The 57,671-nt window shown below is 59.4% G+C and carries 38 protein-coding genes (2 of these 38 only partly in view); 20 read left to right on the forward strand and 18 right to left on the reverse strand.

The genetic code is table 11. The features are described from left to right. Positions 1 to 1,689: the 5' portion of a WD40/YVTN/BNR-like repeat-containing protein gene (locus ISP18_RS01610; RefSeq protein ID WP_380016371.1), read on the reverse strand. The gene continues 534 nt to the left of window position 1, outside the view; the window shows 1,689 of its 2,223 coding nt (coding positions 1-1,689); its start codon is at positions 1,687 to 1,689; its stop codon lies beyond the left edge, outside the window. Positions 1,690 to 1,949: 260 nt separating this feature from the next. After that, on the reverse strand, positions 1,950 to 4,931 hold the full coding sequence (locus tag ISP18_RS01615) for a TonB-dependent receptor (RefSeq protein ID WP_380016373.1): 2,982 nt from the start codon (positions 4,929 to 4,931) through the stop codon (positions 1,950 to 1,952). Between the two features lie 1,319 nt (positions 4,932 to 6,250). Here ISP18_RS01615 and ISP18_RS01620 point away from each other — a divergent pair. The 10 genes from ISP18_RS01620 to ISP18_RS01665 all read left to right on the forward strand — a co-directional run bounded on the left by ISP18_RS01620 (position 6,251) and on the right by ISP18_RS01665 (position 18,950). After that, complete coding sequence (locus tag ISP18_RS01620; RefSeq protein ID WP_380016375.1) at positions 6,251 to 7,273, forward strand: MraY family glycosyltransferase; 1,023 nt, start codon at positions 6,251 to 6,253, stop codon at positions 7,271 to 7,273. A 53-nt stretch (positions 7,274 to 7,326) separates the two neighbouring features. Next, the gene (locus tag ISP18_RS01625; RefSeq protein WP_404559238.1) at positions 7,327 to 8,262 is read left to right on the forward strand and encodes a glycosyltransferase family 2 protein; all 936 of its coding nucleotides are present in this window, start codon (positions 7,327 to 7,329) and stop codon (positions 8,260 to 8,262) included. After that, positions 8,259 to 9,332: an EpsG family protein gene (locus tag ISP18_RS01630; protein WP_380016379.1), complete on the forward strand. Its 1,074-nt coding sequence runs from the start codon at positions 8,259 to 8,261 to the stop codon at positions 9,330 to 9,332. Before ISP18_RS01625 ends, ISP18_RS01630 begins: the two co-directional genes overlap by 4 nt. Then, complete coding sequence (locus ISP18_RS01635; protein WP_380016381.1) at positions 9,329 to 10,822, forward strand: asparagine synthase-related protein; 1,494 nt, start codon at positions 9,329 to 9,331, stop codon at positions 10,820 to 10,822. Before ISP18_RS01630 ends, ISP18_RS01635 begins: the two co-directional genes overlap by 4 nt. A gap of 179 nt (positions 10,823 to 11,001) precedes the next feature. Next, positions 11,002 to 12,489: an asparagine synthase-related protein gene (locus ISP18_RS01640; protein ID WP_380016383.1), complete on the forward strand. Its 1,488-nt coding sequence runs from the start codon at positions 11,002 to 11,004 to the stop codon at positions 12,487 to 12,489. Beyond that, entirely contained in the window at positions 12,486 to 13,616 is a 1,131-nt protein-coding gene (locus ISP18_RS01645; RefSeq protein ID WP_380016385.1) for a right-handed parallel beta-helix repeat-containing protein, read from the forward strand. The genes ISP18_RS01640 and ISP18_RS01645 overlap by 4 nt, the downstream gene beginning before the upstream one ends. Positions 13,617 to 13,840: 224 nt before the next feature. Then, positions 13,841 to 14,974 carry a right-handed parallel beta-helix repeat-containing protein gene (locus ISP18_RS01650; RefSeq protein ID WP_380016387.1) on the forward strand — a complete coding sequence of 378 codons (1,134 nt, stop codon included), beginning with the start codon at positions 13,841 to 13,843 and terminating at the stop codon, positions 14,972 to 14,974. 93 nt (positions 14,975 to 15,067) lie between these two features. After that, complete coding sequence (locus tag ISP18_RS01655; protein WP_380016389.1) at positions 15,068 to 16,243, forward strand: glycosyltransferase family 4 protein; 1,176 nt, start codon at positions 15,068 to 15,070, stop codon at positions 16,241 to 16,243. Positions 16,244 to 16,517: 274 nt separating this feature from the next. Continuing rightward, positions 16,518 to 17,687: a right-handed parallel beta-helix repeat-containing protein gene (locus tag ISP18_RS01660; protein WP_380016391.1), complete on the forward strand. Its 1,170-nt coding sequence runs from the start codon at positions 16,518 to 16,520 to the stop codon at positions 17,685 to 17,687. 363 nt (positions 17,688 to 18,050) lie between these two features. Beyond that, positions 18,051 to 18,950: a glycosyltransferase family 2 protein gene (locus tag ISP18_RS01665; RefSeq protein WP_380016393.1), complete on the forward strand. Its 900-nt coding sequence runs from the start codon at positions 18,051 to 18,053 to the stop codon at positions 18,948 to 18,950. Positions 18,951 to 19,026: 76 nt separating this feature from the next. On the opposite strand, the gene ISP18_RS01670 is transcribed toward ISP18_RS01665, so the two are convergent. The 3 genes from ISP18_RS01670 to ISP18_RS01680 form a co-directional block, all read right to left on the reverse strand. Further along, positions 19,027 to 20,316, reverse strand: a complete 1,290-nt coding sequence (locus tag ISP18_RS01670) for an oligosaccharide flippase family protein (protein ID WP_380016395.1) — start codon at positions 20,314 to 20,316, stop codon at positions 19,027 to 19,029. A 290-nt stretch (positions 20,317 to 20,606) separates the two neighbouring features. Next, positions 20,607 to 22,811 carry a polysaccharide biosynthesis tyrosine autokinase gene (locus ISP18_RS01675; protein ID WP_380016397.1) on the reverse strand — a complete coding sequence of 735 codons (2,205 nt, stop codon included), beginning with the start codon at positions 22,809 to 22,811 and terminating at the stop codon, positions 20,607 to 20,609. 36 nt (positions 22,812 to 22,847) lie between these two features. Next, positions 22,848 to 23,282: a low molecular weight protein-tyrosine-phosphatase gene (locus tag ISP18_RS01680; RefSeq protein ID WP_404559239.1), complete on the reverse strand. Its 435-nt coding sequence runs from the start codon at positions 23,280 to 23,282 to the stop codon at positions 22,848 to 22,850. A 397-nt stretch (positions 23,283 to 23,679) separates the two neighbouring features. On the opposite strand from ISP18_RS01680, the gene ISP18_RS01685 reads away from it, so the two are divergent. After that, on the forward strand, positions 23,680 to 24,765 hold the full coding sequence (locus ISP18_RS01685) for a polysaccharide biosynthesis/export family protein (protein ID WP_380016401.1): 1,086 nt from the start codon (positions 23,680 to 23,682) through the stop codon (positions 24,763 to 24,765). Between the two features lie 64 nt (positions 24,766 to 24,829). Here ISP18_RS01685 and ISP18_RS01690 read toward each other — a convergent pair whose 3' ends face one another. Further along, positions 24,830 to 25,090, reverse strand: a complete 261-nt coding sequence (locus ISP18_RS01690; RefSeq protein WP_380016403.1) for a hypothetical protein — start codon at positions 25,088 to 25,090, stop codon at positions 24,830 to 24,832. A gap of 438 nt (positions 25,091 to 25,528) precedes the next feature. Here ISP18_RS01690 and ISP18_RS01695 point away from each other — a divergent pair, with 438 nt between their 5' ends. Next, entirely contained in the window at positions 25,529 to 28,573 is a 3,045-nt protein-coding gene (locus ISP18_RS01695; RefSeq protein ID WP_380016405.1) for a TonB-dependent receptor, read from the forward strand. Between the two features lie 80 nt (positions 28,574 to 28,653). On the opposite strand, the gene ISP18_RS01700 is transcribed toward ISP18_RS01695, so the two are convergent. From ISP18_RS01700 to ISP18_RS01745, 10 genes are all read right to left on the reverse strand, one after another. Continuing rightward, the gene (locus tag ISP18_RS01700; protein WP_380016407.1) at positions 28,654 to 30,894 is read right to left on the reverse strand and encodes a glycoside hydrolase family 20 protein; all 2,241 of its coding nucleotides are present in this window, start codon (positions 30,892 to 30,894) and stop codon (positions 28,654 to 28,656) included. A gap of 81 nt (positions 30,895 to 30,975) precedes the next feature. Further along, positions 30,976 to 33,990 carry a TonB-dependent receptor plug domain-containing protein gene (locus ISP18_RS01705; RefSeq protein ID WP_380016409.1) on the reverse strand — a complete coding sequence of 1,005 codons (3,015 nt, stop codon included), beginning with the start codon at positions 33,988 to 33,990 and terminating at the stop codon, positions 30,976 to 30,978. Positions 33,991 to 34,227: 237 nt separating this feature from the next. Continuing rightward, positions 34,228 to 35,337, reverse strand: coding sequence for a glucokinase (locus ISP18_RS01710; protein ID WP_380016411.1), 1,110 nt, complete (start codon positions 35,335 to 35,337; stop codon positions 34,228 to 34,230). 244 nt (positions 35,338 to 35,581) lie between these two features. Further along, positions 35,582 to 36,556, reverse strand: coding sequence for a sialidase family protein (locus ISP18_RS01715; RefSeq protein WP_380016413.1), 975 nt, complete (start codon positions 36,554 to 36,556; stop codon positions 35,582 to 35,584). 110 nt (positions 36,557 to 36,666) lie between these two features. Next, the gene (locus ISP18_RS01720; RefSeq protein ID WP_380016415.1) at positions 36,667 to 38,508 is read right to left on the reverse strand and encodes a glycoside hydrolase family 35 protein; all 1,842 of its coding nucleotides are present in this window, start codon (positions 38,506 to 38,508) and stop codon (positions 36,667 to 36,669) included. Then, a complete protein-coding gene (locus ISP18_RS01725; RefSeq protein ID WP_380016417.1) occupies positions 38,505 to 41,111 on the reverse strand; it encodes a glycoside hydrolase family 3 protein in 2,607 nt (868 codons plus the stop codon). Before ISP18_RS01725 ends, ISP18_RS01720 begins: the two co-directional genes overlap by 4 nt. 216 nt (positions 41,112 to 41,327) lie before the next feature. Next, the gene (locus tag ISP18_RS01730) at positions 41,328 to 42,380 is read right to left on the reverse strand and encodes a glycosyl hydrolase family 18 protein (protein WP_380016419.1); all 1,053 of its coding nucleotides are present in this window, start codon (positions 42,378 to 42,380) and stop codon (positions 41,328 to 41,330) included. After that, positions 42,380 to 43,951: an alpha-L-fucosidase gene (locus ISP18_RS01735; RefSeq protein WP_380017596.1), complete on the reverse strand. Its 1,572-nt coding sequence runs from the start codon at positions 43,949 to 43,951 to the stop codon at positions 42,380 to 42,382. The genes ISP18_RS01730 and ISP18_RS01735 overlap by 1 nt, the downstream gene beginning before the upstream one ends. Positions 43,952 to 44,252: 301 nt before the next feature. Continuing rightward, positions 44,253 to 46,886 (reverse strand): TonB-dependent receptor, encoded by a 2,634-nt coding sequence (locus ISP18_RS01740; RefSeq protein WP_380016421.1) that lies wholly within the window; start codon positions 46,884 to 46,886, stop codon positions 44,253 to 44,255. A 66-nt stretch (positions 46,887 to 46,952) separates the two neighbouring features. Next, a complete protein-coding gene (locus tag ISP18_RS01745) occupies positions 46,953 to 48,077 on the reverse strand; it encodes a glucokinase (RefSeq protein WP_380016423.1) in 1,125 nt (374 codons plus the stop codon). Between the two features lie 371 nt (positions 48,078 to 48,448). Here ISP18_RS01745 and ISP18_RS01750 point away from each other — a divergent pair, with 371 nt between their 5' ends. The 6 genes from ISP18_RS01750 (at position 48,449) to ISP18_RS01775 (ending at position 54,696) form a co-directional block, all read left to right on the forward strand. Next, the gene (locus ISP18_RS01750) at positions 48,449 to 49,486 is read left to right on the forward strand and encodes an aldo/keto reductase (RefSeq protein WP_380016425.1); all 1,038 of its coding nucleotides are present in this window, start codon (positions 48,449 to 48,451) and stop codon (positions 49,484 to 49,486) included. Next, on the forward strand, positions 49,483 to 50,370 hold the full coding sequence (locus ISP18_RS01755; protein ID WP_380016427.1) for an amidohydrolase family protein: 888 nt from the start codon (positions 49,483 to 49,485) through the stop codon (positions 50,368 to 50,370). The genes ISP18_RS01750 and ISP18_RS01755 overlap by 4 nt, the downstream gene beginning before the upstream one ends. A gap of 24 nt (positions 50,371 to 50,394) precedes the next feature. Continuing rightward, positions 50,395 to 51,141 (forward strand): SDR family oxidoreductase, encoded by a 747-nt coding sequence (locus ISP18_RS01760; protein ID WP_380016429.1) that lies wholly within the window; start codon positions 50,395 to 50,397, stop codon positions 51,139 to 51,141. 17 nt (positions 51,142 to 51,158) lie between these two features. Then, positions 51,159 to 52,010 (forward strand): fumarylacetoacetate hydrolase family protein, encoded by an 852-nt coding sequence (locus tag ISP18_RS01765; protein WP_380016431.1) that lies wholly within the window; start codon positions 51,159 to 51,161, stop codon positions 52,008 to 52,010. A 55-nt stretch (positions 52,011 to 52,065) separates the two neighbouring features. Beyond that, a complete protein-coding gene (locus ISP18_RS01770; RefSeq protein WP_380016433.1) occupies positions 52,066 to 53,382 on the forward strand; it encodes an L-fuconate dehydratase in 1,317 nt (438 codons plus the stop codon). Positions 53,383 to 53,541: 159 nt separating this feature from the next. After that, a complete protein-coding gene (locus ISP18_RS01775) occupies positions 53,542 to 54,696 on the forward strand; it encodes an alpha-hydroxy acid oxidase (RefSeq protein ID WP_380016435.1) in 1,155 nt (384 codons plus the stop codon). Between the two features lie 116 nt (positions 54,697 to 54,812). On the opposite strand, the gene ISP18_RS01780 is transcribed toward ISP18_RS01775, so the two are convergent. Together ISP18_RS01780 and fucP are read right to left on the reverse strand one after the other, a co-directional pair. Then, positions 54,813 to 55,169, reverse strand: a complete 357-nt coding sequence (locus tag ISP18_RS01780) for an L-rhamnose mutarotase (protein WP_380017597.1) — start codon at positions 55,167 to 55,169, stop codon at positions 54,813 to 54,815. Then, positions 55,169 to 56,446, reverse strand: coding sequence for an L-fucose:H+ symporter permease (gene fucP, locus ISP18_RS01785; protein ID WP_380017598.1), 1,278 nt, complete (start codon positions 56,444 to 56,446; stop codon positions 55,169 to 55,171). Before fucP ends, ISP18_RS01780 begins: the two co-directional genes overlap by 1 nt. Positions 56,447 to 56,642: 196 nt before the next feature. Here fucP and ISP18_RS01790 point away from each other — a divergent pair, with 196 nt between their 5' ends. After that, a complete protein-coding gene (locus tag ISP18_RS01790; RefSeq protein ID WP_380016437.1) occupies positions 56,643 to 57,422 on the forward strand; it encodes an IclR family transcriptional regulator in 780 nt (259 codons plus the stop codon). Positions 57,423 to 57,459: 37 nt separating this feature from the next. After that, positions 57,460 to 57,671: the 5' end (the start) of an alpha-L-fucosidase gene (locus tag ISP18_RS01795; RefSeq protein ID WP_380016439.1), read on the forward strand. It continues 1,141 nt past the right edge of the window; 212 of the gene's 1,353 nt are visible here — the first part of the coding sequence; the start codon lies at positions 57,460 to 57,462; the stop codon falls past the right edge of the window.

The raw sequence follows: 57,671 nt of genomic DNA on the forward strand, positions 1-57,671 counted from the left end.
CGACAAGCCTTGCACCGGCAGCCAATGCTTGCCGAAATCGTGCGTGAGGTAGGCATGGGGCGCATCCCGCGGGAACCACAGCACTGTCGAACCGTCGGCGGCTACGGCGATGGTGCCAGCGCCCTGCCCCGGCTGTTCGGGTTCACTGGCAAAGGCCCGCCAATGCATCCCGCCGTCTTCCGAGTAAGCGGCACGTATGGCCGGATCAAAGGGTTTGCGAAGGTATCCGCTGCGCACGATCAGCGCCGGCTTGCTCTGCGCGAAATCGATGCTTTCGCTATTGGCGTAACGCGGCGGTGCGGTGAACTGCAGCGGCGCAACGTCGAGATCATCGTGTTTGTAACCATCCAGATCGCCGATCGCGCTCAGCAGATGCGCACCTTGCGGCGGGCTGATCAAGTCCAGCCCAACGGTTTCTTCCAGGCCACGATCCTGGAATTGCCAGTGCACGGTGCCGTTCTTGTCGGCATTGCGCATATCGGTGGACATCCATACGCCGTAGCCAGTTACGAACCACACGCGATCGGCGTCGTACGGATCGATCGCGATGGAAGCAAGCCAGTGCGGCGTATGCTCGCGCGTCCAGACGGCATCGCTGTTGTCGAACTGCGAGCGAGCGAAAATTTCCTGCCAGTGATGGCCGCCGTCGGTGCTGCGGAACAATTCGTCCTTGGGCGTGTAGTGCGCGAAGGTGGCGGTCATCACCACCTTGGGATCACGTGGGTCGACCGCCACCACACCCCAGCCATAGCCGCTCGGTGTTCCGATCACGTGTGGCAGCGGCGTGATGTCGGTCCAACGCTGCGCGGCGGGCTCGTATTTCCACACCGCACCGTCGTGCATGCTGTCGGGGCCCGGCTCGTCGCCGTAGCTCAGGTAATATGCCCCGTCACCGGCACGCACCATGTGATTGGGTCGCAAGCCGGCGGGCTGTCCGGATACGATGTTCCATGTGCGCCCGCCATCGATCGAGCGGAACAGGCCTGCTTCGTTGGTGGAAACACCAGCATAAAGCGTGGTGGATGGCCTGCCCGGCGAACCACTGGCTGGATCGAACACCACGAATACGATGCCGATGGCTTGCTGCCGCCAGTTGCTTTTCGCGCTGGCCGATGACGAAGTGGCCACGGCTGGAAAGCTGTCGACGTGCACCCAATGCGCGCCGTAATCGTCACTGCGCCACAAGCCCGCGTCGCGCGAGCCGAGAAACAAAATGCGCCCATCGTTGGGATCTACCGCCATCCGCTCGCCGTCGCTGCGTCCTAGCTCATTGCCGCCCATCTTGAACGGCAGATCGGCGCGCTGAAAATGTGCGCCGCGGTCAGTCGAGCGCAGTACGGCTGCGTTGCCTACGCGTGGGTCGTTGTAAGTGCCGGAAAGGAGATAAAGACGATCGGGATCGTGCGGATCGACAGCAAGGCTGTCGATGCCGAGCAGATTGTTGTCTTGCGCGCTGACCCAATCGGTAAGCGCGGCCCAACGCATGGCGGACTGGTCCCAGCGATAAGCGCCACCGACGTCAGTGCGGGCGTAAAGCAGACCCTCGGCGGCGGGTTGATAAATTAGGCCGCTGACGAAGCCGCCGCCGCCGATGCGGACGCTGGTGAAGTGGTAGGGGGTAGTAGGTTCGGAAGCCTGGAGATTGACAGCAAGTAATAGTGAACAGGCAGCGGCAAAATATCGATACATTTTCCGGAAGCTTGTTCTTGCCTTACCGTCATTCCGGCGAAGGCCGGAATCCAGTTTAAATATGCGTCCGAAGGACACGACATCCTTTATGTTGAATGCTTCGCACAACGTGTTTGAACTGGATTCCGGCCTTCGCCGGAATGACGATGTGAAAGTTCGCAGCAAGATTGGCCCCTCACCCCAACCCTCTCCCCAGCGGGGAGAGGGAGTAGAGCAGCATCCCTCTCCCTGCTGGGGAGAGGGACTTACACGCCGCTTCATCAGAACGTAGCCCGCATCACCAGCTCATAGCGTCGGTCAGTGACGAACCAGCCACGCGGGTACAAGTTATAGTCCACGACGCCATTGCCGTAGCTGGTCGGACCCATGATCGTCTTCACCGTCGAGTTGGTGAGATTGTTCATCGTCAGGCCAACCTGCACGTTCTTATTGACCGTGTAGAACACCGAGGCGTCGAGCTGGCCATAGCTGTCCGACCACATCGGCAAGTGCGTGTTGGCGTCGCTGGTGCTGAGCAGGTAGCGCGAACGCCAACTATAGGCCAGGCGTGCCTGCCAACTGCCGAGCTGGTACATGCCGGCCAGATTGAAGCTGTTCCTGGACAGGCCGACCATCGGCAGCGGGAAGCCGGTGACCACTGCGCCGCTATACGGGTTGGTGGCTGTATTGATGCCGCCCTCGCTGTGCACGTAGGTGTAGTTGGCCTGCATGCCCAGGCCTTTCAGCCAACCCGGCAGGAAGTCGTAGAACTGGTTGTAACCAATCTCGGCGCCGCGAATCATGCCGGTGCCGATGTTGTACGGACGCGTCACCGACCATTGCTGGTTGTTGTACGTCTCCGTATACGTTTCCTGGGCGATGTAATTGCCGATGTCCTTGAAGAAGGCGGTGGTATACAACGAGCCAGTTGGCGCGAAGTACCATTCCAGCGCGGTGTCGTACTGCTTGGCGATCATCGGCTTCAGGTCGGGGTTGCCGGCCGTGCCCGTCCATTGCGTGACGGCGGTCTTGTCCGTGTTGATCGTTGCGCCCAACAGCAGGAATGGCTGCATCTGGGCGAAATCCGGACGCGTCATCGCTTTGGATGCAGCCAGTCGCCATTGCAGATCGTCGGTCAGCTTGAAGCGCAGGTTGAAGCTGGGCAGCGCATTCTGATAGTGGCCGCTGCCGCTGAGTCCGAAATATTGGCCGGTGTACTCCGCCATCAACGCTGGCGGAAGGTCATTGCCGGCCAAGTTCGGGTATTGGCCTTCGCCATTCGTCCGTTCACTGGTGCGCACCAGGCGCACGCCAATGTTGCCGTCGACCGGAATACCCAAGGCACTGTCATTACCGAAATACAGAATGCCGTAGGCTGCCTGAGTCTTCTCGCCCTGACTGTTGAGATCACCTGGGGTGATCTGCACCGGCTTCCAGCCGCCGGACGCTTCGATGGATTTCAGGATCGAGTAGGCCTGCGAATAGTTGGTCGCCAGCGAACCGTTGGGGAAGTACAGCGAAGGCACCGTGACCTGGCCGCGGAAGAATCCGCTGAACGAATACAGCGAAGCATAGTTGGGCAGACTACTGTTCATGGTAGCCAAGCCGCTCGGCGTATTGATCGTCGCCCACGGCTGGGTGATCGGCCCCCAGTTGTAACCGGTGCTCACGTTGTCTTCGCTGCGGCTGGTGGCACGCACACCGAACTTCATGTACTGCAGCCATTTGCTATCCTCGAAATCGTATTCAAGGTCGAGGCGAGCAGCGCGTTCCATGCCGCTTTCGTTCTCCTTATGGTCCATCGCTGCGGACCAGAAGTAGTTTGCGGCGTTGTTGACATAGCCCGCGGGATTGATCGTAACCATGGGCATGCCATGGCTGCCGTTGGTGCTAAGGAATACGCCTGGCAGATAGGTCTGGCTGAAGACGGTGAAATCGGTCTCGTCACTGTTGGATTTCACCAACTGTAGATCGCCACTCAGGATCATGTGGTCGTTGAGGTTGTACTTGAAGCCGTTCGACCAATCGGTCGTCGTGGTGGTCTGCACCTGATAGCGGGTATCACCATTGAAGGCCACGCCGTTCTGGCTGGCCGGGTAGTTACCGCGCCAGGTATCGGAATTCAGGTAGCCGCTCTGGAAGATGCCCTGACCGTTGTAATTGAACGTGGTGCCGTTCGCCGGCGTGATGTCGGAATTGCTGTCGGCGAAAATGGCACCGTGCTCAAGCCAGTTCATGTCGTACTTGGAGCGTATGAACTGGGAATAGATTTCCAGGTTCTGGGTCGGCCGCCATTGCAGAGCACCGGCAAGTCCCATGCGCCGGCGCTGGAAGTCCAGCGTGCGCCAGTCCGCTCCGCCCGGCACGTATACCGTGCTCAGGCCACTACCGGCGGTCGCCGCCGCATCGGTGCGCCTGGTGAAGGGCTCGAGCTGGATACCATCGGTCTGGCTGGACAGCTCCGAGTAGGACACGTTGAGCAAGGCGCCGAATTCGCCGAGGCTCTCGCTCTTCCAGCGATTGCTGTAAAGGAACGATGCGGACGGCTTGCTCTTCTTCGAAATGTCCCCTTCGTTGACGCCGGTGGAAAAACCGACCTGCTGACCCGGCGCATCGAACGGCATGCGCGTGCGCAAATTCACCGTGCCGCCGATGCCGCCTTCGGTGATCTCAGCGCTGGGGTTCTTGTACACATCCACGCCGGCCATCAATTCGGCCGGGATGTCTTCGAAGCTCAAGCCGCGCCCGCTGTTGGCGGAAAAGGTGTCGCGCCCGTTCAGCTGGCTGGAAACCTGAGTCAGGCCGCGGATCATCACACCACTGCCTTCGCCGGCGGGGTGGTCCGCATCGTTGGGCGAGACGAAGCGATCGATGGTCACGCCACTGATGCGCTGTAGCGTCTCGGTGACGCTGCGGTCGGGCAAGGCGTTGATGTCCACCGCGGTAACAGAATCCACGATCTGGGTGGCGTTCTGTTTCAGCTGCTGCGCCGATTCCAGGCTCGCGCGGATGCCGGTGACGGTAACTGCCGCCAGGTTCTTGGCTTCTTCTTTTTTCTTCTTTGCCGGGCCGGTGGTCGGCGCCCCGGTTTGGTCACTGGGACCGGATTGCACAGACGTACCGCTGTTGCCGGAGGCGGATGCTGCATCCTGAGCGTGCACGGAGGTCGCACCGTATGTGAAGGCCAATCCCATCGCTACCGCTACCGCCAATTTGGCGCTGGATACGGCCTTGGACCGCACAGGACGTACGACATCGTGCATTTCGGATGCTTGCACTTTCCCGATCATAAGCAATGTTCTCCCCACAGTTACCCGTGCCGGCAGGCCTTGGCCTGTCAGCTGTTCTTGTCATTTCGGGCCACCAGCCCGATTGGTGCATCCGCGGCAGACTCCCCTATTTCGTTGTCAACCGCTTCACGATGCTTGCAGTGGATGCTGCGGCTTAGCTTTTTGTCGGGCAATTACGAAATTGATGGAGCGAGTTAACGTTTCTTCGTTTGCGGTTGCCACATTGCATCGATCCAAATGGCTAATTGGGCTGGTTTTTTCGGTTTTCGGCTTTCTGAAATTTTGGTGGCTTGTGAGGGTGCCGCGGCCCGCTGTGTGGATGACTGCTTTGGCTTGCCTGGTGATGAGCCGCCTTTGTTTTGCAGTCTCATGCCGTCGTGCCTGTCTTCACACACGACCACCGCCACATCAGCAAGCACACCAAGTACGACGACGTTTTTCGTAAAGCCTCCTGATGCGACGACTCGCAAAGAGACTTCTTGAGTGCACAGCTCTCCCTTCGTGAGAGGGTGCCGACAAGCCTGCCCTCGACTTGATCGGGGGGCGGGAGAAGTTCGACCGAGGCGCTGCGCTGACGTCTTGCGCACGCCGTTGTGATCGCGCACTGATCACACCCTCACTTCAACCCCTCTCCTCGCGCGGCCGTCACGTCTACTTGCAGCAGGCGACGAAACTTCTTCTTTGGATATCCATGCAGCGACCCATGAAACGCAAACAACAAACAGAACGTTGAGTCTGGCCACTGTTTCATCGCTGATACAACTCAACAGCTATCAGAAAAATTCTGCGTCATCACTCTCAGTAAATAGCGCATACAGCGAGTCACATATCTGTCGCACACAATGCATCTCCACTGCACATTCATGAACACACCACACATACAACATTCCAAATTCCACACGAGCAACACACACTTTTTACGATGATCACAGCTACACAACACAGCGGTGCGCAAACCCAATGCTTCACGCAACAATCACTTTCAAAAGAATTTCTACTATCACAATCTTGAATGAAAATATGCGATTTACAGCTCGTTTCTTAACGTCACATACACTGCCAAACTCATAGGATCGCCCACCAAGCACTACGTGTGTTGTGCAATGTCCGCGACGGAAGCAGGGGCCATCGCGCTACATGTGAAAGTCGTGTAGTCGGGAGAATCCATGCAGTACCGGATGCTAATTTCGTGCGTTATCGCAGCTTCGTCCTCTACCTCCGCCATGATTCTGCTCTATCACCATGCAGAGTCTATCGGGCTCGTCGATCGACCCAACGAACGCAAGCGGCACGTGGGGAACATTCCACTCATCGGCGGCTTATCCGCGCTCTTCGGCATCATCGTCAGCATGTGCTTCGAAGGACAATCGCTTCTGTTCACGAACGCACTGCTAGGAACCGGCGCCGTACTCGCACTCACCGGCGCGCTGGATGATCGCTTCGATCTCAGCGTGCGCATGCGCCTGCTGGTGCAGACGGCCGCCGTGCTCACCATGATCTATTGCACCGGCGTGTATGTGCACACGCTTGGACATCTGTTTGGTTACAACCTCGAACTCGGCACGGCCGGCATTCCGCTCACCTTGATCGCAGTGGTCGGCCTGCTCAACGCGTTCAACATGATGGATGGCATCGATGGCCTGGCGGGCATGCTCACGCTGGTGAGCATTGGCGCGATCAGTGTGTTTCAAGGCTTTTCGCAGTGGCACAGCGTCATTCTGCTGTTGCTGCTAGCCGCTGCGCTATTGCCTGATCTTGCTGCCAACTTGGAATTGGTCGGACGCAAGGTGTTCCTGGGCGACGCCGGTAGCGTCATGATCGGTTACTTCCTGGCGTGGACGTTGATCCAGCTCAGCCAGCAACCCCATCCGCATCTGTCGACCGTGGACGTACTCTGGTGCGTCGCGCTGCCCGTGCTCGACACATTCGCCGTGATGATGCGTCGCATACGCGCAGGCAAGTCGCCGTTCAAACCCGACCGCGGCCATATCCATCACATCATGATGAATGCCGGTTTCAGCGCGCACACCACGTTAGTGCTACTGGTGGGCTTGGCGATGGCGCTGGTTTGCATGGGCACCTTGACACGCAATCTCGCACCCGGCAGCAACCTGCTTACTTTCGTCGCGATCACCCTTATTTATGTTGCCTTGACCGGCCGGCTCTATCGCGCGCAGCAAGCTCGCCAGCCGTCCGACGCTACCGCAACGCAATCGCTGGCACCAATGATCGCGCATTTGCATCTGTCGGCGTTGAGCTATCAGGACCCTGACGAAGACTCCGATGAGGAGACCGTGAAATCCTCCGAGCAATGACGAATCCGAAAGACTACCGCGCTAGCCGATCAGAGAATCAGGACGTGGTTACCATGGGTCGAAAGAACAATGTAATGCCAATGATGGAAGAACCGAATACCGTCGAGACGAATGCCGTCGAGGAATGGACCAGCCACGATCTGCGCAACATCCGTCCCGGCGATACGGTGCCAGTCAGCGTGGTGGTGCCGTGCTTTCGTTGCGCGCATACGATCGATCACGCCGTGGCATCAGTGGCAGCGCAGATGGTTCTTCCCGCCGAGGTGCTATTGGTGGATGACGGTAGCAACGATGGCACGCTCGAGCGCCTGTCGGAAGTTGCGCGCAACTATCCACCCGGCTGGGTCAAAGTGATCGCCATGCCACGCAACTCGGGCCCATCGGCAGCACGCAATCGTGGCTGGGAACAGGCCAGTCAGCCATGGGTCGCGTTTCTGGATGCCGACGACAGCTGGCATCCGCAAAAGCTGAAACTGCAGATGGAAGTGCTAGCCGACGATCCGCAGATCGCGCTGATCGCGCACGAGATGAATGTGCAAACGCGCGCGACGCCGGCGCCGCCATTGCGCTATCCGCTTCAGGTTCGCGTCTTACCGAACCGTCTGTTGATGTTCCGTAGCCCGCTCCCGACCGCCTCGATCGTGCTTCGCCGCGACCTGCCCTTCCGTTTCGACGAAACCCGCTGGCGCGCGGAAGACTTCATGCTGTGGGCGCAGATTCTGCTGTCTGGCTACCGCTGCGCAAGGCTCAACCAAGTGCTGGCCTCGTGGCACAAGCCCCCGTTCGGCGCGAGCGGATTGAGCGGCGATCTGGCCGCCATGTACGAAGCCGCCGTGGATGTTCGTAAGACCTTGCATCAACAGGGCTTGCTGAGCTGGTGGCAATGGCAGCTTGCCGATGCCATGAGCCTGGTGCGCTATGCACGGCGGCGCGTGATCACCTACGCGCGTCAACATGAAGGTTGGCCGATGGTCAGGCGCAGCGCATGAGCGAGTCGATCATGATGCCCTCCACGACGCCCTACGTCGAACATTCCAGCACGTCGAACATCACGACGAACGCACGCGTGATGCTAAGCATGATGCTGGTCGCGGCGGCCTTCCTATTTAGTGATCTGGTGGTCGGTCTGCGCAGCATCGACGTGGGTACCGATACCTATGTCTATGAGGAGGTTTATCGCGAACTGCGCGGCGGCCCGATCGAAACACGTTTCGAGCCCGGTTTCCTGCTGGTTACGCGCCTGCTTAGCATCTTGGGCTTCAGCGTCGAGACCTACCAGTGCGTGCTATTCGGCCTGCTGCTGTTGATGGTGGTGCTGGCGGCGCGCCACTATTTCAATTACCTGGGCAGCACGCGCGGGTATATGACGTTCCTCATCGCAGGCGTGATGTTCCTGTTCATATCGCCGATGTTCGTGAACGCATCGATCAACGCGGTGCGGCAAGGGTTGGCCGCGCTGCCGGTGTTCACCGCCTTGCTGGCCTTCCATCAACGCCAGTGGCGCACGTTCTTCATTTATGGCGTGATCGCTACCTGCTTCCACTACTCGTCCCTGCTCTATCTCGCTTTCGCGCCACTGCTGCTGGTCAACCTCAAGCTGCTGCGTATTGCCGCCTTGCTGGCCTTCATCGCGTATTGCACGGGCGTGACGATGATCGTGGTGCGCGCAGCCGTACCCGCGCTTTACAACGCCGTGATGGATTACAGCCTCGGCGCCAAGTACAAGTCCGGTGTGCGCCTCGACTTCGCGGTATTTTCAATCTTCTGGTATGCGCTCCCGTTCATGATGTCCGGACTGGTGCGCAAACCGTTCAATACGCGCCTGAAGGACAGCACGGCAGTCTACCTGGTCATGTTGCTGCCGTTCTTTGCGGTTGGATGGGGCAACTTCTCCAATCGTTTCCTGCTGTCGTCCTATATGGCGATATCGCTAATGGTCGCAGCGATCTTTTTCCATAGCCGTCTATCGATACTGCGCAACCCCATATTGTTGCGTGGTGGCCTGGTGGTTTCCTGTGCTGTTTTCTATTACTACGTGGCCAATCAGGTGCTTGTATGAGCGCATCGCTGAGCGAGTACTCCAACACGGCGTTTGAAACCGTGAGGCGAATTCAGATCAATACGTCGCCCAATGCCGGAGAAGTGGATTTATCGCCGCTCATCGATCATGCCCAGGACTTCGCATCACTCGACCTGGTCTCGATCGCGGACATCCTTCGCAATGCCTTCGTCTATCCACCGCATACCATCTACCGCGACGTGAAGATCGCTGCGACGGGTTTCGACCCGGCGCAGGATCTGCACGACAATCCACGCTTCCACTTTCCCTTCCAGCACGCGCTGGCGCCATCGCGCCCATCCGCCGATGCGGTGGATGACGATAAGCTGCTGCACACCTATCACCACCTGCTATGCGACGCGGTCGCGCGCAGCACCGCCGGCATGCGCTCGCCATGGCTGCTGCAGAGCGGTGGCAAGGATTCCACTTCCATGGCGATCGCGCTGGCTGATGTGCGCCCCGATAGCACCTGCCTTACTTACCTGGGCGGCAAGGAGGAAGACGAAGTTGCCTCGGCGCGCTTCGTGGCGCGGCAGCTTGGGCTTCGCCACGAAGTGCTGGTATGCGATCCCCGCCGCGCCTACGACCGCTACCTGGCGGTGCTGCCGCGCATACCGCTGCTCAGCGCGGATTTCGCTGCGCTGTCGTACGTGGATCTGGCTACCGAAGTGAGCTTGGAACAAGGCGACGGCATGATCGATGCGCTGGGCTCGGATCAATATTTCGGTGTACCGCTGCATCGGCAAGACTACATACTGGCGATGCTGGCGCGCGGCCTGCGCCTGCCTCAGAGCATCTTCCAATCACCCCTGGTTAGCCGCAGCTTCAAACTGTGTTTTGCGCTAGCCACCTTGCAAATGGGCGAGTTCGAGCGCTACTTCCCCGGCTCACGTTTCAGTGACGTCGAGGTCGATACGCTCTTTGGCTGGACCATTTCGACGTGCTCGCAACGCCGCATGGAGACTTTCCATGCCGACATCGCCGCCGCGGCTTCCGCCGAAGCCGTGCGCCGGATTTCACTGGTGGTTGGCGAATCGGCGCACTTAGCCAAAGGCATGAATGCCGCCCACGCGCTGTCGCTGCGGTTGGCCTATCCGTATGCCGATCCGCAATTCCGCGACTGGATCTTCCATCACGTGCCCAGTGAGCGCCTGATCGGCCCGGGCGGCGTGAACAAGGTGCTGATGCGCCAGTACATCGGCCGCCGCTTCCAGCAATTGCCCTACGTGCAAGCCAAGGGCTGCTTCCGCTTCGATCTGCGCGGTCTCGCCCGGCAGCGCTTCGACCAGATTTACGCCTTTGCCCAGCAGACGCAGATGCTGCTGCCCGGTGCGCCGCACTGGCTGGAAACGCATCGCAATCGCCTGGACAACAAATATTTCGCGTCCAAGTTCTACTTGCTCGCCATGATTTTGCCGTGGCTGTTGAGCCGCATGCATCCGACCACGGCTTCCGAAAACGTCACCGTCGACGAAAAGGTGACGTCATGACAGGGAAGATAAAACACAGGCAAGTACATGTGTCCGCCAGCGTTCGAACCTCGATCGCTGCGACGCCGCCACTCATTAAGCTCCGTTCCGCGCTTTTGCGCCATCCATGGTTGAAGCGGAAAAAGCTTCACGGCCGCCTACGCAGGCATCTGCTGCCGCGCCACGCACCCGGTGATTTTATGACATCCGCCATGCTTCCCAAGAAAAAACACGATACGTTCGCACGATCGCACATCCAGCTCCACACAGCGCCCTGTCAGGACAAAGTGGACTTCTCTCCGCTCGATGAGCTCGAGCGTGGTGAAGCCTCACTTGATCCGGTATCGATTGCTGACCTGCTGCGAAATACGTTCGTCTATCCACCGCACTCCATCTATCGGAACGTAAAGGTTGCCGCATCAGGTTTCGACCCGACGCAGGACATGCATGACAACCCACGATTCCATTACCCATTTCAGTCGGCTCTTGCGACGTCGCGACCAGCTTCCGACGCCGTCGACGACGATGACCTGATACGGACCTATCACCGCCTGCTGTGCGAGTCGGTGGCACGCGCAACCGCAGAGATGCACGCGCCCTGGTTCTTTCAGAGCGGCGGCAAAGATTCCACCTCGACGGCGATCGCGCTTGCCGACGTGCGGCCAGATACGACCTGCCTGACGTACCTGGGGGGCAAGGAAGAAAACGAAATCGCTTCGGCACGCTTCGTCGCCAAGCAGCTGGGCCTGCGCCATGAAGCTCTGGTGTGCGATCCGGGCCGTGCCTATGATCGCTACATCGCGCTATTGCCGCGCATGCCGTTGCTCACGTCAGATTTTGCCGCCGTGTCCTACGCGGATATGGTGACGGAAGTGGGTGTGCGCCGCGGCGACGGCATCATCGATGCAGTGGGTGCCGATCAGTATTTCGGCACGCCCTTGCACGCCAAGGAACGCATACTCGGATGGCTGGCGCGCGGATGGCGCCTGCCACGGAGCATCCTCGAATCGCGACTGGTGAGCCGCAGCTTCAAGCTTTGCTTTGTGTTGGCCACATTGCAGATGGACCGCTTCGAGCGCTACTTCCCCGGCTCGCGCTTCAGCGACGCTGACGTGGATGCTTTATTCGGCTGGAATATTTCGGCTCAATCACGGCAACGACTGGAGACATACCGCGTCGACATTGCCCAGGTGGATTCGGCCGAAGCCGAACGCCGTATTTCGATGATCATCGTCGAATCCGCGCACGTGCTCAAAGGCATTTACACGTCGAAAGCGGCATCACTGCCGCTGGCTCTTCCCTATTGCGACGAACGGCTGCGCGACTGGATCTTCCATGAAGTTCCGAACGACCGCCTGATTGGCCCGGGCGGTGTGAACAAGGTGCTGATGCGCCGGTATATTGCCCAGCACTTCCAGGAACTGCCGTACGTGAAGGCCAAGGGCTGCTTCCGTTTCGACCTGCGTGGTCTGGCCAAGCAGCGCTTCGACCAGGTGTATGCCTTCGCCGAACAGACACGCAGCTTGTTGCCTGGAGCGCCGCAATGGCTGGAGGCGCATCGCGACCGGCTGAACAGCAAATACTTCGCCTCCAAGTTCTACCTACTCGCCGTCACGTTGCCATGGCTGCTGAACCGCATGCATAGCGTGTCCCATTCGACCACTCGCGCCGAGGAACGCGTGTCATGAGTAAAAAACGTTTCGACTCCATTTCCGCCACGCGTCGCGATTTTCTGCGCCATTCATTGCTGATCTTGCCGCCCATCGCCTTGTCGGCGTCGCTATTTCCTCGCACAGCTTGGGCTTGGCAGAGTACGGGCGGAACGGTGATCAACGTTCGCGACAAGGGCGCCAAGGGCGACGGCGTGCACGACGATACGTCCGCCTTCCAGGCGGCGGTCGACGCTCTGCCGGGCGGCGGCACCGTGACAGTTCCACCTGGCAATTACATTATCGACGCCATGCGCGCCGTCAACTTGCGTTCCAACATGCTGCTGCAGTTGGCACCGGATGCCACGCTCACCGCCATTCCCAACAACTCGCCACGCTCGCACGTGATCAAGGTCTGGAGTGCGAACAACGTGCGCATTACGGGCGGACGCATCGTGGGCGAGCGCGGCAACCATACCGGCAGCGGCGGCGAATGGGGCTATGGGCTCAACATCCAGGCATCGAACCATGTGCATGTTTCGGACATGCACATCTCCGAATGCTGGGGCGACGGTATCTGGATCGGTGGAATCGGACATTTCAACGCGGTGCCATCCAGGGACGTGGTCATCGATCGAGTGATCTCCACCCACAATCGCCGGCAAGGGCTTTCCATCGGGCCGGTGGATGGCGTGGTTATCATGAACTCCACCTTCAGCGGCAGCGATGGCACCAAACCGATGTCAGGCATCGATATTGAACCGCAAGCGCAGGGCCTCGCGCGCAACATCACCATCGATCACTGCATCATCAGCGGCAATCAAGGCACCGGCATGGAGATTCACTACAACGTCAGCAATGTCACGATCAAGAACTGCACGTTCCAGGGCAACCAGGGCTATGGCCTGCTGACCGTGGACAGTCCGTCGCAGCTCACCATCCTCAACAACGTGTTCACCGGGAACGGGCTGGTCGGCCTGGTGATTGCTGGCCAGACAAGCCATGTCAAAGCCAGCGGCAATACGCTGTCTGGCAACAGCGCCCGCTATGCACGGCGCGTGGCCGCAGCGCTTGCCTCCCCCAATGCGGATGCGCAGAAGCGCGAGCTGCGGGTGGACCCCGGCACCAGTGACGTCTCGATAACGGGCAGCAATTTTTCGCAATGATCAAGGACGAATGGTTCGTGCGCCATTCCGAGAGAGAAAGCTCGCGATAGAGACATGAATGTGCTCGGCTTCGAGGAAGGAGGAATTCATATCGCCCTTAAGCAAAAGGCGGAACTTCGGCTCCGCATCCAAGTTCACGTTTCATCTGATCGTCCCTGATTCAGAGCGCTAAGTTGCACGCAAGGCTTTCGTACCAAACACATCTGCCAAATGGAGCGCGTGTCATGAATAGCTACCCTCTGCTTACCCCTGTTCCTATTTCCGGCCTAGGCATTCATTTCCGAGGCGACGTAGCCACACCTATCGTCAACGTGCGCGACAAGGGCGCCAAGGGTGATGGCAAAACGAATGATACGGCTGCATTTCAGGCGGCCGTGGATGACGTTCCGCTCACCGGCGGCACCGTGATCGTGCCGCGCGGCGACTACCGGATCGATGTAACCAAGGCGATCGTTCTGCATTCGAACATGTTGTTCTTGATGGATCCCGCCGCGACGCTGGCCGCGATCCCCACCGATAGCGGGCGTTATTGGGTAATCAAAGTGTGGGAAGTCGACAACGTGCGTATCGTGGGTGGCACTATCGTGGGCGAACGGACCGGACACCAGGGCACCACCGGCGAACAGGGATACGGCATCAACATCCAGTCGTCGACCAATGTCATGGTCAGCGACATAAATATCCGCAACTGTTGGGGTGACGGCATGTGGATCGGCGCGCTTGGAGCGGATGGCCAAGCCGTACCGGCGGTCAACGTGATGGTCAACCGCGTGGTATCCACCAACAATCGTCGCCAGGGCCTTTCCATCGGACCGGCGGAAAACGTCGTGATCATGAATTCCACCTTCAGCGGCAGCGACGGCACCAATCCGAAGGCGGGCATCGACATCGAACCGCAGCGTCAAGGCTTTACACGAAACATCACCATTAGCCATTGCATCATGACTCGCAATCGCGGCTGCGGCATGGAGGTACATGGCAATGTGATCGGTCTGTCGGTAGACAACTGTGTATTCAACGACAACTTTGGCTATGGCGTGTTGACCAATGAAGAACACGACATGAATGAAAAGGAGCCCACCGGGCTTACCTTTTCCAATAACACGTTCACACGCAATGGATTGGTGGGCGCGCTCATCGCCGGTCACAGCAATTATGTGCACATTGCTCACAACACCATGGTCGGCAATGGTTTCCGCTATCCGCTCAATCCAGGCGACGATCCGGACAGGGACTGGTGGACGCGGCACGACGCCGGGATCAGCGCGCCGGGCGATGCGGAGCACTCGGTCGAGCCGGAACTGCTCATCCGCGAAGCCGCCAGCAACGTGACCGTCAGGGACAATACGTTTACGTAAAAACCACTTCCGCACTGACACCCTGCATCTGGTGGTCGGACAACATGCTCCTCACCACGCCATAGCTGCCCTTCCCTCGTTGTGGATGACTGCATGAAATTCGCCTTCTTCGCCAACACCGATTGGTATCTCTACAATTTTCGCCTGTCGACGGCGCTTCGATTACGCAACGATGGGCACGAAGTGGTGATGATTTCGCCGCCCGGTAATTTCGGCGACCGTTTTGCCGCACATGGGTGTCGCTGGATACCGCTGGTGTCGATGGATCGCGCCAGTCTCAATCCCCTGCGTGAAGCGGTGACCCTGTATCAGCTGACGCGCGTGCTACGGCATAAGCGACCCGACCTGCTGCACAACTTCACGTTGAAGTGCGCGATCTACGGAGCGATCGCCGCACGCCTCGCACGCGTGCCAGCCACCGTGAACGCGGTGGCTGGCATGGGCTATGTATTCACCAGCGACACGCTCAAGGCGCGCACACTCCGTCCGTTGGTCAAAGCGCTGCTGCACACGGCGCTCGACAATGAGCGCTCCCTGCTTGTGCTGCAAAATCCCGACGACGCCAGCGCTTTCGGGAACACGGGACTAATCGCACCGGACAAGATCCGCGTTATCCGAAGCTCCGGCGTCAATACGTCGCGCTTTCAGCCGCCGAAACGCTTTCCCAATCGGCACGAACGTCTGCGCGTGTTGCTAGCTGCGCGGTTGCTACGCGAAAAAGGCATCCATGAATTCGTCGATGCCTCAGCGTTGCTGCGCGCGTGGGGACGCGACGTGGAGTTCATTCTTGCCGGCACACCGGACCCGGGTAATCCGCACTCGGTCAACCAGGAACAGGTGCAGCAATGGGCGGATGCCGGCCTTGTGCGCTGGCTCGGTCACGTCGACGATATGCCCGGTCTTCTCAAAACGGTTCATGTCATGGCATTGCCAAGCTATTACCGCGAAGGTGTGCCGAAATCACTGATAGAAGGTGCCGCGTGCGGACTTGCACTCATCACTACCGACATGCCCGGTTGCCGCGAAGTAGTGACGAACGATGGGGTCGATGGGTTGTGCGTGGAACCGCGCAATGCTCGTGCACTGGCCGATTGTATTATCCGATTGGATGACGATCGCGAACTGCTCTTGCAGCTCGGCCATCATGCGCGCCAGAAAGCGTTGCGGGATTTCGACGAACGCCTGGTCATACAGAGGACACTGGACGTGTATACAGAGCTTATGAATCCTTTGAACGGCCCTAGCGGTGCGGTTCGATTCATGCCTTGACTACCTCCGTCAAGCGCATCTTTGACACGATCCAATACGTTCAACCTTTATGAATAGACGTCCATACGTCTATTTACCTTTCGCATGGATAAAAAAACTCCGCGTCGACGCGAAAGCATACAGCAAACGTTGTACACAAGTCGTAATTTTGACGAATGTGAATCAAGACACAAATTCACATTTGCATTTTCACGTGTGAATGACTCACCTTACCCGCACCGTTGACAAAAAAGAGGCTTTTTCAAAGGTGAAAAGTGAGTCAGTGCTGAAATGCATGCAGGGGATTTCCCTCACATACCTGAACGTATCCACTCCACGTTATTTTAACTTCACATCTCGCCGCAAGCTGTTGTCGACGATCGCCGCTTCTCTTGCGCTATCAGCAGTAGCTCTGCCGGCTTCTGCAACTGAATGGTGGAATGCAACGCCACCTCAATCGATCGGTTCCACCGTACTCAACGTCCACAACTTCGGAGCCTCAGGTAATGGCGTGATGGACGACACCGCCGCTATCCAGGCTGCCATCGATGCGCTGCCCTCCAGCGGCGGCACGATCGTGGTGCCGGATGGCACATACATGATCAATGCAGTCACGGGCATCAGCTTGCGCTCACACACGCGCCTGTCGTTGTCCAGCTCCACATATCTCAAGGCCATTCCGAACAGCTCGGATCGCTACAATGTCGTGAAAGCATGGAAGGTCAACAACGTCGAGATCGTCGGCGGCCATATTTTTGGTGAGCGCAGCAAGCACCACGGCTCCGCTGGCGAATGGGGCTATTGCATCAATATCTCAGGCTCGAGCAATGTGTATGTGCACAATGTCTCTGTCGCCGATAGCTGGGGAGACGGCATATTGGTCGGCGGTTCCGGTTGGGGCAGCAAAATGGTGCCTTCGAACTACGTAACGCTGAACGGCGTCACGGGGACCAACAATCGACGCCAGGGCCTGACGATTACGCCGTCCAACAAAGTGTACGTCGTCAACAGCAGCTTCACGGGCTCCAATGGTACCTATCCGCAGGCCGGTGTCGACATCGAGCCGCAGACGCAGGGCAATGTCTCGCAGGTACGCCTGGAAAACACCACTCTGTCGAACAACGCCGGCAACGGACTCGAAGTGCACAACAACGTGAACGGCCTGTCGCTCTACAAAGTGACCGCCCAGAACAACAAGGGTTTCGGCGTGTACACCGGTGACCCGACCAATGTGTCAATCACGAACAGCGACCTAAGTGAGAACTATCTGTTCGGTGTGAGCATTTCGGCCAGCACCAGCTACGTGACCATTGCCAACAACACGATCGAGTGGAACGGCGACACCTGGTTCTATGATCATGGCGTGTCCATCTACACGGAGGGCTGGTCGCCGCGCGACATCTCGATCGCCAGCACCGCACGATATGTCACGCAGTATGGCAATACGATATCACCGCAAAGATAGTCGAAATTTTTATCGTGATTAAGTCAAAACCCTCTCCTTCGGGAGAGGGTTTTTTCTATGTGGCGACAAAGCGATTTGACGTTGCTTTATCGTGCGTAGGCTGGGATGACAATCCACCAAATAGAATGGCAAAACAGCTGGAATTATCAGTTCAATCTACGCGCGACTGAGGTAAGCCAAACCACCTGAATACGTCCGGTAGACGCTTCTTTCATTCCACTATCACTGCCGCTGCCGTAAAAAAACGACGGCGCTCGAACGAGCGCTAGGGAGCGAGCCCAGCGCCATAGTGGCCGCTATGCGACTTGCAGAGGGGAAGCCGCACTCACGAATGCTAGCGGCCAGGCCCGAGGATTTCATTCCATGCACGATGAGGCGAACACCGCAATCAGCGAGGCTGGCAACGATGTATTCGCTGCACAACAGGCTCCGGTAAGCGTGGTGGTTCCTTGCTTTCGCTGTACGGCGACCATCGATGATGCGATCGCTTCGATCAAGGCACAGACATTGCTCCCTGCCGAGGTCCTGCTGGTGGAAGACGGCAGCGGCGATGGTACGCTCGCAGCGCTGCACCGGGTCGCCGCTGCCCATGAGGACGGCTGGATCAAGGTGATCGCGCTAGCGGATAACGGTGGTCCATCGCGTGCGCGCAATGCCGGGTGGGAGCGCGCCGTACAGCCTTACATTGCCTTCCTCGATGCGGACGACACTTGGGGGCCGCGCAAGCTTGAGCTCCAGATGGCAGCGTTGAAAGCAGACCCATCCATTGCGCTGATCGCGCACCGGATGATTGTGCGTCCGCGTGGGACACCTATTCCCGAGTTGCAAGGGCCACCACGAACGCAGATCATCGGACGCGGCCGTTTGCTGTTTCACAACCCCTTTCCCACTGCTTCGGTGATGCTGCGCCGCGACCTGCCGTATCGCTTCGATCATCAGGTCTGGTATTCGGAGGACTACCTCCTGTGGTCACAGATCCTGTTTTCCGGTCACCGCTGCGCCAAGATCGATCAGGTCTTGGCGATCTGGAACCAGCGCGGTCCGGGCGAGCACGGACTCAGCGATAACTTCATGGCGGTCCATCGTGCCCGACGCATCATGCGCCGCCGGCTTATGCGCGAGGGCTTCATCAGCCTGCCCGAGTATCTGTTTACGCTCGCCGTGGGTGTGCTGTCCCTCATACGCCGCAAATTGAGGCCCCTCAGGCCTGCACCCATGCCAAGCGTTGAGGGTGTTGCAACGCATCGCCAAGCCTTTAAATGATGCGGCGGCGGTGAGAGATTAGAAGTGCGTAGACTGGGGTGAAAACGTCAGCATTGCGATGTATGCGCGACTCAGATTAAATCCTGCGCGCATGAAACCTGCGCATTCCCCCATACATCGCGAGCAACAGCGACACCTCACCTGCAACCGTAGCGATCGCAGCACCCATTTCGTGATACGTGGGAATCAGCATGACGTTGAACACCACGACCATCACCGCGCTCAAGCCCATCGCCACCACGCGATATCGCATGTGCTGCTCATTGAGCAAGGCCGAACTGACGGCCGTGGATAGAAAGCGCACCGGTACACACACTGCCAGCACCGTCAGCACTCGCACCACCGGCTTGTATTTCTCACCGAAGACAATCGGCACCAGCCAAGGCGCTACCACGACCAGCGCCAGCGCCACGAATACGCCAGAGGCCAACATCGCGATGGCGCCGTGGCGATAGACCCTCCAGAACTTGGCCGTATCGTGCACCGCCCAGCGATGCAGTTTCGACAGCAGGAATTTCTGGTACACCGTCGAGGGAATGAGATAAATCGCCGTCATCACGCCGAGTGCGATGCCGAAGATGCCTGCCTGCGTGTTGCCATTCAGATACTTCAGCAACACTGTGCTGATCTGAAAGAAAATCGGATACAGCGTCGCTTCCAAACCATACGCCCAGGCTTGTGACCAAAGGCGCGCCACACTGGGTGATGGTCCCAGCATCTGCGCAGTCGGCTGCGGCCCGTGGCCATGCAGCTGTATGCCGCCGCGCATCATCGCCATCAGCCGCGGCAATGCGAGCGCGGCAACCACCAGCGAAATCAGGCTGAAGCCGATCGCCACGAATCGCCCATCGAGCGATGGTATGAGCAGCAGCAGCACGGCCACCAGCATGCGGCTGCCGGGCGTCGTCAACTGCCACAGCGCCAATGCGTAGTGCCGCTCTTCCAGGCGCAGCTGACTGCTGATCAGACTCGCCGCCAAGATACCCAGCACGATCGGCAGCAGCAGAAGAAGAATCGGCCGCGCGTCCGATGGCGCACCGATGAACGACCACGCCATCACCAGACTCAATGTCAACACGGTGCTGCCCGCAATGAAGCGCAACGAGGGCGTCAGCCAGCGATTCCCTTGCCAGCCTTCCACGCCGTACACCTGCAGCCAGTATTGCGGCAGACCGAAGCCCGCGAGCGGCGTCACCATCGTGACGGTGGCCAGCGACGAAGCGAACAGGCCGTACTCGGCCGGGCCTAGCTCGCGCGCCAGTAAGGCTTGGGTGAGGAAAGCCAGGACCGCGCCGAGTGCGGTGGCTATCCACAGCACGGAGATGGCGCCGAGTGCGCGGCGCCATCCTTGAGGTAATCGGCTCAAGAGCGGGAGGTCGGAAGCGGAGGAATTCACAAGGCAGGCATCCAGGCAAGCGTTTGCATGTTACGGCTGCGACAACGCCCTCTTCCTCTCCCCTCCAGGGAGAGGGTTGGAGTGAGGGGACAATCTTGCGAAAAACCGGCTATTCCGCGCGCAACTCGCGCTGCAATACTTACATCACCCACGAATGGTTCCTCGCAAGATTGCCTTTCACCCTGCTCTCTCCCCGGAAGGGAGAGGGATACGGTGCGGCACGCATGACCTCTCCCACACAGGAAAGAGGCCACCATCGATCACACCTTGGTCGTCGGCGCGTACGCGTAATACGCATAGGCGTAGTAGCCGGCCGCACGCTTCTCCACGAGGTTGAAGATCGCGCCCTTGATCGCCACGCCGTTCTGCTCCAGGCGTTGCTTGGCCAGAGCGATCTCACGCACCTGATTGATGCCGAAGCGCACCACTAGCAGGCTGGTGCCGACATGATGACCAATCACCGCTGCATCGGTCACCGCGAGAACCGGCGGCGTGTCGACGATGATCAGGTCATAACGCGGCCGCAGCGTCTCGAGCAACGTGGTGAAGTTGGCGTGCATCAGCAGTTCCGACGGATTCGGCGGAATCTTGCCGCGCGCAATGAACATCAGTTGGCCAACGCCGTTGATCGGGCGTATGACGTCGCTGATTTGCGCCTGGCCTGCGATCAGTTCTGACAAGCCATTGTCCGGCCGGCCTCCGACCATGCGATGCAACAGGCCCTTGCGCATGTCCGCGTCGATCAGCAGCACACGCTGTCCGGCCTGCGCCATCACCACGGCGAGGTTGGAGGCTACGAAGCTCTTGCCCGCGCCGGGGCTGGCGCTAGAAATCATCAACACGTTGTTCTTCGTCTCCAGCCGTGCGAAGTGCAAGCTGGTACGCAAGCTGCGTAGCGCTTCTGTCGCCATGTCGGCCGGTGCGTTCAAGGCCAACAGATGCTGATGAGTGCCCGAGCGATGACCCAGTCGCGTCGCCGCTTTGCGTTGCGTGTCGCTAAGCGGAATGGATACGTAGACCGGCAGGCCGAGCCGCTCGATCGCCACCGGATCTTCCACGCCGCGAGTAAGCATCTGACGCAGGAAAATGAATCCCAGCGCGACCAGGAAGCCCAACACCGCACCGCCCGGAATGACCCAGATCGGACGCGGCCACCACGGCTTGGCGAGATTCACCGCCGATTGGTCGATGATGCGCACACTGCCCACGGTACCGGCGCGCGCGATATCCAGTTGCTGCGCTTGGTTGAGCAGGCTGGTGTAGGTCTGGCTGGTGACCGTGACATCACGATTCAGCTTCAGCAACTCCTGCTGCGTGTTGGGCAGCAAACCGATCTTGTGTTGCAGTGCGCCCTTCTCTCCTTCCAGTTGGTTGATCTGCTGTTGCATAGAGCGGTATTCCGGATGTTCCGGTGTGTAATGCCGCTGCACTTCGGCCATCTGCATGCGCAACTGGTCGAGGTTGGTATCGATCGACACGTTCTGATCCAGCAGCGACTGTGTCTGCATGGTGAGATCGACCGAATGCTCTTTGAGCTGGAAGGTATTCAGCGCTGACGTGGCGCGTTCCAGCTCCTGCTTCACTTTCGGCAATTGTTCACGCACGAACTGCAGGCTATTCGCCGCTTCGGCCGCGCTGCGGTCGACGTTCTGGCGCACATACAGGCTAGTGACCTGATCAAGCAGATTGGTGGCCAGGATCGGGTCGATGTTGTTGTAGGTGAGCGCGATGATGCCCGAATCCTTACCCTGCTCTTCGGCATCGATCTTCTTCTGCAGCACGGCGATGGTATCCATGTGCGAATGCCGGACCACGCGGAAGCGCGTACCCGGATTGGCCTGCAGCGTGCGTACCTGCATGGTGACGCCGTTTGAAGTGACCATCTGACCAAGGTGGCCGTTGATGAGCACGTTGCCGTCTGGATCCTGCAGCGTATAGGTACCATGGTCACCGGCGATCAGCGAGAGCTTTTCGTCGAGCAGGTCAGCCGGCACGTCGAGCTGGAAGATATCCAACTGCGAACCGCCCCAGTCATAACGGCTCAGACCGAACACCGGCGCAGCTATTTCGCCAGGATGTTCGCCTATGAACTGCCGCGCCAGGAACGAACCGATGAACGGAAGGTGCTTCGGTTGGCTCTCGATATCCAGCTTGAGGTTCTCGACTGCCTGCCCGAGCACTTTGCGCGAGGTGAGCAACTGAATTTCGGTGATCGCCTGCGAGGTGGAAATGCCTAGCGTCTCCGTGAGATCGCTCATGCCCGGCAAGGTCGGCGCCTTCTGTTCGACCTGTACCGACGCACTGGCCTGATAGACCGGCGTGGCGAGTATCGAGTACAGCACGCTGATCAGCAGAAACACGACGGTAATTGAAGCAATCAGCCATTTATTGTCGAGCACCGTTCCTAGCAATGCGCGCAAGTCAATGTCTTCGTCGCGTGTCGCGAAGGTCTGCTTGGTGGTCATAGGCCGCTCCTCGATGGATCAGTATTCATAAGTAAGTCATAAATAGCGAAGCCAGCTCTCGACGCCGCGCTCGATCATCACGTGGACGTGTTCGAACACTTCTCGCGACTGGCGATAAGGATCAGGGACATCGTTGGCGTCCTGCCATTTGTCGAGCAGAAACAATTTTCCGCTGGCCTCCGGCGCAACCCGCGACACGGCGGTTAAATGATCGCGTTCCATCGTCAACACCAGATCGGCTTCGCGCAGCATCGTCGGATCGAGCTGACGCGCACGATGTTCGACTGCATCGATACCGCGTTCTTTCAAAATTTGCATCGCGTTGTCATCCATAGGGCGGCCCACCAGTGCCTTAAGACCCGCACTGCTGATATGGATGCCGCGATGTTGCAACTTTTCGCGGAACAGGAATTCCGCCGTAGGACTTCGGCAGATGTTGCCTACGCAGACGATCAGGATGCGTTTGAACACGTATGGAAGCACTCCCACCGCATGTGTAAATGCAAAACCTCATAAGTCCTGCTTTTTCAATGATGCGTTTCAACGGGTTTACCTTCTATGGCTGCACGCACATGCGCGCTCGAGTGACATCATCTAAAAATCGAATGAAGTTATAGCGCTGCTTTCGTCAAAAGCGCATGGATTTTTCAAAATATTTGACATCACAAGACATTCCGTACACACACGTGACGAAAAAAAGTCGAGTTCGACCACAGTTCATTTACGGCACGGTGACGCTGTCGCGAGCTTAATTAATTAAACAAACGTGGCCGATTCGAGAGATTTCCGATTGATACCCATATCCCGCACTTTGACCGCCCAGTGCTCCATGCCAAGTGGCACAACATCAATACATAGTGGAGTGCACATGAAAGCATCGTTGGTTTTGGCAGCTGTTTTAACGACCCTGGCTCTTTCAGGATGCGCCGCCCTTCCCGGACAGCACATGGCCTCGAGTGGACCGGAAAAGGATCACGTCCAGATGGTGCAAATCACGCCTGAATGGCTGCAGAGCCAGCCCGCACCAGAGGAAAAGACCATCCCCCCTGAATTGCTGAGCTATCAGCCCGAGGCGTATCGCATCGGGCCCGGCGATATGCTTTACATCACCGTATGGGATCACCCCGAATTGACTGCACCGGCTGGTGCACAACAGCAAACCAGCGCGAACAGCCGCCTGGTGCGCTCAGACGGAACGTTGTTTTATCCCTATGTTGGCACCGTCAAAGCCTCTGGCATGACGGTGGACGAATTGCGCCAAGAGCTGACCAGCCGGCTCACCAAATTTGTGCCCAAGCCGCAAGTTGACGTGGCCGTCACAAGTTATGGCAGCCAGCTCATCACGCTTCAGGGTGCGTTTAGCAAAACGGACCCGCAACAGGCCACCACGGTTCCGCTGACGCTTGCGCAAGCGATCGGTACGGCCGGCATCGACCTTGCGCACGCGGATATGTCGGACCTCGTGCTGTCGCGGGATGGCCGCGATTACCATCTCGACCTGAACACCCTCAGCAAGACAGCGGAGCAGCGCATTTATTTGAAACCCGGCGATCGCTTGCTCCTGACGTACAACGACACCAAGGAAGTCTATGTGCTGGGTGAAGTGTTGCGCCCGCAGGCGCTGGTGTTCAGAACGGATGACATGTCGCTCACTCAAGCGCTGGGCCGCGTCGGCGGACTGAATCCGGTTACGTCGAGCAGCAAATCGGTATACGTGATCCGTGGCGTGAAAGATCTGGCCCACAACCCGGCGACGGTTTATCACCTCAACGCGCGTTCTCCAGAAGCCTATGTGCTAGCGGACAATTTCCATGTACGCGCCGGCGACGTGGTGTGGGTTGGCGCAGCAGCCATCACCCAATGGAGTCGCTTTCTCAGCCAGCTAGTGCCGCTGTCCAGCCTGGTAACCAGTGCAGCAGTGGCCAACGGCGGCGGCAGCGGCGCTGGTTTCTGACCGCAAGCCTCTCAGATTTTTGCTCGGCGGGCGCCTCCGGAGCAGGCGCCCTTTTTTTGTCTATCTATCGGCCTGAACGAAGCCACGCGATTTCGGCATAGGCCGCATCCAGTTCATCGCGCAGCGCCTGATTGCTCTCCAGCAACTGCTGAATTTCCTGGCACTGCGTAATCACCGAACGCAACACATCGCACTTCACCGTTACATGACGTGCGCGGTATGCGCGCATGCGCTCGGCGGCGGATTTCGCGTTGCCAGAGGACGGACGCCCCCTTCGGGGCTTAAGCAGCATGGCAATGGTTCCCGGATCGCGAGGGTCGACCATGGCGTAACTCCTTCGTTTTGGGCGGCCGGAGTTTATCGTAACGTTACGATAAATGCAAGAAAAAAATGGGAACGGGGAACGGGGAACGGGGAACGGGGAACGGGGAACGGGGAAGAAAATTTATGTTGAGGTGCGATGCAAGCGCTCTCACTAACAAAGAAGTCGCGACGGAACACATCGTTCGCGCGATTTGCGCGTTCCCCGTTCCCTCTTCCCCGCTCCCCGCCTTTATCACTCCTCGTCATACCGACAGTCACATCCTTCATCGTCGGAACATTTCTTTTTGCAACGCAGCAACGTATCTATATAGGCAGCTTTCCGTCGGTGCGATGACGCATCAGGGGACGCGAAAGCAGGCGAGACGAGAACTCGCCATGGCCGATTCACCTTCATCCAGAAAAGCCGCCTGCGGGAATCCCCACCCCGCGTGCACTAGGAATGTCGCTTGTCTGCGATGCGCTACAGAGAACCCCTATTTTGAAAAACACACATACTTTTTCATCCCGAAAGTTGGCCATTGCCGTGGCCGTAAGCTTGACGCTGGCCAGCACGCATGCCTTCGCGCAATCGACCACGGGCAGCATCTTCGGCCAGGTGCCCGCGACGGGCGGGGAAACCGTGCAGATCAAAAGCACCACCGGCATCTCGCGCACAGTTCCAGTCGACAACCGCGGGCGCTATGTCGCGCCGGAGTTGCCACTGGGCGTCTATACGGTGTCCCTGTTGCGCAACGGCGCAGTGGTTGATTCGCGCGACAACGTAAACTTGCGTGTGGGCACCGGCACTGAGATTTCCTTCAGCGAAGCGGCGGCCAAGAATCTAGGAGCGGTCAAGGTAACGGCCAATGCCGTGCCACCCATCGACGTGACTAGTGTGGACTCGCGCACGGTGATTACGTCCAAGGAATTGGCGCAGCTACCGCTGCTGCGTTCGGCCGAGGCCATCGCGCAACTCGCACCGGGCGTGGTGAACAACAGCGGCGGCTACACCGGACCTACCGGTCAATCGCTGGTGAGTTTCGGCGGCTCGGCCGCCAGCGAGAACGCGTATTACATCAACGGCTTCAACGTCACCGAAACGCAGCGCGGGCTGGGCGGTCTTACCCTGCCCTACGGCGCTATCGAGCAGGAGGAAATCTATACCGGCGGTTACAGCGCGCAGTACGGGCGCTCGGATGGCGGCGTGATCAACATGGTGGGCAAGCGTGGTACCAACGAATGGCACTTCGGCGGCCAGGTGTTGTGGGAGCCGGATTTCGCGCGCGCTAACGGAACGAACACCTATTACACCAACGGCCTACCGACGTCGCCGGTGGCGGGCAATCTCTACGATCCCAAGAGCAAGAACCAGCAATGGACCCGGACCTACGATGCGTACATCGGCGGCCCACTGATCAAGGACAAGCTGTTCCTCTTCCTTGCCGCCGAGGCTTCCACGCAGAACGGCACCACGGTCAACGAGGTTTCCAACGCGCAGCCGTACGTGCGCTACCACTACACCTCGCCCAAGTGGTACGGCAAGCTGGATTGGAACATCACCGACAGCAATATTCTTGAAATTACCGGCGCATCGAACCGCGAGAACACCCAAGGTTCGATCTACAGCTACGACTACACCACACTGCAGCGCGGCCAGTTCATCAACGACGCAGACAGTACCAAGACCGGTGGTGATCTCTACACCGCCAAGTTCACCAGCTACATTACCGACAGCCTCACCCTGACCGCCACCTACGGCAAGATGAAGCTGGACAACTACGATGTGCCCGGCAATTACAACAGCAGTCTGACCTATCTTGCCGATATCCAGAACCAGAACCCGGCCTTGAACGGCGGCTCGCCGATCGGCAACAGCCAGGTGACGCGCTCGCTTTACAGCCCGAATCGGCACAATGAAAGCGACAACCTGCGCATCGACCTCACCTATCAGCTCGGTCAACACACGCTCTCGCTAGGCATCGACAATCAGAATGCACGCGCGATCGACCAGGGCAGCCAGACCTCCGGCCCGGGTTATTACTGGGATTACGAATACACCACCACGCCGACCGTTGCGCTGATTCCCAACCTCGGTGTCGGTGCACCGGCGAACTATCCCAATGGTGCAGCGGGCTATTACGCCATCAAGTACATCAATAGCTCGATCGCCAGCGTGCGCTCCGCGCAGCGCGCGCAATACATCGAAGACAAGTGGCAGGTCAGCGATCGCTGGCTGCTGTCGCTGGGTCTACGCAACGACCAGTTCGTCGACTACAACGCCGATGCGCAACCTTACATCCGCCAGACCAAGCCGCAATGGGCACCGCGGCTCGGCTTCAGCTGGGACGTGTTCGGCGATGCTAGCCTGAAGGTCTACGGTAACGTGGGGCGCTATTACCTCGGTATGCCGCTCAACCCGGCCTTGAACGCGGCCGGCGCCTATGTGTCCACCCAGCAGTATTACACCTATGGCGGCATCGCCGCGGACGGTACGCCGACCGGGCTGACCGCGTTCTCCAATGCGGTATCACCCAACAACACCTATGGCGTACTGCCGGATCCGAGAACGGTGACGGCGCAGAATCTGAAATCTGAATACCAGGACGAGTTCATTCTGGGCTTCACCAAAGCAATCGACAATCAATGGGTGTACGGCGCCAAGCTGACGCGGCGTATTTTGCGCAACGTGATTGACGACTACTGCGACGTGCAAGCGATCGAGAACAAGGCCGCGCAGCTTGGCTACACCGTCAATGCGACCAACAGCTGCTATCTGATCAATCCGGGCCGCGAAAACATCTTCACGGTGATCGACGCCAGTGGCAATTACCGCAGCGTACCGCTGACCAATGCAGAGATGAACTTTCCGCAGATGAAGCGCAAGTACTATGCGCTGGAAACCTTCCTGGAACATCCGTTCGACGGCAAGTGGTATGGCAAGGTCGATTACGTGTTCTCACGCAGCTATGGCGATACGGAAGGACAGCTGCGCTCGGACATTCAGCAGACGGCTGCGTCGACCAGTATCGACTGGGATTTTCCGGAGCTGATGTCCAGTAGCAACGGCGCGCAAAGCAACGATCACACGCACCAGTTCAAGCTGTTCGGCTATTACCAGATCACGCCGCAGTGGCTGGTGTCGGGCACGGTGCAACTGGTCTCCGGCAATCCGCGCAATTGCCTTGGCTACTACGGCCCGAATCAAACCGATCCGGACGGCTACGGCAGCTTCTACCACTGGTGCGGCGGCCAGCCCTCGCCACCCGGCACCTATCGGCTGCCCTGGCACAAGCAGGTGGACGTGGGCATCAGTTATCTGCCGCCGGTGTCAGCGGGCAAGCTCGCGTTATCGCTGAATGTGTTCAACCTGTTCAATTCGCAGACGATCTTGAATGCGTATCCGTACTTCCAGATCTCGCCCGGTACGCCTGATCCGCTGTATGGATCGGCGGTGGTGCGGCAGTTGCCGCGATATGTGCGGTTGACGGCGACGTACGATTACTAAGACAGCTGGCTGCAGCGGCCCCTCTCCTTCCGGGAGAGGGGTTGGGGCGAGGGCCCGATCATCGCGCGCACTCTCCGCAACTACTGAACCAACACTTCATCGGCAAACAGCCAGATGTCCTTGGCACCGTCGGGAAAGCTCGCCGGCAAGCTCTTGCGCTGCGTCGCCTTGATACGGATATAGCGCGCGGTGACGGGTTGCTCTGAATGAAAGCGCAGGGATAGCTTTCGTGCAGGCGATGCCAGGTCGATATTCAAGGTATTGCTGTAGAGCGAGGTCCAATGCTGTCCATCGCTCGATGCTTCATACGTCACTTGCTCGGGAAGCAGAACGCGTGAATTCGGCTCGAACAGAAAACCCACGTCGATGGTGTGGAAGGCCACATCTTTCTGCAGGTCGATCGTCGCTTCCAGATCGGCGTCATGCCAGCCCACCCAGCGGCCGTCGTGAAAATCATTACCGCCTATCACGCCGTCGATCAACACGCCTCCAGGCGCATATTCCGGCGCCGCCGGCTGCGCGAATGTGATGGAACCGCCTGATGCCAGATTGTCGACCAGCGTAAAGCTGGTGGCATTGTCGTAACGCAAGCCTTTGCGGAAAGGCGAGACCTTCACCGTGCCAGCATGTTGAATGCTGACGACGTCATCGAACGATGGCGACTGCGCCGTGGGATCGCTGCCGTCAGTGGTGTAGTGGTTTTCAAGATCGTCAAAGCCGCGCTTGGCGTGCAACTGCCAGGCATCGTGCTGATCGTCGAACGTAACGGAATACCCCACCACTAGCTTGTCTTCCGGCCCATACGCCACTTTCTGCGCATCCAGCCAGCGATAATGTGCCTGCAGGCGTTGTTCGAAATCTGCATAGGCAGCATCGTCATGATTGTCGGTCCATAGATTTTCTGCGAACGCGATCAGGCGCGGATAGATTTTGGATTCGGCGTTATAGGGGTTTGCGCGTTCGCTCCACAGCGGCGCTTCGCCACCCAGGATCTGCGCGCGGTGCTCGGCAAAGATCGAGTCATCTCCTTGCGTGCTGGCCGATGTACGGCCGGCGATGTTGGTGAGATAGATGCCCTTCACTGTCAGGACGTCCAGCGGTGCATCCAGATAGAACGGCCCGGCCACGATGATGCGGTTGCCGTTGACCAACGCCTTGCGCGCTTCGTCGTCGCCGCGCCAGATTTCGATGATGGCGTTCTTGTCCGCCCCACCCTCGAGTATTTCATCCCAACCGATCAAGGTTTTGTTTTTGCCGGCGAGGTAGCTCTGCATGTGCTTGATGAAGTAGCTCTGCAGACCTTCCTCGTCCTTCAGCCCCTGCTCGTGTATCAGCGCCTGGCAGGAATCGCAGGACTTCCAGCGATCTTTGGGGGTTTCGTCGCCACCGATGTGCACATATTGCGAGGGGAACAAGGTCATCACTTCGTCCAGCACGTGCTGAAGAAAGATGAAAGTGTTGGGATTACCCACGCAATCGATGTCCTTGAACACGCCCCAGGTGGTGGGCACGGTCAGCGGTTGCTGCGTGCAGGAATATTCCGGATACGAGGCCAGCGCCGCCACGCTATGACCAGGCATCTCGATCTCGGGTATGACCGTAATGTTGCGCGCCCGCGCGTAGTTCACAATCTCGCGGGCTTCGCGTTGCGTGTAGTAGCCACCGTAACGACTACCGTCCGCCTCGGTACGCCAGGCGCCGATTTCGGTGAGCTTGGGGTAGCGATTGATCTGGAGGCGCCAGCCCTGGTCTTCCGTCAGGTGCCAGTGAAAGGTATTGATCTTGTAATAACTCAGCAGATCGAGCTGCTTCTTGATGAAGGAGACGGGGTAGAAGTGCCGTCCCACATCGAGCATGAAACCACGGTAGGCGAAGGCCGGGGCATCCTTGATCTGCACCGCAGGAATGGCAGCCAACTCGCCGTGTTCAGGCGGCAGCAGCTGACGCAGGGTTTGCACACCCCAAAACAGACCCTTATCGGTCGACGCCTGGATGATGACACCCCGTGACGTGACAGAAAGCCGATACGCCTCATCACCTTTAACGGTGGGATCAATCGCCAACACGATGCCATGTGCATGCTTGCTTTCGGATAACCGGATGCCCGTCTGATCGCGAACCGCATCGCGCAAAAAGGAGACTATTTCGCGCGCGCGTGCTTCGTCCGGAGCGTCGATACCGGTGTTGGCATCCAGTTGATAACTCCCCTGGCCAGCTTCTATATGTTGCGGTTCCGGGATGATCGAGATCTCGGCGGACGCACAGACGCTCGTCATCAGGACCGAGGCACCAAGGCAGCTAGCAAGCAACGACTTCAACATCCTCAAGACTCCATCTATTCAAACATACCGCTCAAAGCAAACGAGCCCGGCTTTTGGCCGGGCTCGTTTGTTTTGCTTACGTCAATCGAGCTTGTAGTCAAACGTGAGGAATATCTCGCGACCATTGTATTCACTACCGGTCTGCCCCGTGGTGACGAACTCGAAGCCACCAGCGTAGTACGGGATCGTAGAGACCCTGTCGAAGATATTGTTCACGGTGAGCTTCAGCTTGGTCATATGATTAATCTGCCAGCCGATCGACGTGTTCCAGGTAATCCACACCGGCGTATGGCCCGTGTACTCGGTGTCGGCAACGGTTACAGCCTGGCCATTGACGTTCACTTGGCAAATACCGGTAGCCACCGACTCCGTGCCATTTTGCACGGTAATCATGCTCGGCTGGATGCCATTGGGCAGCGTATTGCAACTACCGTAGTTCGGGGAACGCAAGCCGCCGTCGCGCACACCGGAAATCGACACGTCCCAGTCGCCCTTGTGCCAGTCGCCGATCCACGTGATCCTGCTCGCTACGTTGTTATAGCGGGTGTTTTGCAACTGGTCGGAAGCCAGCACGCGCTGCTTGTACTCGAGATTGTCGGTGTAGTTGATGCTGGCGCGGAAGTCACCGTAATCGTCGGTGTGCAGCTTGTAGTCCAGCGTGGAGTCGATACCGCTCACGTACAGCGACGCCTCGTTGATCGGGCCGGAGTTCTCCGTAACGATCTGGCCAGCCGCATTGCGCGTAACCATCTGGGTCACCATCTTGCAATACGCCGAACCCGGCACGTGCGCCGTATACGGCGACAAAGCTGACGTGCCGTTTACCTGGTAGCCGGTAAGACAACCGGCCTCGTCGACCAGCACGGTGTCTGCGCCGAGGTACTCGATGGAGTTGTCCACGCCCAGATGCCAGTAGTCGGCAGAGAACGACAGGCCCTGCACGCCCGGAACCTGCCACACGAAACCATAGGTCCAGGAGTGGCCGGTCTGCGGCTGCAACAAGCGGCTGCCATTCGTGTTCAACGTGTAGTACTGCGAGACGGGACGCTGCGTCAGGTTGCACCATGTGCTGTTGGCCTGGCCACCCTTGATAGCGTTGATGCACTGCAAGGGATCGACGTAATCACCCACCGGCGAGGAGGAGCCGGTCAGGTAGATGGCCTGCATATCCGGCGCCTTGAAGTTGGTACCGTAGCTGCCGCGCAGCAGCAGACCGTCATACGGACGGTATTCGAGGCCCGTGGCCCAGGTGCGGGCCACATCGGCGCGGCTGGCATCGTGGTACTTGTCCAGACGACCCGAGATGGTCCAGGTCACCTGATCCAACAACGGCACACGGAACTCATCGCCAAACGAATAGCGCTGGCGGGTGCCGCCGCCGGTGAGATAGGCCCCGAATGGATTCTGGAAATTACCCGAGTTGGAAAAGGTAGAGCGCGGATCGGGCGAGAGCAGGAAGCCGTTGTGTGCGGCTTCTAGCACCGCCGCCCAACCCACGGAGTCGTTGCTCACCCACGGAAACTTGAACAAATCGCCATTGACGCGGAACTGCACCTGGTCCAGCCACGACGACGAGGTGTTCGTGCCACTGACCGCGAACGTGCTGTATTGCTGCGGCGTGATCGGGCTCCACCACTGCTGCCAGTTCATGCCGTAAATGGGCAAGCCGGCGGCGGTGGTACCCAACTGCTTGCCGAGGAAGAAGTTGTTCATCGCGTTGTTGTCGATGGCCGTGTAGTCCTCGCGCACGATGTACTTCTGACTATTGAGGTTCAAATCCCAGTTGAACATGCTGTCGAACATGGTGCCGCGCAGGCCGGCCTGCAGGTTCCAGTTCTGCTCGCGGTCATGGGTATTGGCAGCCGTGCCCATTTCCTGCGCGGTCAACTGACGGAGCGCCTGGTTGATGACCTGCCCCGTGCTCTGGTCGTAGAACTGGCCGGTGACAACAACCGGCAACTGGGTGTTGGAAATGCCCACCGTGTCATACAAAGCCGCCGAGCCGTAGAGCTGCAGGCCGTTCGAGAAGTCGTACTCGCCAGCCACGAAGGCGTTGTTGTTGCGGCTGCCGGGCGTCAGCACCCAGTTCTGGAACAGAGCGGGCTGCGAGCAGTAGTAACCATTGTCGGTCACGCCCGCGATCTGGGTGCCGCTGGTGGTAACGCTGTAGGAGTGACTCAACTGCGAGTTCGTGAACTTCCCGCAGGCACCCGCCGGCGGCGTGATGTACTGGCCCGAACCGTTCTGCGCAGAGAGGGCAACAGCGCTGTTGGCGTCGTACTGGTAACCAAACATGCGAGAGGCCGGACTCCATGAGCCGTAGCCCGCATCGGCCACCGAGTCCTGATACGGACGATCCGAGCCCCACAACGCGGTGCGGTTGGACTTCTCCAAGTTATAGATGACGTGCCAGTTTTCGCCGGACTTGCCGCCGAAGAAGTTGATGTCGCCATAGGCGCGGCCGCCACGAGTGGCGCCGCCGCCCGTAACCTGCAGATCGTCACCCTGGTAGTTCTTCTTCAGGATCACGTTGATTACACCCGCCACCGCGTCCGAGCCATAGATCGACGAGGCGCCGGTCGCCAGCACTTCGATATGGTCGATCATGCCGGTGGGGATGTTGTTGTAGTTCTGGAAGTTGCTCTGCTTGCTCAACGGCTGCGGGTAATCCACGATGCGATGGCCGTCGATCATCAGCAGGCTGAAGCCAGGGCCGATGCCGCGCAGGTTGACCGAACGCGCATTGACCGAGCTGGAACCCCAAGAGGCCGGGTCCTGGCTCTGCTGACCCACCTGCGGCAGCGAATCGAGGTATTCCCACAGCGTGGTGAAACCCTGGTCCTTGATCTGCTGGCCGGTGACGGAGAACACCGGAGCCGGCCCTTCGACCTCCACGCGCGGGATCATCGAGCCGGTAACGATGACTGCTTTCAACTCTTTCGCATTCGGGCCGTTCTGCGGCTGATTGTTGGAAGACGTGCTCTGCTGCTGATCGCTACCCGACGTCGTCGACGTCTGCGCGACGGCATACGGCGCAAAAAGTGCCAATGCCAAAGAACTAGCCAGTACGCCGCGGCGTACGTGAATGGTGTTCATTTTGTCCCCTCCCGGTAAAAAATGATGTTGCTTGCCGCCTCGACGCCCCTGATTTCAAAATCAAGTCGAAGCTGGCATGTGTGGGTTTGTTTATAAGTAAGCGCTCCGGTCGAGCCGAAGCTTCATGGGTCAAACGGCATCGGTATGTGGAAGATCTGCACGTTCCTCCGGTTGAGTTTTCACAACATCGTCTTCCTGCCGATGCGCCAAGCGGGTGCCTGCAAGCAGGCGCTCCCGTCAATCCTGCAAAGTTTGCGGGGCGTGATTCATCAGCCAGCTCGCGGCACCGACCACGCCAAGCTGCGCGTGATCAACCACGTGCACGGGCACGGTCTGCTGAAACGGACGCATCACGCCCTTGTCCAGGAAACGGCTGACGAAGCTGCTCCTGGCCATGAAATCAGTCATACGCGACAGAAAGCCGCCGGCCACGTAGATGCCCCCTGTAGCACCGTAGAGCATGGCCAGATCGCCGGCGAAAGAGCCGAGCCATCCGCAGAACAGTTGCAAGGTTTCCACGGCCTGCGCATTCGTGTCTTCGCACGCCGCTGTGGTGATTGCTGCTGGCTCGTGCAGTTCAGCCGGCACGCCATCGAGATGGCAAACAGCCTGATACAGGCGCAGCAAGCCGGGGCCGGACAGCACCGAGTCGTAAGGAATATGCGTGTCCGGCGCAACCAACTCGCTGAGTACCGCCTGCTCGCGGCCGACGCGCGCCGCCAGTTGGATATGTCCCGCTTCGGTAGCTAGCACTTGCGGTGGCGTACCTGGCAGACGCACCGCTACACCTAATCCTGTGCCTGGGCCGACCACCACTACCGGACCTTCTTCGGCACTCTTGTTGCGGCGTGGATCATGCAGCGTGATGGCGCCGGCATGATCCAGATAGGCGGTGCCATAAGCCAACGCCTCAAAATCATTGAGTACTTTCACTTCGCTCAACGCGAGCGTTTTTTCCAGCGCAGCCGGAATGATGGGCCAACGCAGATTATTGTTGATCACCTCGCCTTCGTGCAGGAAACCCGCGCAAGCCAGCGCAAGACGCTGAGGCTTGACCGAGAACTCCTCACAGAACGCATGTACGATGGCGTCGAAGCTGGCGAAATCCGCGCATTTGTAAACGCGATAAGCTAGCGTGGTCGGAACGCCGCGCGAGGGCTGGAATGCAATGAGGCCGATACGTGCATGCGTACCGCCGACATCTGCTGCCAGGAAAACGTCTTGCGTGCTGGGAAAAGGCGTCACGGATGTTGTCGTGTCGTTGCGCGCAACGTCGCCAGGAAATGCGTCCGACGTGGATGCATTACGCGGGTTGCCGTAGCGCTGATAGCCAACATCGTCACGCACGTTGGAACCCCGCACGGAAAACCGGTCGAGTCATGGCCATCCTAGTACGCAAATGGATCGAACCCCTCATAACCCCTCCGGCACGGCAGCGTGCTGATTTCTGCCCCATTCATATACGAATATCCATTTCATCTGTACTTTTGTAAAGAGCTTATATGGTGGGTTTAGATCGTGGCAAGTCGCGACGCAACAGTATGTGTCCCTCTACAACATATTTATGTCGTTGGAGGGAATGGATCTGTCTTTAGAGACCCAATGGGTCGATTACGACATGCGCGATGCGTAATCGTTTCCACGTATACGTAACGTGCAATTTGCCGTCCTTGGTCTGGATAACGGCCGGATAGGAGAACTCCACGCCAAGGCCGCGTTCCAGCGTAAGTACCTGTTTCCAATGCTCGCCGTCGCTCGAGATGGCTATGGCGAGGGTATTGCGGCCATTCCACCAATCCTTGCCATGCGTGGTCGGGTTGTAGACCAGGCAAGCGCGGCCGTCGGTCAGGATGGTGGCATCGATGCCGGAATTGGGGTTGGGCACGTCCAGCAGCTTCAGCGCCGACCACGTCTGCCCACCGTCAGTGGACCAGGTGGAGAACAGGCGATCCTGCTTGGTGCGGCCAATCGCCTGCAGCTTCCCATTGGGCCACGGCAGCAGGCTTGGCTGAATGGCTTCGATGGTATCTGGGTTGGGAACAGGCTGACTGCTCCGCCAGGTAGCGCCGCTGTCGGTGGAAAGTTCAAAGTGGATCGTCCAGCGTCCCAGTTCCGTGCTTGATGGGCTGACGATGTTTCCGTCCGCAAGTTGCACCGGCTTGTCCTTAATGGGCCCGAGGATGCCCACTGGCAAGACGCGCTCGGCGGACCAATGCACACCGTTGTCGTCCGACGTCTTGAGCATGCCGCGCCAATGCTGCGGATCGGGCCCGACCTTGTAGAACAACATCAGCGGTCCGTGGCGTGGAAGAAACAGCACAGGATTCCATGTCGGTTCGCGATGCCCGTCCACCTGCCCGCCATTGGCCACTTCGACCGGTTTGCTCCAATGGCCTTGCACCTGGCGCGACAGCCAGATGCCCACGCTGGGATCACGCTCCTGCTTGCCGCCGAACCACGCAGTGACCAAGCCTGTTGGGGTTTCGACGATGGTCGAGGCGTGGCTTTGCTTCGTCGGAGGCGACGCTGCGATGAATTCACGCAGGACGATGGGGTTGTTTGCCATGGCTGTTATGGGTGCGGCGAGCAGCAGCAGGGCTGCATACCAAGTAAGCCCCTCTCCGCTCGGGAGAGGGGTGCTTGTGACGCACCTGTGTTGCTGTGCACCCATGGCTATCATTTGGACGTCTTTACGTCCAGCTTGTACCAAACCTGCTGCGTCGTTCCACGCAGCACCGGCTGCTGCTGCGCCTGCAGATCAAACACCACCACCGTGTTATCGCCCTGCTCCATCCACGGCGCAGGTAGATACAGCGAGCGCTGTGGACCGATATCCCAGATGCGTCCAAGGTTGTGGCCATTGACCCACATGAAGCCCTTGCCGAATGCGCTCACATCCAAAAACGTATCCGCCGGCGCCGTCATCTTGAAGTGACCACGATGAAACGCCGGCCCGGCGACCGCTTGCGTGGTCCAGCCGCGAATCGTATCCGGCGACGACATCGGCAGCGGATACACCTGCCAGCTATGCAATGGCTTACCGTCCATCAACACAGGATCGACAAGCCCTGCGCGACCATCCGCAAGACGCGGTCCGTAATTGATGCGGCCAGTGTTTTCCACCAGCACATCCAATGTATGCGTGCCCGCTTCGATGGTGACAGGCAAGCTCACCTGCTTGAGCCTGCGATCCACCGTGCCGATCAGCTTGCGATCCACATACACCGAGGCGTAATCGCGCACTTCGCCCAGGTACAGCTGCCCCGTAATCGAGCCACTGATTTGAGTGCGATAAAGAATGTAGCCGTACGCCTGGCCGAACTGCTCCATCGGCTGCGGTTGCTCTACCGAAACGGGTTCCGGCAAGTTGTCCCATAGCGATGCCGATTCGGTAAGCGCGAATTCGGGAATGTCCATGAACGGCGTGGACGCAGGCAATGATGGCGGCGTGATGCTGGTGGCCTTTGTGATGACGTCTCGAAACTTCGCAAACTTCGGCTTGGGCCTGCCCGCTTCGTCCAGCGGCGCGTCGTAGTCGTAGCTGGTGGTCTGCGGCGCGTAATGATCGGTAGGATTGCCCTGGAAGTTGGCGCCGTTCATGAAGCCGAAGGTAGTGCCGCCTTCGAACATGTAAAGGTTGAACGAGTACCCCTGGCTCAGCATCCATGCAAGCTCTTTGGCCTGCACGTTGGCATCGGTTTGCGCGTGCGGTTCACCCCAATGATCGAACCAGCCCGCCCAGTATTCGCCAGCCATCGCTGGCTGGTCGGGACGGAATGCCTTGAGCTTCGTAAAAGCGCTCTTCGCTTCGCCCGTACCGAAGTTGACCACGGCGAGCACGCCGGGCAAGGCGTCGTTGCGCAGCTCCTCCGCGCCGTCGGAGGTAAACATGAGGTCGGTGCCAAAGCCGGCGCGAATCAGCGCCTGGTGGATATCTTCCATGTACGTACGGTCATCGCTGTAGGAGCCGTATTCGTTTTCCACCTGCACAGCGACCATCGGTCCGCCGTGTGAAGCCATCAGCGGAGCCAGCTCCTTGCCCAACCGCTGAAAATAGCGCTCCACCGCCTTCAGGTATTTCGGATCCTGCGTGCGCACGTGCAGATGCGGATCGGTGAATAACCAGGCCGGGAAACCGCCGGCTTCCCATTCGGCACAGACATACGGCCCAGGCCGCAGGATCACGTCCAGCCCTTCCTGTTGCGCTTCACGCACGAAAGCAGCTACGTCGTTGTTGCCGTCGAAATCGAACTGCCCCGGTTGCGGTTCGACCAGGTTCCAGTACACGTAAGTGGTGATCGTGTTCAGTCCCATCGCGCGCGCTTTGCGCAGGCGATCGCGCCAGTACGCGCGTGGAATGCGCTGAAAATCCATCGAACCGGAGAGGATTTGATGTGGCTTGCCGGCGCGGATGAAATGCGTGCCTTCGATGGTGATGAGTGTGTTTGCGTGGATCGTTGCGCTCGACAGCAGTATCGTCCCGAGCAAACACGCCGCTAAGAACGGCTTCATCTTCATCGCGGCAATGCCTGGTGACCGTTGATGGTGAATACCGTCGTTACGCCCTCTGTGTAGCCAGGTTGGCCGCCGCCAACGAACACGCGAAAGTGTCCCGCCTGCACCGCACGCAAACCTGCGGCATCAACGCTACTCAATTGCCTTGAATCGAGCTCGAAACTTACGCGACGACTTTCCTTCGCAGCCAAATGCACACGCTGGAATGCCACCAGCGCGTGGCGAGATGCGAGCGCATCATCCAGCGCATCCAGATACACCTGCACGACTTCGTCGCCATCGCGGTCGCCGTCGTTGCGGACGACGGCACTCACCGTGAGCTTCGCGCCTGCTCCCAGCTTCGATGCTGACAACTTCGGCTCTGCATACGCAAAATGCGTATAGCTCAAGCCGTAGCCGAACGGATAAAGCGGCGTGCCTTCGAAATAGCGATACGTGCGCCCTTGCATCGCATAACTGACGAACGGCGGCAGATCCCGCGTGGAACGATAGAACGTCACCGGTAGACGGCCGCCAGGGTTGTAGTCGCCGGCCAGTACTTGCGCGATGGCGCGACCGCCCTCCTGTCCTGGATACCACGCCGCCACTATCGCATCGGCATGGGCTTTCGCCCAGTTCAGCGCGACAGCACTGCCGGACATCAACACCACCACCAGCGGCTTGCCGCTGGCGGCCGCACGTTCGAGCAGCGCCTGCTGTGGTTGTGGCAAGCCGATGTCGGTGCGATCACCGCCGTTGAAGCCGGGCACGTCGATCTTCAGCTCCTCGCCTTCTACGTCCGACGACAGGCCGACGAAGGCCACAATCGCATCGGCATCGTGTACGACGGTGGCCGCTTCAGCCAGTTGCGCACCGGCCGGTGCCAGCCACTGCAAACGTACGCCCTGATCTTGGCCGCTGTGCACATATTCAAGCCGAATGGCATGCGAATGAGTGTCGGTCACATGCAGCACGGCCTGCATGTGCGCATCGTCACCGCTATCGTCGAGCACGTTCCGGCCATCCACGTACAAACGCACCGGATCGTGCTGTTTGTTGCAATCAAAGCAACGATCCACGTGCACGACCAGCGTGTAATCGCCCGGCGCCGGCGGTAGCCATTCACCGGTCCAGCGCACGGCATAACGGTCGGCGTGTAGACCATCAGCCGGTGCGACATGATCCCAATCGAAATCGATCACGCGATCTGTGCGCGTCGAAACAGGTTTGCCGTTAAATTCGACATTGTCGAAATACTCGCCGGTGAGACCGGCGCTTCCGTTCTTAGCACTGCGCAGCGCTGTTTCCGGAACCGGAATCGGCACGCCTTCGGCAATGGGTGCACCTTGCGCATAGCGCACGCGTTCTGCACCAAAGCGTTCGCGCAGCCCTTCGAGGGGTGTGAAAGGTGCGCGGGCGGTGCCATGGTAGTTGGCTTCCAGCGTTTCCAGCGTATCGGCATTCGGGCCGATCACGGCCACGCGCGTGCCGGCACGCAGCGGCAGAACACTATGCTCGTTCTTCAGCAGCACTACTGATTCCAACGCGGCTTGCAGAGCAAGCTTCCGATGCGCGGCGCTGTCCACCTGATCCATGCCGATGGATGCATAGGGATTCTCGCCACCACCCCACTCGCCCAGGCGATAGCGGGTCGCGAACAGACGTGTGAGCGCGGTATCGAGCGTCGATTCCTTTACGTAACCCTTCTGCACTGCTTCAAGCAGGTCGGCATAGGCGGAGCCGCAATCCAGATCGGTGCCCGCCTGGATGGATGCCGCGGATGACTGCACATTATCCGGTTTGAAGTAGTGGAACTTGGTCATGTCGTCGATCGCATCGCAGTCCGACACGACAAAGCCCTTGAAGCCCCAGTCATGACGCAATCGCGTCGTCAGCAGATCGCCATCCGCACACACTGGCGTGCCGTGTATGGCGTTGTACGCGCACATCACCGAATCGGCATAACCCTGGGTCACCGCCGCTCGGAATGCAGGCAGGTAGGTGGCTTCCAGATCATGCGGCGAAACGTCCACATCGAAACCATGCCGTCCAGCTTCCGGGCCGCTGTGCACGACGAAATGCTTAGGTGTGGCGATGGCGCGCGGATGGGCCGGATCGTCGCCCTGGATACCGTGAATGAAATTCACCGCAAGCTGGCCGGTAAGATAGGGATCTTCGCCGTAGGTTTCCTGTCCCCTGCCCCAACGCGGATCGCGAAAGATATTGATGTTGGGCGACCAGATGGTGAGGCCCTGATAACGCACGTGATCACGGCCGGCACCGATCGCGTTGAACTTCGCGCGCGCTTCGGTAGATACGGTGGTGCCGACCTGCTCGAGCAGCGCCGTATCCCAGCTTGCGGCCAAGCCGATGGCTTGTGGGAAGACGGTGGCGTAACCGTTACGGGCGATGCCATGCAGGCCTTCGCTCCACCAATCATAGGTGGCAATGCCGAGGCGTGGGATGGCTGGTGCGCCGCTTTGGACCTGGGTGACCTTTTCGGCCAGGGTCATTTGTGAGACGAGAGTGGCGGCTTTGGTGTTTGGTGTTGTGTCTTGCGCAAATGTTGCGCTAGCTGATGCGAGCAGGACACTGCACAACACAAGGCATGGAAAGTTTATGCGCATGATTGAAGACCTACTCCCTTGCCCTCTTGTCATGAGGTTCAACTTAGCCTTACCGTCATTCCGGCGAAGGCCGGAATCCAGTTTCAATACGTTGTGCGAAGCACTCAAAATCGCTTGTGTGTCCTTCGGACGCATATTTGAACTGGATTCCGGCCTTCGCCGGAATGACGGTGAGGCAAGCTCGGACCTTGCGTTGAATATAAACGCCTCGGTGGCTTACCGCTCCACCACCGGCAACTCATCCCACACCTTCGGATCTTCCGCACCCAACACCCAAGCGCAGAAACCCTCAAGATCGTATTGCTTCACCAGCGCATAGCGATCGCGGAAACTGTGCGCATCGGGCATGAACACCCATTCGCGCATGCCATCGCGGTAGAAGTAGTACCAGGATTCATGCTCCACCGGATCCCACTGCACTACAGCCTTCTGTTCCTTAGCAAGCGGAAACGACTCGTCCGCATCGATGTAGGTCGCTGAGATGTTGGATGCCTCGGTGCCGTCATCGCGTACAGGATTGCCGGTGTACCAGCGATAGCCATATAACGCGATGCCGAGCGAAAGCTTCTCCTTCGGCACCAGCGTCAATGCGTACTTCAGCTGATCGAGCATCCACGGCATGGCGTCCACCGGGCCCGGCGTTGTCCAACGCGTGTGCTGGTCGTAGGTCATCAGGCACACCAGGTCAGCGTATTTGCCCAGCGCGGCCAGATCGTAGGCGCCGCGCCAGTATTGCCACATCCACTTGGAAAACTGCCCTTCTCCCGCGTGACCGGGGCCGTTTGGCACCACCGCAATCGACAGCTTAAGCCCATGCTTGTGCAGCGCCTCGGCGGTTTGCTTCACCAGCAAGGTATACGCGTCGCGGTCAGTCCACGAGATGCTTTCGAAATCGAACTGATAACCGTCGTAGCCATGTTCGTTCGCCTGCTGCAACATCGATTCGATCATGTGCTGCTTAGCGATTTCGTCATGCAGCAGATCATGAAACCCCTTGCGCCCTGCCGACATGGAAATGATCGGCTCGACTGGCAACCGGTGCTGCTTGGCCAGATCCAGCACGTAACGGTTCGGCCCGCCGCTGACCAGCCCCTGGTTGTCGACGCCGTACCAGGTGGGCACCAGCAGGCCGATCTTGTCGATGTTCGCGATGAAGGAGTTGGTGGATTTCTGCGTGCCCATCAAATAGAACAGCGCCGTGGGCTGCTTCGCACAAGCCACGCCGCAGGCCAGTGCCGCGACAAGAAAACAGGCAAGCTTTTTCATCATCACTGCGCCAGTTCGATGCGATAGACGTAAGCGTAGTCGCCCACGGGTTGCGCCGGCAGCGAAAGATGCAGGCCATCCGGCTGCTGCTGCCATTCCACGCGCTGACCATTGGCAAGCAAACTCACCGCGCGCACATGGTCGTCGGGCTTGATCGAATGGATCACTGCCTTGCCGCCTTCCGGCCAGCCCAACTCGATGGCACACAGCGCACCGTTCTTGGTGGTGAAGCGGAAATCCTCCGCCGTATATGGCTTGGTCTTGGTGTCCTGGAACGTGCCGCCGACTACTTCGGTGGGGCCTTCGCCGAACGTGCGCCACGGCTTGCTGCCATAGATAGCGTCGCCATTGGTCTTCAACCAACCGCCCATCGCAAGCAGCACTTTTTGCGCATCTTCCGGAATCGTGCCATCCGCACGCGGTCCGATATTGAGCTGCAAGTTGCCGTTCTTGCTGACCACGTCCACCAGCAGATGGATGAGCTCCTTCGGCGATTTATACGTGTCGTTCTTGATGTATCCCCACGAAGCATTGCTGATGGACGTATCGGTCTGCCAGTGCGTGGGATGGATGCCGGTGAGCTGACCGCGTTCGATATCCAGCGTGCCTGCGCCTTCGGCAAAATCGCCCAGCTTGTAATTGACCACCACGCCGTCGCGCTTGGCGCCTTCGTTGTAGTAGTAGGCCAGCATTTTCGGCAGGGTGTTGCGGAAGGTTGGATGGCCGATCCACCAGTCGAAGTAAATGAGATCCGGGTGATAGTCGTCGATCAGTTCGGCCGTGCGCGCCAGCCAGTCGTCCAGCCAGGCTTGCGAAACATAGGTCCAGTCGTCAGCGAGGTTCTGATCGTCCTTCGCCATGTGCGCCTCGGCAGGACCGTACAGTCCAGCATAGCGCGGATCGTTCACGTCGGAATCGAACTGGCGACCACCGTCGAAGAACCAGTCGTGCTCGGCGCGATGCGAGGAAACACCGAAACGCATGCCATCGGCGCGCACCGCTTTTTCCAGCTCGCCGATCACGTCGCGATGCGGCCCCATCTTCACTGCCGTCCATTCCGACAATTGCGAGTTGTACATGGCGAAGCCGTCGTGGTGCTCCGCCACCGGCACGACGTAGCGCGCACCGGCGTCCTTGAAAAGCTTTGCCCATGCCTGCGGATCAAAGTGCTCCGCCTTGAACATGGGGATGAAATCCTTGTAGCCGAATTTCGACTGCGGGCCGTAGGTAGCCACGTGATGCGCGAAATCCGGCATGCTCTGCTGATACATGTTGCGCGAGTACCACTCGCTGCCGAAGGCCGGCACCGAATACACGCCCCAGTGGATGAAGATGCCGAACTTCGCGTCGTCGTACCACTGCGGCGAGCTGTAATGCTGCAGCGAAGCCCAGTCGTTCCGGAACGGCCCATCGTTCATATGCTTGGCGACACGGGAGAGAATGGCCTGTCGCTGCGGCGCGAACTTGGCGGTGGCCTTCTGCCACGCCAGGTCGGCATCCTGCGGAGAGAGTGTCTTGGCGGTAGGCGCTGTGGGTGATTGTTGGGCAGCGGCTATGCCTGCCGCGCAAGCCATGGCTACACCAAAGTAGAACAAAGACCGTTTCATCGCTCTCAATCCTTTTCACCCTCTGAGTCGAGGCTCAATAGTGCCATACACCCCAACCTACCTTGCCGTCATTCCCGCGAAAGCGGGAATCCATTTTTGCTTTGAAGCAAAAGTCGAAGATGGATTGACCAGCTTCGCTGTTGTAAAGCGCCTCCGCTTTCGCGGGAATGACGGCCGGACAGATTATGGCGAGGCCATCACAAAAATAAAAAAAACCGATCGCGGGAGTAAGGGGAAGATACTGGTCCGCGATCGGTACTGCGAAAACTTACAGCTTGAAGTTCACACCCAGTGCAAAGGTGCGACCGTTCTTGTACATGCCGATGGGCGCGTACTTCACGCCGTTGTACCAGTAGTAGGTGGAATCGAGCAGATTGGTAGCGCTGGCGGTCACGCCCATCCAGGTGTTGACCTGATAGGCAACGGTGAAATCCAGTTCCTTGTACGCATCCGCGAATACCTGTGAATCCAGCCGGCCGATCTGCGTGAAGTAGGCCGAGCGCCGGCTGTAGTTGACGCGTGCCGACCACGGACCATGCTCGTAGTACGGGATGATGTTGATCGTGTCACGCGACAGGTACGGCATGTTGTAGCCGTTGGTGGTGTTGGCGTGCGCGTAGGTGAAGTTGGTCTGCACGCCGAAGCCCAGACCGAGCTCTTGCTGGTACAGCAGCGAGATGCCGCGAACGTCGGCGTTGGCGGCGTTGACCGGCGTGCTGACGCTGTAGGTGGCGCTCTGACCGGTGGTCACGTCGTACAGCGTCTGGTCGGTGGTCTTGGTGATGATGTACGTGCCGATCTTGCGATAGAAGAACTCGCTCGACAGCAAGCTGGTGGGTGCGAAATACCACTCGGCGGAGAAGTCGAAGTTGGTTGACTGGTATGGCCGCAGATTCGGGTTGCCGCCGCTCGCCGTGTGCTGACTGTCGTCGATCGTATAGTCGCCGGCCAGATCCGAGTAACGCGGACGCGCAATCACCTTCGAACCAGAGAAGCGCAACACCTTGTCGCTGTCCAGATCGTAGATCAGGTTGAAACTGGGCAGCGGCCGCTTGAACGAGGAATTCGTCGTGGCGGGCGAGAAGGTGCTGCCACCATTGACGCTGTTCCAGTAATTGGAAGTGTCCTGAGTATCGACGTAGCGCACGCCGAAGTTGCCGCGCAGGCCGATGTCGCTCTTGAAGTTGAGCTGCGCGTAAAAATCCTTGGTCACTTCCTTCACGCCGAAGGACGAACCATAGTCGATGTGGTAAGCACCTTGCGGCAACGACTTCAGATAGCTCTGCACATCGCTGAGGTTCGCCGTGGCCCAGTTGGTGAGGTTGCCGCTGGCGCCCAATCCATCGAACAGGCCGCTCGGCGTGCCGCTTGGGTCGAACTGGGTTAGCGAGATGTCGCTGGTGGCGTAGATCGAGTTGCCGTAGGCATTGGAGTTATTGATGTGATTGATGTACTTGCCGCCGACCTGCAGCGAGGTAAACGGTCCCCAGGTGAGGTCACGCGAAGCATCGAACTGCGCGTAACGCTCGCGATCGCCGGTACGCGAATAGTAGATACCGCCAGCCTGCTGCCCAGAAGCCAAGCCCCAGTTGCTGGCGTTGGCGTTGTCGTAATTGACGCTGGTGTTCACGCCGTTGTAGCCGAAGTTGTAGCCGCCCGACTGCAGCAGATACTTCATCAGGTATTCGGGATCCTTGCCGCCGGTGGCGCTGGTGTAGCCCACCTGGCTCTCAAAGGTCCACAGATCGCCGTAGAAGTCGTGCTTGAGGTTGAGGCTCTTGGTATCGACGTGGGTAACGCGGTAATTGGCGTCCAGTTCCGCATAGGGCTGGCCGTTGCCGGTGTTCGCTGAGACCGTGCCGGACGTGATGTAGCCGTTATTCAACGTGACCGCAGTGATCTTGTTGTGGTCGCCGCAGCCCGGGCACACGTATTCCGATTCGCTGTAGTTGTTGTACGTGCCCTTGATGTAGAGCCCGGTGAGGTTGAACTCGTTCTTGTCGTTCGGCCGCCATTGCAACGCCGTCTGCAGACCATTGCGCTCGCGCGTCTGCTGGAAGTACGAACTGTTGATGCCCACAGGCAGCTTGGCGGTTGCTACGTTGCCACTGCCGGTGACCGCCGCCGTGCTGGGAATGCCGCTACCGGTGTCGTAGCCGAAGAACTCAATACCGGCGCGCGACAGATTTTCTTTGTCGTGCGTTAGCGAAACTAGCGCGCCAAACGTGTTGCTGCTGTTCTTCCAGCTATACAGCACCGACCCGCGCGGATTGCCCTGCCCCGAACGATCGTTGTAGTTGTAGCCCGCCGAACCGCGCAGCGTGTTGGCTGGAAGATCGAGCGGCTTGCGGGTGTGGATGATCACCGTGCCACCGATGCTGCCTTCATCGATACGCGCTTCGGGCGACTTGTACACTTCCATCTGGTCGATGATTTCCGGCGAAATCAGCGTGTAATTGAAGGTACGTCCGCTGGTGTCGGTAGGGTTGCCGCCCCAGTCGCCGGAAGCGATCGTCTGTCCGTTGAGCAGCACGCGATTCAGCGCGGGATCGGTGCCGTTGATGCTCACCTTCTCGCCTTCGCCGAACTGGCGGTCCACGGTGATGCCCGGAAGATGCGACAGCGATTCGGCCGCGTTGGTGTCGGGAAACTTGCCGATGTCCACCGCGCTGATGGCGTCCACGATGGCGCCGGCTTCGCGTTTGATGTTCAGTGCCTTGTCCAAGCTACCGCGGTAGCTGGTCACAGTGATCGTCTGCAGCGTCTTGGCGTCTTTTTTCTTGGACTGCGGAGATGATGCGTCGTTACTGGTGCTCTGCACGGGCGATGTATCCTGCGCGTGCACGGCGAGACTCAATCCACAAAGGATGCTCGCACATAAAAAAGACCTGCGAAATGTCATTAATGCTCTCCCCGAGCTATGTACTGCCGCGTGTTGACCAGACTTTCGAGTGTCCCCGCAACGCTCTCAGCGGTCTGGTGGAAAAACTGCATCGCTGAATGCGATGCAGGCTTTGCGCTCGTCTCCCGTACGAGCGCCGTTATCCACGTGCATATCCCAGTGCCAGCCAGCCGCGCCCATCACGCCGTAGTGGCCGTGGTCCAGCACGCGAATCGGCAGCTTGTGCAAGAACGGACGCATCACGCCCTTATCGAGAAAGCGCTCGATCAGCGGGCTTGTGCGCAGAAAATCGATCATCGGAAACAAAAAGCCACCGGCCAGATAAATGCCGCCGGTGGCGCCGTAGAGCATGGCCAGGTCTGCCGCGAATGAACCCAGCCAGCCACAAAACAACGTGAGCGCCTCATGCGCGATCGGGTCGCGGCCTTCAAGCGCTGCGGCGGTTACTGCAGAAGGTTCGTGCAGCGACGGATAGCGATCGTGGATGGCGCACAACGCGGTGTAGATGCGATGCAGGCCGGGGCCTGAAAGCACCATCTCGTGCGAAACGTGGCTGTCCGGCTGCGCGAAATGCGCGAGTACCTGCTGCTCCCGCCCGACGCGCGCCGCCAATTGCGTATGCCCTGCTTCGGTGGCGATCACGCGTGAAGGTTGTCCGGGCAACCACACCGCAGCGCCCAGGCCGGTACCGGGTCCCACCACGATGACCGGGCCGGCATGCGCTTCCCGCGCCATGGGTGCTTTCAACACGGTCGCGCTGGCTGCTGCGCCGTGTCCGACTGCGTAGGCGAGCGCTTGCAGATCGTTGAGGAACCACACGTGATGCAGCGCCAGCCGCTCCTTCAGGTGCTGCAACAGCACCGGCCACGCCAGGTTCTTGTTGATCACCGAGCCGGCATGCATGTAGCCGGCACAGGCCATCACCAGCTCCCGCGGTTGCGCGTCGAGTTCCTGGCAGAAGCTGCGGACGATGTCTTCCAAATGGGGATGGTCGGCGCAGCGATAGACGCGATAAGCGGACACGCGCGGCTGCTGTCTGGCGCTCCCTCGCGTCATCAGGGCAAGACGGGCATGCGTACCGCCGATATCAGCCGCAAGAAAGCTGTCATCGCAGTTATTTGCGAGCACGGGGCCCGCCGAAACCACCCGCTCGCAGGGGGATGAAGCCGATAACAGTGCGCCCGCGGCCATGGTGGCTAATCCCCGAAGCCAGGCGTCAAGCCATGGAGCAAGCCATAGAAAACAGCCTTTTCTTCGGGACTTTCTGACAAAAACCACATAGGCCCGCCCCCTCTTTTCGCTCTTCGCCCCGGCGTGCCATGTCGGCCACCAGCAGCAGCGTGTTCATTAGCAAAATCACATTTCATATATGTTTTAGATCGAGCGAAATCCAAATGCAACAACTTTTTTCGATCGGCCGGTCCGGACAGGTTGCCGCACCTATGAATAGGTTGTTTATATATACACAGAGAATCAGATGCGCGATGATGCGCGAAAACAGGGTTGGCAACGGCGCGGAACTGCCTTGCCGTGGATGGCACAGCGAGTCATCGTGAGGACCAATGGCGGTATCAACGACCAAGCCGATCAAGCTGCATCAGGGTGAAGCTAGCGCTCGAAAACATGCCTGGCTTGGCTCGCAGCTGTCGTTCGGCGGCGCGCCGATCGGCAACCTATACGAGTCGGTGGACGAAGCTTCCGCCACCGCCACCATCGCGCATGCGTGGCAATGCGGCATCCGGCATTTCGACACCGCCCCCTACTACGGCTATGGCTTGAGCGAGACACGGCTCGGCGACGCATTAAGTGACGTGCAACGCGAAAGCTTCACGTTGTCGACGAAGGTTGGCCGCCTGATTGAAGACGACACGCAACAGAACAGCCATGCCGACGGCTTCATCGTGGACGGCCATCGTGCGCGTTTCGATTACAGCCGCGACGGCGTGCTGCGCTCGTTCGAGGCCAGCCTTGCGCGCCTGCGCACCGATCACATCGACGTATTGCTGCTACACGACATCGGCGTGCTGACGCACGGCGAACATCACGCGGCGATCCTGCGCCAGGCGCTGGACGAAGCCTTGCCGGCGATGGCGGAACTTCGTGCGCAAGGCGCGTGCAAGGCGATCGGCATCGGCGTGAACGAAGAAGCCGTATGTCTGGAAGTGATGCCTCGCTTTCCGCTCGACGTGATCATGCTGGCCGGCCGCTACACGCTGTTCGAGCAGCAGCACAGCCAGGGCGTAATGGCGCAAGCGCAGGCGCGCGGCGTTGCAGTGCTCGCGGCAGGCCCGTACAACTCCGGCCTGCTCGGCACAGCGCAAGGCCCCGGCAAGTTCTACAACTATGCGCCCGCCGATGAAGCGGTCATCGCCCGTGCTCAGCATTTTTATGATGTGCTCGCTCGCTCGCACACCGACGTCGGTGCGGCCGCGCTGCAATTTCCGTTGGCACATCCAGCGGTGGCGAGCGTCGTATGCGGGCTACGTTCAATCACGGAAGTCGATCAGGCCGCCGCGCGCATGCACGCCACCATTCCTGCCGATGCATGGCGCGCCTTGCGCGACGCCGGCCTGCTGCAGGAGGGGGTTCCCACACCATGATCATTGTCGATGCCCATCAGCATTACTGGCAGCCTGCGCGCGGCGACTACAGTTGGCTTGCGCAGGCGCCGGTTTCGCTGCAACGGGCATTTCTGCCGACCGATCTACGCGCGCAGCGCAAAGCAGCCGGCGTGCACTACAGCGTGCTGGTACAGGCCGCAGCCACCGAGGAAGAAACGCATTACCTGTTCGAATTAGCGCAAGAAGATGATGCTGTGGCCGCCGTGGTCGGCTGGGTCGACATGGAAGCCGGCGACGTCGGTGCACGCATCGATGCATTGATCCGCGATGGTCGCGGCCTGTTGCGTGGATTCCGCCCTATGGCGCAGGACCTTGCTGATCCGGACTGGCTGGCCAGGCCTTCGCTCGATCGCGCCTTCGACTGCATCCAGGATTGTGGCCTCACCTTCGACGCACTGGTCGACATGCGTCAGCTCCCTGCTCTGCTGCGTCGACTGCGTCGACATCCGCAACTGAATATCGTGCTGGATCACGCCGGCAAGCCCGCCATCGGCGACGGCCGTTTCGACCAGTGGACAAGCTGGATCGACGAACTGGCCCAGCATTCTCAATTGCATTGCAAGCTTTCGGGCCTGCTTACGCTGCTGGGCGAACCGGTGCATGAAGACGCCATCGAGCCTTACGTGGCCGATCTGTTTTCGCATTTCGGCCCCGAGCGCCTGATGTGGGGTAGCGACTGGCCGGTACTGACCACGCATGCCGATTACGAGCACTGGCTGCACGTGGCCATGAGCTTGACCGAACGCTACGCGGCGGGCTCGCAGGCGGAAGTGTTCGCTGCCAACGCCGTGCGTTTCTACGCGCTGGATATCGATTTACAGAATCAAGGAGTACGCCGTGACCTCACTCATCACGCGATGTAACGCGCACTGCAAGGAGAAAAGATCATGAGCGGGCGTCTTTCTGGCAAATACGCGCTGATTACCGCAGCCGGCGCAGGCATCGGCCGCGCCTCTGCCCTCGCCTTCGCGAAGGAAGGCGCCAAAGTGCTGGCCACCGATATCAACGCCGAAGCGCTGGCCAGCCTTGCCGCCGAGCATCCGGCTATCACCACGCGCACGCTCGACGTAACGCAGCCCGAGCAGATCCAAGCGCTGGTGAACGAAAGCGGTGCACTCGACGTGCTGTTCAACTGTGCCGGCTACGTGCACGCCGGCACCATCCTGGATACCGATGAAGCAAGTTGGCGACGTTCGTTCTCGATCAACGTCGACAGCATGTTCCACCTGTGTAAGGCGGTGCTGCCGGGCATGCTCGAACGCGGCAAGGGCAGCATCATCAACATGTCGTCGGTGGCGTCCAGCGTGAAGGGCGTGCCCAATCGTTTTGCGTATACCAGTACCAAGGCAGCGGTGATCGGTCTTACCCGCTCGATCGCGGCGGATTTCGTGGCGCGCGGCATTCGCTGCAACGCGATCTGCCCCGGCACGGTGAAAACGCCTTCGCTAGGCGATCGCGTGCGAGCACTGGGCGGTGATGAAGACGCGAACTGGCGCAGCTTCGTGCAGCGCCAGCCGATGGGCCGCCTCGGCGAGCCCGAAGAAATTGCCGCGCTGGCGCTTTACCTCGCCTCCGACGAATCCGCTTTCACCACCGGCACCATCCATATCGTGGACGGTGGCTGGTCCAACTGAACATCTGAGGGAACGCCATGAAACTCGTACGCTACGGCACGGCCGGCAAGGAAAAGCCAGGCCTTATCGACGTGAACGGCGGGCTGCGCGATCTGTCTTCCGTCATCCATGACATCGATGCGCAAGCGCTTGGCCGCGAAGGCCGCGCGCGCGTTGCCGCGATCGATCCGCAAAGCCTTCCGCTCGTATCCGGCGAACAACGCTATGGCGCGCCCGTCGCGCACGTAAGCAAGTTCATCTGCGTGGGTTTGAACTACAGCGAGCACGCTGCGGAAACCAACGCGCCGACGCCGGAGCAACCGATCCTCTTCATGAAGGCCACCAGCGCCGTCATGGGGCCGAACGATGACGTGGTCATTCCCAAAGGCTCGGTGAAGACCGATTGGGAAGTGGAACTTGGCGTCGTGATCGGCGAAACCGCGCGCAGCGTCAGCGTGGAAAACGCACTCGCGCACGTGGCCGGCTACGTGGTGGTGAACGATCTCTCCGAGCGCGAGTTCCAGCTCGAACACGGCGGCCAGTGGGTGAAAGGCAAGAGCTGCGACACTTTCGGCCCGATTGGCCCATGGCTGGTCACCACCGATGAGGTGCCCGATCCGCAACAGCTTGGCTTGCGGCTGGAAGTGAATGGGCACCGCTATCAGAACGGCAATACGCGCACGATGATTTTCACCGTCGCGCAACTCGTCAGCTACATCAGTCGCTACATGACCTTGTTGCCTGGCGACGTGATCAGTACTGGTACGCCGTCGGGAGTCGGCCTCGGCCAGAAGCCGCCGGTATATCTGCGCCCTGGCGACGTCATCGAACTGGGTATCGATGGGCTCGGCACGCAACGCCAGCACGTCCGCGCGCATCCCGACGAATAACACTCCGCATGATTGCCCCTTTCCCACATCACCAGGATTCAAGGAAGGCCACTCGATGACCAAGATCACGGCACTGGACACTTACGACGTTCGCTTTCCGACTTCGCGCGAACTGGATGGCTCGGATGCCATGAATCCCGATCCGGATTATTCCGCCGCTTATGTCGTGATGCGCACGGACCAACACGGTCTGGCCGGCTACGGCCTTGCCTTCACCATCGGGCGCGGCAATGACGTGCAGAAAGCCGCCATCGATGCACTGGCCGATCACGTAATCGGGCTCGATCTGCACGAGGTCATCAGCGATCTCGGCGGCTTTTCGATGCGGATGATCGGTGACTCGCAACTTCGCTGGCTCGGCCCCGAAAAAGGCGTGATGCACATGGCGATCGGCGCCGTGGTCAACGCCGCCTGGGATCTCGCCGCACGCGTGGCCGACAAGCCGTTATGGCGCTTCATCGCCGACATGACGCCCGAACAACTCGTCGCCACCATCGATTTCCGCTACCTCACCGATGCGCTGACGCCCGCAGAAGCGCTGACCATGCTGCACGCGGCCGCGCCCGGCAAAGCCAAGCGCATCGAGCAACTGCTGGCGGAAGGCTATCCGGCCTACACCACCTCGCCTGGCTGGCTCGGCTATTCCGACGAAAAAATGCAGCGCCTGGCACGCGAAGCGGTTGCCTCGGGCTTCCGCACCATCAAGCTCAAGGTGGGCATGAACGTGGAAGACGACGTACGCCGCTGCCGACTGGCGCGCGCAACGGTAGGCCCGGATATCGCTATCGCCGTGGATGCCAACCAGCGCTGGAACGTGCCCGACGCCATAGCCTGGCTACGCCATCTGGCTGACGTGCAGTTGGAATGGGTGGAAGAACCGACCAGCCCGGACGACATCCTCGGCCACGCCACCATTCGTCGCGCCGTCGCGCCCGTGCCGATCTCCACCGGCGAGCACACGCAAAATCGCGTGGTGTTCAAGCAGTTGCTCCAGGCCGACGCGGTCGACCTGATACAAATCGATGCCGCGCGCGTCGGTGGCGTTAACGAAAACATCGCCATTCTGCTGCTGGCCGCCAAGTACGGCGTGCGCGTCTATCCGCATGCCGGCGGCGTGGGCCTGTGCGAGCTGGTGCAGCATCTGGCCATGGCCGACTTCGTGGCGATCACCGGCAAGAAAGAAGATCGCGCCATCGAATTCGTCGATCACCTGCACGAGCATTTCGTGGATCCGGTCGTGATTCGCAATGGCCGTTACATCGCGCCGAAGACGCCGGGTTTCTCGGCACAGATGCACACGAATACCCTCGCACAATATCGTTATCCGGACGGCCCGGTGTGGTGCGAGCCGCTAGACACCGCGAATGCGTAATGACTCCTTTCGGTACAACTACGGGGAGCGGCTCCCTCCCCTGCTTGCAGGGGAGGGTTGGGGTGGGGTGAACCCTTGCCTCAGACTTTCCCGCAAGCGTTCACCCCCTCCCGACCTCCCCCTGCAAGCAGGGGGAGGAGAGAAAAAAACGGAGCGCACATGACCACGCCCATCACCAACGTTGCCGATCTGCGTGAGCTTGCGAAGCGCCGTGTGCCGCGTGCCTTCTTCGAATACGCCGATCGCGGTTCGTACGACGAGGTCACGCTGCGCGCCAATCGCGCTGCGTTCGAGCGGATCGCCTTGCGGCAACGGGTGATGTGCAACGTCGACAACCGCTCGCTGGCCACGGATATCGTCGGCCAGCCTGTGTCGATGCCGCTCGCGATAGCGCCCACCGGTCTTACCGGCTTGCAGCACGGCGCCGGTGAAATTCTTGGCGCGCGCGCAGCTGAAAAAGCGGGTATTCCGTTCTGCCTCAGCACCATGTCGATCTGCTCGATCGAACAGGTGCGCGCCGCGGTGGAAAAACCTTTCTGGTTCCAGATCTACGTGATGCGCGACCGCGGCTTCACGCGCGACCTGATCCGGCGCGCCAAGGCGGCCGAGTGCTCCGCCCTGATGGTCACCGCTGATCTCACCGTGCAGGGCCAGCGCCATCGCGAAATCAAGAACGGCCTTTCCGTGCCGCCCAAGATCACGCTGCGCAACATCCTCGACATGGCCAGCAAGCCACGCTGGGCCTGGAGCATGCTGCGAGCGCCCAGCCGTTCCTTCGGCAACCTGCAGGGCCGCATCGACAACACCGATAGCTTGACGACGCTGGCGCAGTGGATCGCCAACCAGTTCGATCCCACGCTCGAATGGAAGGATCTGGAATGGATCCGCGAACTGTGGCCCGGCAAGCTGATCATCAAAGGCATTCTCGATGCGCGCGACGCACGCATCGCCGCGGACCTCGGCGTCGACGCCATCGTCGTTTCCAACCACGGTGGCCGCCAGCTCGATGGCGCGCCTGCCACCATCGACGTGCTGCCTTCCATTGTGCAGGCCGTCGGCGGTCGTACGCAGGTGTTGTTCGATAGCGGCATCCAAAGCGGACAGGATTTGCTAAAGGCCCTCGCTTGCGGTGCGCATGCGGGGCTAATCGGCAAAGCGTTCCTTTATGGATTGGGCGCTATGGGCGAAGCCGGCGTCACCAAGGCTATCGAACTGATTTGTCGCGAGCTCAGCGTGAGCATGGCGCTGACTGGGCAGACGGATGTGCGGCATATCACCTCGGACATCATCTGGCGGAATGTCCCCAGTTTGTAACCTCATGGCCGTCATTCCCGCGAAAGCGGGAATCCATTTGCTCTGATGCAAAGGCGAAGATGGATTCCCACTTTCGCGGGAATGACGGCCATTGGGGTTGCGAACCTGCGCGTCAATCAAGGCGCCGAAAGCGCTGCCTTCAACGAAAAGATGCGTCCCATCGGCACCCACTTCTGCCCTGCTTCGGCCCACGGCAGCCGCTGCTGATAACGATCCATCAACTGCTCCCATTCCTTCGTCTTCGCGTCGGCACCCTCCGTTTCACGCTTGGCGGAAGGAACGTGGTCATCGGCCATCTGCACCACCATCACCAACCGGTTGCCGGTGCGGAAGATTTCCATATCCTCGATGCCTGATGCGCGAATGGAAGCGACGATTTCCGGCCAGATCACGCCAGGGCGATGCCAGCGTTCGTATTCGGCAATGGCTGCGGCATCGTCCTTGAGGTCCAGTGCGTAGTAATAGCGTTGCATCAGTTCGCGCTCTGTGCGGCGCGCCGCCATGCAAAGAAACCGACGATGGCGAAGGAACACGCCGGCACGATCATCGCGTCGGCGATACTGGAATGATCGGATATCGCACCCATCACCGCGGTGAGCACCGCGCCGCCGATGATGGTCATCACCAGCATGGCCGAGCCGAGCTTACGCTCGTCATCGCCGCGCCCTTCCACACCTAGCGCGAAGATGGTCGGATACATCACGGACATGAAGAAGCTGCATGCGGCCAGCGCGCAGGCGCCGCTCAGACCAGGCACTGCGAGTGCGTAAAGCATCAACACCACGTTAATGGCCGCGAACGTCATTAGCAATCGCACCGGCGCTGCATATTTCATCAAGGCTGCCCCGGCAAAGCGGCCTACCATGAAGCACACCAGCTCGGCGGTCAGGAAGTTCGCCGCTTCGCGGTGCGTGGTGCCCGGCATGGATGCCTGCACGTAGCGGATGGTGTAGCTCCAGACGCCCACTTGCGCGCCCACGTAGAAGAACTGCGACAGCAGCGCGCCGATGAAGGACTTGTCACGCAGCAGCTTGCTCATCACGCCACCGCCGACCGCCGAGCTTGCGCTAGCGGTGTGCGCAGTGATCGGCCGCGGAAAACGCGTTATCAGGATCAGCAGCGCCCAGCAGAGCACCACGATGCCAATCACCAGATACGGCCACTGCACGGCGTGGGTTTCGCTCACGTAATACGCTGTTCGTTCCGCATCGCTCATCGCCGCGAGTTGTTCGGGTGTGTGCTCAACGCCCGAAAAGATGAAATGCTGCCCAATCAAAATCCCGGCGATCGAACCCAACGGATTGAAGGCCTGCGCCCAGTTGAGCCTGCGCGTGGCCGTTTCTGGTGATCCCAACAGAGTCACGAACGGATTGGCCGAGGTTTCCAGAAACGCGAGGCCGCTGGCGATCACAAACAGCGCGAACAGAAACATGCCGTAGGTGGCTCTTTCCGCGGCAGGCCAGAACAACAAGGCGCCGATGCCGTAGAGCATCAGCCCGAAGATCACCGCGCTCTTGTAGCCGAAGCGGCGCATGTAGATACCGGCCGGCATCGCGATCAGGAAATAGCCGAGATAGAACGCGCTCTGCACCAACCCCGCGCGAAAATCGCTGAGTACGAACGCCTTCTTGAACTGGGCGATCAAGACGTCGTTGAGGTTGTTGGCGCCACCCCAGAGAAAGAACAGGCTGACGATCAGTACCAGCGGCAGCCAGGAACGGCCGGCTTCCGAGGCGCCAGCGACCGGCACCGGGGGATTTTCTGCTGCTGTCTGCACTTCCACCCGCTTCTCCTACGATAGACCTCGGCCCCACTCCTACGTGACGGCCTCGCCTGTTTGTGCAAATATGAAACAGGTATTCATTGATAGCACAAGTCGCGTCGCAACATCCCATCGGGAAGTTTGGGCAAGATGCTGCGATGAGTCCAATCGACAAGGGGATGCCATGACCAATCCAACACCCAAGTACCGCGCGCCCGCGCTCGACAAGGGCCTGGATATTCTGGAACTGCTGGCTGGCTCCAGCGGGCCGCTGAGCATTGCTGAGATTTCCGAGGGTGTGGGCCGTTCCCGCGGCGAAATCTTCCGCATGCTGCAGGTGCTGGAAGAACGCGACTACATCGCACGTGGCGAAGGAGACGTCGGCTACTCGGTAACGCCCCGGCTGTTCCGCTTAGGGATGGAGCAGCCGCCGGTCAAGAGCGCCATCGAGACCGCACTGCCGATCATGCACCACCTGGCCGAAGCCTGCGGCCAAGCCTGCCACCTAGTGGTGCCGTCGGGGGAACAGATCGTGGTGGTGGCGCGAGTGGATCCCCCTGGCGAAGTGGCGCTGGTGGTGCGCGTCGGGCATCGCCGCCCGATGTCCCAATCCACCTCCGGTCACGTACTGCTTGCGTTCCAAGAAGAGCAGACGCGCGAACGCTGGCTGGACCTGATCATGCGCTTCGAACCCAACCTGGATCGAAAAAAATTGATGCGGTTGCTGAGTCAGTTGCGCACGCGCGGTTACGCCTGCGAGCGCAGCCACGTCGTGGAGGCGGTGACCGATCTTTCCGCGCCCGTGCTGCAGCATGGAAGCGCGGTGTGCGCGCTCACCATTCCCTATATCGATCAGCAAACGGCCACTAGCCATTCCACCGACGAGGTGATCGCCGCCCTGCTCCGTGCTACTGGCGAAATTTCCGAGGCGCTGCAGTTCGGATCGTCTCCCCGCAACAGCTGAATCTTTTACATCTCTTGAGAAAACGAGTTTTGCAACGATGCTGATACGTCGCGCTCTGCTGGCCGCTACCATGGCCACTGCTTTCTTCACCGGTCACGCCGCGGCGCAGAACTTCGCCGACGTCAAACCTTCGCCGCAGCAAACGCATTGGCAGGATCTGGAATTCGGCGTCATCGTGCACTTCGGCACCAACACCTTCCTGGATCGCGAGTGGGGTGACGGCACCGCCGATCCCAAGGTGTTCAATCC

The organism is Dyella humi (genome assembly GCF_044904605.1).
Taxonomy (GTDB): domain Bacteria; phylum Pseudomonadota; class Gammaproteobacteria; order Xanthomonadales; family Rhodanobacteraceae; genus Dyella_B; species Dyella_B humi.

What these genes read in the sequence shown, in the direction of transcription:
- ISP18_RS01675 (WP_380016397.1), bottom strand. Translation starts at nt 22,811, where the DNA reads ATGACCACCAAGCAGACCTTCGCGACACGCGACGAAGACATTGACTTG.
- ISP18_RS01615 (WP_380016373.1), bottom strand. Translation starts at nt 4,931, where the DNA reads ATGCACGATGTCGTACGTCCTGTGCGGTCCAAGGCCGTATCCAGCGCC.
- ISP18_RS01715 (WP_380016413.1), bottom strand. Translation starts at nt 36,556, where the DNA reads ATGGCAAACAACCCCATCGTCCTGCGTGAATTCATCGCAGCGTCGCCT.
- ISP18_RS01770 (WP_380016433.1), top strand. Translation starts at nt 52,066, where the DNA reads ATGACCAAGATCACGGCACTGGACACTTACGACGTTCGCTTTCCGACT.
- ISP18_RS01650 (WP_380016387.1), top strand. Translation starts at nt 13,841, where the DNA reads ATGAATAGCTACCCTCTGCTTACCCCTGTTCCTATTTCCGGCCTAGGC.
- ISP18_RS01745 (WP_380016423.1), bottom strand. Translation starts at nt 48,077, where the DNA reads ATGGCCGCGGGCGCACTGTTATCGGCTTCATCCCCCTGCGAGCGGGTG.
- ISP18_RS01720 (WP_380016415.1), bottom strand. Translation starts at nt 38,508, where the DNA reads ATGAAGATGAAGCCGTTCTTAGCGGCGTGTTTGCTCGGGACGATACTG.
- ISP18_RS01730 (WP_380016419.1), bottom strand. Translation starts at nt 42,380, where the DNA reads ATGATGAAAAAGCTTGCCTGTTTTCTTGTCGCGGCACTGGCCTGCGGC.
- ISP18_RS01660 (WP_380016391.1), top strand. Translation starts at nt 16,518, where the DNA reads ATGCAGGGGATTTCCCTCACATACCTGAACGTATCCACTCCACGTTAT.
- ISP18_RS01705 (WP_380016409.1), bottom strand. Translation starts at nt 33,990, where the DNA reads ATGAACACCATTCACGTACGCCGCGGCGTACTGGCTAGTTCTTTGGCA.
- ISP18_RS01790 (WP_380016437.1), top strand. Translation starts at nt 56,643, where the DNA reads ATGACCAATCCAACACCCAAGTACCGCGCGCCCGCGCTCGACAAGGGC.
- ISP18_RS01625 (WP_404559238.1), top strand. Translation starts at nt 7,327, where the DNA reads ATGGGTCGAAAGAACAATGTAATGCCAATGATGGAAGAACCGAATACC.
- ISP18_RS01685 (WP_380016401.1), top strand. Translation starts at nt 23,680, where the DNA reads ATGAAAGCATCGTTGGTTTTGGCAGCTGTTTTAACGACCCTGGCTCTT.
- ISP18_RS01740 (WP_380016421.1), bottom strand. Translation starts at nt 46,886, where the DNA reads ATGACATTTCGCAGGTCTTTTTTATGTGCGAGCATCCTTTGTGGATTG.
- ISP18_RS01645 (WP_380016385.1), top strand. Translation starts at nt 12,486, where the DNA reads ATGAGTAAAAAACGTTTCGACTCCATTTCCGCCACGCGTCGCGATTTT.
- ISP18_RS01655 (WP_380016389.1), top strand. Translation starts at nt 15,068, where the DNA reads ATGAAATTCGCCTTCTTCGCCAACACCGATTGGTATCTCTACAATTTT.
- ISP18_RS01765 (WP_380016431.1), top strand. Translation starts at nt 51,159, where the DNA reads ATGAAACTCGTACGCTACGGCACGGCCGGCAAGGAAAAGCCAGGCCTT.
- ISP18_RS01750 (WP_380016425.1), top strand. Translation starts at nt 48,449, where the DNA reads ATGGCGGTATCAACGACCAAGCCGATCAAGCTGCATCAGGGTGAAGCT.
- ISP18_RS01775 (WP_380016435.1), top strand. Translation starts at nt 53,542, where the DNA reads ATGACCACGCCCATCACCAACGTTGCCGATCTGCGTGAGCTTGCGAAG.
- ISP18_RS01735 (WP_380017596.1), bottom strand. Translation starts at nt 43,951, where the DNA reads ATGGCTTGCGCGGCAGGCATAGCCGCTGCCCAACAATCACCCACAGCG.
- ISP18_RS01755 (WP_380016427.1), top strand. Translation starts at nt 49,483, where the DNA reads ATGATCATTGTCGATGCCCATCAGCATTACTGGCAGCCTGCGCGCGGC.
- ISP18_RS01780 (WP_380017597.1), bottom strand. Translation starts at nt 55,169, where the DNA reads ATGCAACGCTATTACTACGCACTGGACCTCAAGGACGATGCCGCAGCC.
- ISP18_RS01665 (WP_380016393.1), top strand. Translation starts at nt 18,051, where the DNA reads ATGCACGATGAGGCGAACACCGCAATCAGCGAGGCTGGCAACGATGTA.
- ISP18_RS01700 (WP_380016407.1), bottom strand. Translation starts at nt 30,894, where the DNA reads ATGTTGAAGTCGTTGCTTGCTAGCTGCCTTGGTGCCTCGGTCCTGATG.
- ISP18_RS01690 (WP_380016403.1), bottom strand. Translation starts at nt 25,090, where the DNA reads ATGGTCGACCCTCGCGATCCGGGAACCATTGCCATGCTGCTTAAGCCC.
- ISP18_RS01640 (WP_380016383.1), top strand. Translation starts at nt 11,002, where the DNA reads ATGACATCCGCCATGCTTCCCAAGAAAAAACACGATACGTTCGCACGA.
- ISP18_RS01695 (WP_380016405.1), top strand. Translation starts at nt 25,529, where the DNA reads ATGTCGCTTGTCTGCGATGCGCTACAGAGAACCCCTATTTTGAAAAAC.
- ISP18_RS01760 (WP_380016429.1), top strand. Translation starts at nt 50,395, where the DNA reads ATGAGCGGGCGTCTTTCTGGCAAATACGCGCTGATTACCGCAGCCGGC.
- ISP18_RS01630 (WP_380016379.1), top strand. Translation starts at nt 8,259, where the DNA reads ATGAGCGAGTCGATCATGATGCCCTCCACGACGCCCTACGTCGAACAT.
- ISP18_RS01635 (WP_380016381.1), top strand. Translation starts at nt 9,329, where the DNA reads ATGAGCGCATCGCTGAGCGAGTACTCCAACACGGCGTTTGAAACCGTG.
- ISP18_RS01725 (WP_380016417.1), bottom strand. Translation starts at nt 41,111, where the DNA reads ATGCGCATAAACTTTCCATGCCTTGTGTTGTGCAGTGTCCTGCTCGCA.